Source organism: Thalassotalea sp. 1_MG-2023 (assembly GCF_030546745.1).
In the GTDB taxonomy this organism is placed as follows: domain Bacteria; phylum Pseudomonadota; class Gammaproteobacteria; order Enterobacterales; family Alteromonadaceae; genus Thalassotalea_C.
Genome location: NZ_JAUOPD010000012.1, coordinates 57672 through 115342, shown reverse-complemented (window position 1 = coordinate 115342; position 57671 = coordinate 57672). Strand labels below are relative to the sequence as shown.

46 protein-coding genes and 1 riboswitch (2 of these 47 cut by a window edge) are annotated in these 57671 nt (G+C 38.5%); of the genes, 19 read left to right on the top strand and 27 right to left on the bottom strand.

Annotated elements, in window-relative coordinates; translation table 11 throughout:
• The 5 genes from lolE to Q4489_RS11260 form a co-directional block, all read right to left on the bottom strand.
• Positions 1-405, bottom strand: the 5' portion of a protein-coding gene (lolE, locus tag Q4489_RS11280) for a lipoprotein-releasing ABC transporter permease subunit LolE (protein WP_303480352.1). It extends 852 nt beyond the left edge of the window; the window shows 405 of its 1257 coding nt (coding positions 1-405); its start codon is at positions 403-405; the stop codon falls past the left edge of the window.
• On the bottom strand, positions 398-1093 hold the full coding sequence (lolD, locus tag Q4489_RS11275) for a lipoprotein-releasing ABC transporter ATP-binding protein LolD (protein ID WP_303480351.1): 696 nt from the start codon (positions 1091-1093) through the stop codon (positions 398-400). Before lolD ends, lolE begins: the two co-directional genes overlap by 8 nt.
• Positions 1086-2312 carry a lipoprotein-releasing ABC transporter permease subunit gene (locus Q4489_RS11270; RefSeq protein ID WP_303480349.1) on the bottom strand — a complete coding sequence of 409 codons (1227 nt, stop codon included), beginning with the start codon at positions 2310-2312 and terminating at the stop codon, positions 1086-1088. The genes lolD and Q4489_RS11270 overlap by 8 nt, the downstream gene beginning before the upstream one ends.
• A gap of 74 nt (positions 2313-2386) precedes the next feature.
• Positions 2387-3133 (bottom strand): dienelactone hydrolase family protein, encoded by a 747-nt coding sequence (locus Q4489_RS11265; protein WP_303480345.1) that lies wholly within the window; start codon positions 3131-3133, stop codon positions 2387-2389.
• Between the two features lie 108 nt (positions 3134-3241).
• Positions 3242-3493 carry a hypothetical protein gene (locus Q4489_RS11260; RefSeq protein ID WP_303480343.1) on the bottom strand — a complete coding sequence of 84 codons (252 nt, stop codon included), beginning with the start codon at positions 3491-3493 and terminating at the stop codon, positions 3242-3244.
• Between the two features lie 175 nt (positions 3494-3668).
• Here Q4489_RS11260 and Q4489_RS11255 point away from each other — a divergent pair, with 175 nt between their 5' ends.
• From Q4489_RS11255 to Q4489_RS11235, 5 genes are all read left to right on the top strand, one after another.
• Positions 3669-5246 (top strand): methyl-accepting chemotaxis protein, encoded by a 1578-nt coding sequence (locus Q4489_RS11255; protein WP_303480338.1) that lies wholly within the window; start codon positions 3669-3671, stop codon positions 5244-5246.
• A gap of 24 nt (positions 5247-5270) precedes the next feature.
• Positions 5271-6410 (top strand): porin, encoded by a 1140-nt coding sequence (locus Q4489_RS11250; RefSeq protein ID WP_303480335.1) that lies wholly within the window; start codon positions 5271-5273, stop codon positions 6408-6410.
• Positions 6411-6420: 10 nt separating this feature from the next.
• Positions 6421-6831, top strand: coding sequence for a phosphate ABC transporter substrate-binding protein (locus Q4489_RS11245; RefSeq protein ID WP_303480333.1), 411 nt, complete (start codon positions 6421-6423; stop codon positions 6829-6831).
• Between the two features lie 528 nt (positions 6832-7359).
• Complete coding sequence (locus tag Q4489_RS11240) at positions 7360-10269, top strand: TonB-dependent receptor (RefSeq protein WP_303480367.1); 2910 nt, start codon at positions 7360-7362, stop codon at positions 10267-10269.
• Between the two features lie 103 nt (positions 10270-10372).
• On the top strand, positions 10373-11119 hold the full coding sequence (locus tag Q4489_RS11235; RefSeq protein ID WP_303480330.1) for an SDR family NAD(P)-dependent oxidoreductase: 747 nt from the start codon (positions 10373-10375) through the stop codon (positions 11117-11119).
• Between the two features lie 43 nt (positions 11120-11162).
• On the opposite strand, the gene Q4489_RS11230 is transcribed toward Q4489_RS11235, so the two are convergent.
• The 10 genes from Q4489_RS11230 to Q4489_RS11185 form a co-directional block, all read right to left on the bottom strand.
• Positions 11163-11993 carry a hypothetical protein gene (locus Q4489_RS11230; protein ID WP_303480327.1) on the bottom strand — a complete coding sequence of 277 codons (831 nt, stop codon included), beginning with the start codon at positions 11991-11993 and terminating at the stop codon, positions 11163-11165.
• 81 nt (positions 11994-12074) lie between these two features.
• Complete coding sequence (gene fbaA / locus Q4489_RS11225) at positions 12075-13145, bottom strand: class II fructose-bisphosphate aldolase (protein ID WP_303480325.1); 1071 nt, start codon at positions 13143-13145, stop codon at positions 12075-12077.
• A gap of 3 nt (positions 13146-13148) precedes the next feature.
• Positions 13149-13766 carry a bifunctional 4-hydroxy-2-oxoglutarate aldolase/2-dehydro-3-deoxy-phosphogluconate aldolase gene (gene eda / locus Q4489_RS11220; protein ID WP_303480323.1) on the bottom strand — a complete coding sequence of 206 codons (618 nt, stop codon included), beginning with the start codon at positions 13764-13766 and terminating at the stop codon, positions 13149-13151.
• A 19-nt stretch (positions 13767-13785) separates the two neighbouring features.
• On the bottom strand, positions 13786-14706 hold the full coding sequence (locus tag Q4489_RS11215; RefSeq protein ID WP_303480320.1) for a sugar kinase: 921 nt from the start codon (positions 14704-14706) through the stop codon (positions 13786-13788).
• Positions 14707-14709: 3 nt separating this feature from the next.
• Positions 14710-16017, bottom strand: coding sequence for an MFS transporter (locus Q4489_RS11210; RefSeq protein ID WP_303480318.1), 1308 nt, complete (start codon positions 16015-16017; stop codon positions 14710-14712).
• Positions 16017-16364: a cupin domain-containing protein gene (locus Q4489_RS11205; protein ID WP_139302523.1), complete on the bottom strand. Its 348-nt coding sequence runs from the start codon at positions 16362-16364 to the stop codon at positions 16017-16019. The genes Q4489_RS11210 and Q4489_RS11205 overlap by 1 nt, the downstream gene beginning before the upstream one ends.
• A 10-nt stretch (positions 16365-16374) precedes the next feature.
• Positions 16375-18576 (bottom strand): heparinase II/III family protein, encoded by a 2202-nt coding sequence (locus Q4489_RS11200; protein WP_303480316.1) that lies wholly within the window; start codon positions 18574-18576, stop codon positions 16375-16377.
• 10 nt (positions 18577-18586) lie between these two features.
• Positions 18587-20809, bottom strand: a complete 2223-nt coding sequence (locus tag Q4489_RS11195; RefSeq protein ID WP_303480313.1) for a polysaccharide lyase 6 family protein — start codon at positions 20807-20809, stop codon at positions 18587-18589.
• A gap of 160 nt (positions 20810-20969) precedes the next feature.
• Positions 20970-21848 (bottom strand): NAD(P)-dependent oxidoreductase, encoded by an 879-nt coding sequence (locus Q4489_RS11190; protein ID WP_303480311.1) that lies wholly within the window; start codon positions 21846-21848, stop codon positions 20970-20972.
• 187 nt (positions 21849-22035) lie between these two features.
• On the bottom strand, positions 22036-25134 hold the full coding sequence (locus Q4489_RS11185) for a TonB-dependent receptor (protein WP_303480308.1): 3099 nt from the start codon (positions 25132-25134) through the stop codon (positions 22036-22038).
• A gap of 451 nt (positions 25135-25585) precedes the next feature.
• Between Q4489_RS11185 and Q4489_RS11180 the strand changes: the two genes are divergently transcribed.
• The 7 genes from Q4489_RS11180 (at position 25586) to Q4489_RS11150 (ending at position 33933) form a co-directional block, all read left to right on the top strand.
• Entirely contained in the window at positions 25586-26980 is a 1395-nt protein-coding gene (locus Q4489_RS11180) for a polysaccharide lyase family 7 protein (RefSeq protein ID WP_303480305.1), read from the top strand.
• Between the two features lie 16 nt (positions 26981-26996).
• Positions 26997-27527, top strand: coding sequence for a hypothetical protein (locus Q4489_RS11175; RefSeq protein WP_303480303.1), 531 nt, complete (start codon positions 26997-26999; stop codon positions 27525-27527).
• Between the two features lie 203 nt (positions 27528-27730).
• A complete protein-coding gene (locus Q4489_RS11170; protein ID WP_303480301.1) occupies positions 27731-29980 on the top strand; it encodes a VCBS domain-containing protein in 2250 nt (749 codons plus the stop codon).
• Positions 29981-30191: 211 nt separating this feature from the next.
• Positions 30192-31235: a polysaccharide lyase family 7 protein gene (locus Q4489_RS11165; protein WP_303480298.1), complete on the top strand. Its 1044-nt coding sequence runs from the start codon at positions 30192-30194 to the stop codon at positions 31233-31235.
• A gap of 417 nt (positions 31236-31652) precedes the next feature.
• Entirely contained in the window at positions 31653-32381 is a 729-nt protein-coding gene (locus Q4489_RS11160; RefSeq protein ID WP_303480296.1) for a FadR/GntR family transcriptional regulator, read from the top strand.
• Between the two features lie 246 nt (positions 32382-32627).
• Positions 32628-33215: a TetR/AcrR family transcriptional regulator gene (locus tag Q4489_RS11155; protein WP_303480292.1), complete on the top strand. Its 588-nt coding sequence runs from the start codon at positions 32628-32630 to the stop codon at positions 33213-33215.
• A gap of 121 nt (positions 33216-33336) precedes the next feature.
• On the top strand, positions 33337-33933 hold the full coding sequence (locus Q4489_RS11150) for a phospholipid-binding protein MlaC (RefSeq protein ID WP_303480289.1): 597 nt from the start codon (positions 33337-33339) through the stop codon (positions 33931-33933).
• Between the two features lie 129 nt (positions 33934-34062).
• Here the strand turns inward: Q4489_RS11150 and Q4489_RS11145 are convergent, their stop codons facing one another.
• Together Q4489_RS11145 and Q4489_RS11140 are read right to left on the bottom strand one after the other, a co-directional pair.
• Entirely contained in the window at positions 34063-34626 is a 564-nt protein-coding gene (locus tag Q4489_RS11145; RefSeq protein ID WP_303480287.1) for a YSC84-related protein, read from the bottom strand.
• 92 nt (positions 34627-34718) lie between these two features.
• Positions 34719-35675 carry a LysR family transcriptional regulator gene (locus tag Q4489_RS11140; RefSeq protein ID WP_303480284.1) on the bottom strand — a complete coding sequence of 319 codons (957 nt, stop codon included), beginning with the start codon at positions 35673-35675 and terminating at the stop codon, positions 34719-34721.
• Positions 35676-35843: 168 nt separating this feature from the next.
• Here Q4489_RS11140 and Q4489_RS11135 point away from each other — a divergent pair, with 168 nt between their 5' ends.
• The 5 genes from Q4489_RS11135 (at position 35844) to bla (ending at position 43771) form a co-directional block, all read left to right on the top strand.
• Entirely contained in the window at positions 35844-37025 is a 1182-nt protein-coding gene (locus Q4489_RS11135) for an efflux RND transporter periplasmic adaptor subunit (RefSeq protein ID WP_303480282.1), read from the top strand.
• A gap of 9 nt (positions 37026-37034) precedes the next feature.
• Complete coding sequence (locus Q4489_RS11130; RefSeq protein WP_303480280.1) at positions 37035-40211, top strand: efflux RND transporter permease subunit; 3177 nt, start codon at positions 37035-37037, stop codon at positions 40209-40211.
• Positions 40204-41613, top strand: a complete 1410-nt coding sequence (locus Q4489_RS11125) for a TolC family protein (protein WP_303480278.1) — start codon at positions 40204-40206, stop codon at positions 41611-41613. The genes Q4489_RS11130 and Q4489_RS11125 overlap by 8 nt, the downstream gene beginning before the upstream one ends.
• Positions 41614-41627: 14 nt before the next feature.
• Positions 41628-42647, top strand: a complete 1020-nt coding sequence (locus Q4489_RS11120; protein ID WP_303480275.1) for a zinc-binding dehydrogenase — start codon at positions 41628-41630, stop codon at positions 42645-42647.
• A gap of 236 nt (positions 42648-42883) precedes the next feature.
• Positions 42884-43771: a class A beta-lactamase gene (gene bla / locus Q4489_RS11115; RefSeq protein ID WP_303480273.1), complete on the top strand. Its 888-nt coding sequence runs from the start codon at positions 42884-42886 to the stop codon at positions 43769-43771.
• Between the two features lie 33 nt (positions 43772-43804).
• Here the strand turns inward: bla and cobD are convergent, their stop codons facing one another.
• From cobD to Q4489_RS11090, 5 genes are read right to left on the bottom strand one after another with little or no spacing between them, the layout of a single operon-like run.
• Complete coding sequence (gene cobD, locus Q4489_RS11110; protein ID WP_303480270.1) at positions 43805-44836, bottom strand: threonine-phosphate decarboxylase CobD; 1032 nt, start codon at positions 44834-44836, stop codon at positions 43805-43807.
• A 24-nt stretch (positions 44837-44860) separates the two neighbouring features.
• A complete protein-coding gene (locus Q4489_RS11105) occupies positions 44861-45862 on the bottom strand; it encodes a CobD/CbiB family cobalamin biosynthesis protein (RefSeq protein ID WP_303480267.1) in 1002 nt (333 codons plus the stop codon).
• A 2-nt stretch (positions 45863-45864) separates the two neighbouring features.
• A complete protein-coding gene (locus tag Q4489_RS11100) occupies positions 45865-46452 on the bottom strand; it encodes a histidine phosphatase family protein (protein WP_303480264.1) in 588 nt (195 codons plus the stop codon).
• 43 nt (positions 46453-46495) lie between these two features.
• Positions 46496-47896, bottom strand: coding sequence for a cobyrinate a,c-diamide synthase (locus Q4489_RS11095; RefSeq protein WP_303480262.1), 1401 nt, complete (start codon positions 47894-47896; stop codon positions 46496-46498).
• A 5-nt stretch (positions 47897-47901) separates the two neighbouring features.
• Complete coding sequence (locus Q4489_RS11090) at positions 47902-48507, bottom strand: hypothetical protein (protein WP_303480258.1); 606 nt, start codon at positions 48505-48507, stop codon at positions 47902-47904.
• Between the two features lie 175 nt (positions 48508-48682).
• Positions 48683-48922, bottom strand: a riboswitch (cobalamin riboswitch).
• Positions 48923-49237: 315 nt separating this feature from the next.
• Here Q4489_RS11090 and Q4489_RS11085 point away from each other — a divergent pair.
• Together Q4489_RS11085 and Q4489_RS11080 are read left to right on the top strand one after the other, a co-directional pair.
• Complete coding sequence (locus tag Q4489_RS11085) at positions 49238-50776, top strand: PAS domain-containing methyl-accepting chemotaxis protein (RefSeq protein ID WP_303480256.1); 1539 nt, start codon at positions 49238-49240, stop codon at positions 50774-50776.
• Between the two features lie 565 nt (positions 50777-51341).
• Positions 51342-52772 carry a hypothetical protein gene (locus Q4489_RS11080; protein ID WP_303480254.1) on the top strand — a complete coding sequence of 477 codons (1431 nt, stop codon included), beginning with the start codon at positions 51342-51344 and terminating at the stop codon, positions 52770-52772.
• Between the two features lie 284 nt (positions 52773-53056).
• On the opposite strand, the gene Q4489_RS11075 is transcribed toward Q4489_RS11080, so the two are convergent.
• From Q4489_RS11075 to hscA, 5 genes are all read right to left on the bottom strand, one after another.
• Complete coding sequence (locus tag Q4489_RS11075; protein ID WP_303480251.1) at positions 53057-53563, bottom strand: hypothetical protein; 507 nt, start codon at positions 53561-53563, stop codon at positions 53057-53059.
• A 101-nt stretch (positions 53564-53664) separates the two neighbouring features.
• Entirely contained in the window at positions 53665-54702 is a 1038-nt protein-coding gene (locus Q4489_RS11070) for an SH3 domain-containing protein (protein ID WP_303480249.1), read from the bottom strand.
• Positions 54703-54771: 69 nt separating this feature from the next.
• Positions 54772-55353 (bottom strand): hypothetical protein, encoded by a 582-nt coding sequence (locus Q4489_RS11065; RefSeq protein ID WP_303480245.1) that lies wholly within the window; start codon positions 55351-55353, stop codon positions 54772-54774.
• A 438-nt stretch (positions 55354-55791) separates the two neighbouring features.
• Positions 55792-56130 (bottom strand): ISC system 2Fe-2S type ferredoxin, encoded by a 339-nt coding sequence (fdx, locus tag Q4489_RS11060; RefSeq protein WP_074499119.1) that lies wholly within the window; start codon positions 56128-56130, stop codon positions 55792-55794.
• A gap of 18 nt (positions 56131-56148) precedes the next feature.
• A protein-coding gene (gene hscA / locus Q4489_RS11055; RefSeq protein WP_303480241.1) for a Fe-S protein assembly chaperone HscA crosses the window boundary here: on the bottom strand, positions 56149-57671 show its 3' portion. The gene runs 340 nt beyond the window's last position; the window shows 1523 of its 1863 coding nt (coding positions 341-1863); its start codon lies off the right edge, out of view — the gene reads right to left on this strand; its stop codon occupies positions 56149-56151.

The following is a 57671-nucleotide window of genomic DNA, read 5'->3' as shown; positions in this document are numbered from 1 at the left end:
CGCGACCATGTAAGTTGAAATTGCCGAGACGTGTTGTTCCTGTTCAACATCAACCCCACTTAATTCTATGCCCTTTAACTTATCTTTATATTGCAACATTCCTTGAACTTTTATTAGCGGTGCAGCAGCAACAACATTGGGTTGTTGTTTGGCATTATTTACTTGTTGTTGCCAGTAGTTAATCGGTTCATTGACACTGACAAGTTCTGCGTGGGGAACCACAGATAATAAATGTTGCGCTAATGCTCTTTCAAACCCATTCATCGCACTTAACACCAAAATTAAAATGGCAACGCCAAGCGCAATTCCGATGGTTGATGACGCAGAAATAAAAGAGGCAAAACCGGTATTTTTTTTCTGGCTGATATAGCGTCTTGCTAAAAAATAACTGAGTGATTTAGCCATCGACTTGCTCTTCTACATTAACAAGCACACCGTGATCTAATTTAATTTGTCTATCCATTTTTGCTGCCAAGGTTAAATCATGCGTAACAATAATGAAGCTAGTATTTAAAGTGCGATTGAGCGTTTTCAACAGTTGATAAATTTGCTCAGCAGTATCAAAGTCTAAATTGCCCGTTGGCTCATCGGCTAACACTAATGCGGGTTTCGTCACTAATGCCCTAGCAATTGCCACTCGTTGCCTTTCTCCGCCCGACAATTCTGATGGACGATGTGTTAAACGATGAGACAATCCAACTTGTGCTAACATGTCAGAGGCTAACTTCTCGGCATCAATCGCCGGCAAGCCGCGGATCAACAATGGCATTGCAACATTTTCTAAGGCAGTAAACTCCATCATTAAGTGGTGAAACTGATAAATAAAACCAATATGTTGATTTCTAAACTTTGCTTTTTCTTTCTCGCTTAATGTATGAATGTCAGTACCATTGATAAACACATGTCCCGAGCTCGGGCTATCTAGCCCACCTGCCAAATGCAAAAGCGTACTCTTACCACTACCAGAGCTACCTACTATCGCTAATAACTCACCAGAAGCGACCGTTAAATCAACCCCTTGTAACACTGGGGTTTCCATCGTTCCTTGTTGATAAATTTTAGTGAGTTGTTGACAAATCAAACCATTACTCATTACGAAGTACCTCAGCAGGTTGGGTAAGTGATGCACGATAAGCGGGATATAGCGTTGCAATGAAGCTCATTACTAATGCCGTGGAAGAAATCATAAAAATATCACTCAATTGCATGTTAATAGGTAGAGACTGCGAGAAACCACTACCAAACATATTGATATTAAAATACGTGATCAGGTTATTTAAATTTAACGTTAATATTACCCCGCAAATGGTTCCCAACATAACGCCCCAAACACCATTAATAAGCCCTTGCGCCATAAAAATCTTGATAATACCGCTTCTATCCATACCAAACGTTTGTAAAATAGCAATTTCGCCTTGCTTATCAATTACAACCATAACTAACGCAGAAACAATATTAAAGGCAGCAACCGCTATAATTAGACTTAGCATTAGCCACATCATGTTTTTTTCCATACTCACAGCAGAAAATAACGTACCTTGCGTTGAACGCCATGTACTAAATTGGTATTGTGAAAAGTCGTTTTGGTTTGCTTCAACCAATGAATCAGCAGCAAAAGCATCATCTAAATATAAACGTAAATGGCTAATGGAATCTGCAGGATAACGCAGTAACTTACTGGCATCTCGACGATGAATATAGATGACCCAGTCATCTACTTGCGAGCGCATATTAAAAATACCACTAATGGTAAACGTACGTTGCACCGGAATACGTCCCATCGGGGTGAATAAGGTTTTTTCGGGTACCACAACACGTATGGTATCCCCCATTGAAACAGATAATTTCTGTGCTAATGACTGGCCAAGAATAACGGAATACTTTTGATTGGTTAGATATTCTAACTGCCCAGCAATCATATGATTAAATACAATATTGTTTGTTTCTTCGCTTGGCTCTATTCCTTGTAATAAAACACCACGTAACGTTTTATTCGAAAGTATTAATGCTTCCGTTTCAATAATAGGTGTGACATTAGTGACGTGCTCAAACGTAGAAAGGTTAGTCTGTAAATTGCGCCAATTCTTCATCGGTTGACTATTTTCACTGACTAATACGTGTGGCACTATACCTAAAATGCGTTTTTTTAATTCACCTTCGAAGCCATTCATCACAGACACCACAGTGATCAGCGCGCTTACGCCGAGTAAAATACCCACAATGGAGAAAAAAGTAATAAAGGAAACAAAGCCTGAGCGCTGTCGACTTCTGCTATAACGAAGTCCGATAAAGAAACTAACCGGCTGAAACATTATTTTTCTATGCTAAATTAAGCTACTTGAATCAGCCAAGCATAACATAACAAACGCTGAGTTAATAACGCCTATTATGCTGTTTTTGCTAGTGTTCGATGAAAAAACTCTACCGACATACCGTAAACACGCAATGCTAACGCAGGATCGTATCTGTCGCCTTCATCACGCATAAAAGCGTGTTGTGCATTAAATTCATGCCAGGTAAACGTATTCGCTGAATTAAGTAATTTTTTGTGTATCTTCATTCTACCTTCGTCAGGTACATGTGGGTCTTGTTTACCCCAAATCATCATTAACTCGCCTTTTATATCAGGCGTTCGGGTTAAAGAATCATTATGCTCTTCGCAGGGAAGCGTATTTGAATGAATATCGGTAGCATATAAACACACTGCAGAGAGTACATGACTATTTAACGCCGCACGGTAAGCTAAATGACCACCGATACAAACGCCCATCGCCCCTATTGTACCCGTACAATAAGTTTGTTGTTGTATAAACTCAACTAATGCTTTGGTATCTGAATCATGACTTTCTAATGGCTTAGCCCATTTATCATTATTTCCCTTATCCTTGCCTTCATCGTCATAACCGAGCACGGTTCCTAACGGGTTTAATTCGTGAAAGACTTCCGGTACTAAAACAACAAAACCATGACCCGCCATAATCGCTGCCGTTCTGGCTATCGGCGCTGTTTGTTGAAAAATTTCAGAATAAAAAATAACGCTGGGGTATTTTCCCTCTGCCTCTGGCCGATAGATATAGGTTCGCATTGGACCAGTTGCTGTATTGATATCAATAACATTTTTTTGAATGATCATCAGTTTGCGCTTTTAAGTGGTTAACGTTCATGACGTTAGTGTAGCGATATTCTCACATGATGGTAATCATTAAATAATTCATCAATCATTTCAATATACATATCATCACTATTTACAGCGAACCTTATTACCAATAATTTTTAGTGCAGGTACTCCTCGAATTATCGCTTCTCTTGCAAATGTTTGATGGCATTGAGGGCATTCACCTAACCTTTCTGTATGATCTTGCGCGATTCGTTCCATAAAGCACTTTATTAGCGCTCCTTTTCCGCCTTTTCTGTATTTAAACAATTTGCACTGACAAGCAGCACAAAAAATATCAACGGTTCTGCTTGGTCCTTTCGTATTAGGTTTTGCCATGCATTAAAGCTCTTCTAGTAAAAGTTATAATAAATGTATTAAAAAAAACACATCATTCGCATTTTTTAAAATGGCTACTACAATCAACTATATAAGGCGATATATTCGCTATTCACTATGGAAAATAAATTTAATGTTTGTACTTAATAAACTATCGATTCGATTCAAAATACTCATGATTCCAATTGTAGGCACTATAGGTTTTTTAATTTATTTAATCACCAGTATGACGGCGATGTCGCAAATTGTGAATCAACTTGAACGCGCTTATGCCATTGAATATAAATATTTAGAGTCTTCTAAGTTTGCTTTAAACCATTTAGATAAAATAAAAGAAACATTAGGTAATGCCGTTACCATGGGCGAGCAAGAAATGCTTGAAACCGCCAACGGTTATGCTGATGACTTTCGACAAAACGTTCAACAAACGACTAACCTTGATCCAGCTCATTCAACAACCATCAAACAACTGGTTAGCGATTTCGAAGATTATTACCAACAAGCATTTACCTTATCAAGTGAAATGGTTGATGGCAGTATGGATTTTGAAACATTAGGTTCACGTTCATCAGCAATGGCAGATAAGCTAAATACCTTACAAACTAAATTACAAGCATTCAAAAGCAGTAAAAACAAAGCATTTAACGAGGCATTTGAATCCGTCAATAGCAAGGTTTCTTCTACTGTCACTATCGGTATTACCATTGGAGTGATCACAATACTTGTATTGTTTAGCGTTGCAATTCCAATTACTTCCTCTATCAGTAACAGCTTGAAAAATGTGATCGCTTCACTAAAAAATATTGCCCAAGATAACGGTGATTTAACCGTTCGCTTAAAAACTAATAGCCAAGATGAAATTGGCGACTTGGTTTTTTGGTTTAATAATTTTATTGAAAAATTACAGGGAGTAATAAAACGCGTGGTAGACACTGCGGTACCACTTGCAAATACCGCGAATAACATTCAACGACTATCTAATGAAACCATTAATTCTTTTAATCGTCAAAACGACAGTATTTCTGCGTCGAAATCATCCGTAGAAGAAATGAGTGATAGTGTTAATACTATCACTTCAAATGCTGCTGATGCGGTAACATCTGCACAAAATGCCAACTCGGAAGCAGAAAATGGCAAAAATGTTGTCGATCAAACAGTGATAGAAATAAGACAATTGTCTGACGTAATAAAAGAATCCTCTGAAATTATTAATCAACTCAATGAAGATACTAATAAAGTCAATGTAGTGCTTGATGTGATTAAGGGCATCGCTGAACAAACCAATTTATTAGCACTAAACGCCGCTATTGAAGCAGCACGGGCAGGAGAACAAGGCAGAGGCTTTGCTGTTGTTGCAGACGAAGTAAGAGGGTTAGCGTCACGTACGCAAGAATCGACTGAACAAATTAACCAAATGATAGAACAATTGCAAAGCGCAGCACGTAATGCAGTGAACACCATGGAAACATCAATTACAGGTGTGGAGAGTAGCGTCACCAGTGCTAATCAAGCAGGTAATAGCCTATTAGAAATTACAGAAGCAATAAATATTATTTCACAAATGAATGATCAAATTGCCAACTCAACACAACAACAAACCTCTATTTCAACCATTATGGTTGAACACGTTGATGATATTCAGCAATGTGCGCAAGATGCTTCTAATGCAACCACTGAAATAGCTTCTGTCAGTGATGAGTTAACCAACCTTGCGTCAACACTTGAAGAAATAGCACTGCAATTTAAAGTGTAGTGCGCACTACCAAAGGAAATCATTATGAAAAAAACATTCATTTGTTTGGCTACGTTAAGTGCCTTAACTTCATCAGCAGCACATGCAGATATCACCTTTAATGGATTTGCTTCTGTTGTAGGCGGCATGACTACATCGAGTAAAGATCAACTGTATAACTTTGATGATAACCTTGATTTTAAACAAGGCTCATTATTTGCCTTACAAGCATCAAGTGATTTAGACAATGGCTTAGGTGTAACACTTCAATTAACAGCAAAAGGCGCTGATGACTGGGATCCCGAATTTAAATGGGCTTATGTGAGCTATGATGCCTCAGACGAATTTCGGATTCTAGCGGGTAGACAACGTGCGCCCTTTTACATGTATTCTGATTATTTAGATGTATCATATGCTTACCCGTGGATTTCTCCTCCGAAAGGTGTATACAATTTAATTTTTGATACTTTCGATGGGCTTGGTGGCATTTACACAACATCTTTTGGTAACGTAGACGCTACATTTCATGGTATTTATGGCAGAAATACCGATGACATTGAAGCATTTTCTCAGCAAGTTAAACCCGATATTACTGACCTTACAGGCTTGTCATCTACTTTCGTATACGACTGGTTAACGCTTAGAGCGAGTTACTTTGTTGCAGACGTATCTATACCATTAACAGACTTACAAACCTTGTCTGCCGGATGGCAACAAGCAGGGTTTAACGACATTGCTCAACAAACTAACATTGCAGAAGATGATGCTTCATTTCTTGAGTTCGGCTTTCAAATGCATTTTGATAACCTTCAAATTGTTGGTGAATATACCAACTTAGACATTGACAACTCACCACTTGTAGAAGAAGAGTCATATTATGTAATGGCGGGATACCAGTTTGACCGTATTTTATTACACTTAACCTATGGTAAAGATGACAACACGATCTCAAACTACACTTCAGGCGTACCTTATGGTATTGCCCCTACACTTGATTTTCTCAAAGGGACGACAGAAGAAATAATAACCAATCAAATATCAAAGGAAAATTATTTAACGTTTGGCGTACGTTATGACTTTCATGATTCTGCCGCGGTAAAATTTGAATATACAGATTTTGAAAATGAAACTGACAGTAGTTATGATGCAGGGCTATTTCGTATGGCCTTAGTAACGGTTTTTTAAGGAGCAAGCAATGAAATTATTAAAAACATGTATGGTTGTTTATTTATCAACCTTAAGTTTTACCTCCTTTGGCGATGTTGCTGTCATTGTAAATCCAAGTAACACTAGCGAGATCAGCGAGAACGATATCAGTCGAATATTTTTAGGGAAAAATAAATCCTATGCCAATGGTAACTCTGTTGAACCTGTTAACACCAAATATGGTAATGGTGTTCGTAAAGAGTTTGAAGATAAGCTTATTGGTAAAAACAAATCGCAAATGAAGGCCTATTGGTCGAAACTCATCTTTACAGGCAAAGGAAAACCGCCTAAGGAGTTATCATCAGATGATGAAATTATCGCCTTTGTAGCAACAAACCCTAATGCGATAGGTTATATCTCAAGCGAAAAAGTGAACGATTCGGTTAAAGTTATAAAATAAATACCTATCACGCACATTTCAACAAAATAAAACATCATGCCGTTCTCATTTGTGAACGGCATTTTATTATAGAAGTTTTCACTTTATCAGTATGATTAACAATAAAGCAACAGAATGGTAATGCCAAAAAATCATTATTAAACAATATGATTTCTAATCCTCCCTCCAAAATTGATAGACCAACATCAACTTTTTACTCTTTTTAATATGTGTTTCCCCGCTGACTATAATCAAAAGCTAATAACACATATAAATAAAAAAAATGATTTTAAGCTAAGACTTACCACCCATAATGTATAGCCACATTGTATTACCAATAAGCAAAACAACTAAAAAATACCCCTTGTTATTGGTTACTATTTAAACTATAAAATATAGCCAGAGGATTTAAAAACAAACACCTCTTTGGTAATACCAAAAATTATAAATATAAAGAATATGTGGGAGACAATGATGAAACTTAACGGTATAAGTGCGGTAATACGCCAGAAGCGCAACTTACCTCTTTATGGTGCAGCTTTAGCTGCAATGCTAACAGTACCAGTTCAAGCAGAAGAAAGTGAACAGCAATCTAAAGCTGATCAGGTCGAAGTAATTGAAGTAACAGGTATTAGAAGTTCGTTAGCAAGTGCATTAGCACAAAAACGTTCAGCTGACAGTTTAGTCGAAATAATTGAAGCCGAAGATATTGGTAAGTTACCTGATCAAAACTTAGCTGAAGTGCTAGAGAATGTTACAGGTATTCAAATTACGCGTTCAGCTGGTGTTGGTACGGGTGTACAGATACGTGGTACTAATGCAAACCGCACGGAAATTAATGGCGTTTCTACCGTTGGTTCTGGCGCAGGTCGAAGTGGTATTAATTTCGAAGATGTTTCTGCTTCAATTATTGCTGGTGTTGAGATTATTAAAGCGCCAGAAGCAAAAACTGTTGAAGGTTCAGTTGGTGGCACAATAAATTTAAGAACAATTCGACCACTTCAACTTGATGAAACATTAGCTGCATTTAGAATTCAAGGTGAAGAAAGCAGCCTTTCAACAGACGGCGTAAAACCAAGACTTTCTGGCACCTTTGGCGACAACTGGGATACTGACAACGGTAAAGTCGGACTCGTTATCAGTGCAAGCTATGCAGAGCAAGATGTATCCGCATTTCGCCCTCGTGCCGATCGTGACAATATTATCGCTGCTGACAGCGGAGCAGCTAGTGCGCAAGATTTTGATTTTTTACCCATTCAGTTTTTAAACCAAGATCAAGACAATTATGAATATGAAACACTCAACCTAGTTGGTACCTTAGAATGGGCACCAACTGCAAACACTCGATTTTGGTTTGATGCTGTTGTTAACGATCAAGACAGAAAAGAAGAAAGTACTAGAGTACAAGCTTCAGGTGTTAGTAGTCTAAATAACATCTCAATACCAAGCGATTTTGAGATGGTTAATTTTGGTACCCTTGATGGCGTCGATTTAGGCAGTATTCAAGCCGCAGTAAAAGGCGTCATACCTGTAGACTTAGCAGATGACGATGATGATCCAAATTTACGTTTTTCAGGTGATACGAATTCACGTGTGACCAAAAGTGAAATCTTCAGTATTGGTGGAGAATGGCAAGGTGAAAGTTTATTTGCGAAAGTTGAGCTTTCAACATCACGTTCTGACTCTACCAACCCACGAATCAATACGACATTAAACTTTATCAATCCAAATGCGCCATTAGACGCCGGCGGTTCAAATGATAACAGCGTTCCTTTTGCATATGATTTAACCGGTGGTTCATTGGCTTTCGGCATTGCTTACGGCGCTGATCATGCACCAACCGTTGCTGATATGCTCAATCCAGAAAATGTAGTGCTTCGAGATGTGCAAATTGCGAATGATCAAACTGAAAATACAGAAGATGCATTTCGTGCTGACTTTACTTATGACTTATATTGGAATGCTATCTCATCGGTAGATTTTGGTATTCGTTACAGCAAAGCAAGCAGTATGACAGATCAAGTTCGCTCAAATCTTGGCCTACGTTCAATGGATGACAGCCCTAGAGGGTCTCTATTTGCAGACATTTTAACAGCAGGACCAAGTAATTTTGGTGATGCTGATGGTCGTGAATTATTTGTTAAAGATTATTTGATTGTTGATCCTGAGTTAGTGGCTTCTGATCCTGATTATGTATTTGAAACATTAGCTTCAGCTATTCAAGCACATGGCGGTTCAAATCCGTTAAACGAACCAACCTCAGGTGTTAGTGCATTTTTTGATATTGAAGAAACCACTAGTGCACTATACGCTCAGTTAAATTTTGAAACTGACTACATCCGCGGTAACTTTGGTCTTCGTTATATTGAAACCGATATTGAATCTTTAGGTAATTCAATTACTGAAGATGCAAATGGCAATAGTGTTGTTACACAAGAAACCAAAAAAGGTAACTATGACTTCTTGCTGCCACGGGTTAACATAGTAGCAGATCTCACCGAAGATGTTATGATGCGCGCCTCATGGGGTAAAGACATTCGTCGTCCTAACTTTAATGACCTATCGACATCTGTAACCTATAGCACCAGTCCAAATCCAGCTGTTTCAGTCGGTAATCCAGGGCTAGAGCCAGAAGAAGTAACTTCTTTTGATATCTCAGCAGATTGGTATTTTGCTGAATCTAGCGTGGTAAGCATTGGTTATTTTCATAAAACTCGTAAAGATTTACACGTTGGTCAACAAGAAGACCCTTTTGAAGACCCAAATACCGGCTACCGCGACACAACAGGCCCAGATTGTGAACAAGGCGGCACTTGGAACCCAATTGCTGATGTGAATGTATTTGGCCCTAGTGGTGGTGTAGGTGTTTGTGTACCTTGGTCAACAACCATTAATGATACTGCTGAAACAACACAAGAAGGTATTGAAATGGCCATTCAATATGACCTTTCAAGCTTTGAAGAAGAACTTGGTTGGGCATCTGGTTTTGGCTTTCTTGCTAACTATACCATTCAAAAATTCTCTGGTGGTGAATCTGTAGATAGCGCTACAAGTAGAGCAAATGCAGTATTTGCAGCAACGACAGGTATCAGTGATATTGAAGTAACAGCAAAACAATCGCTAATCGATTTATCTGAAAACGCTTATAACTTCACCCTGTATTACGAAAAATATGACCTTTCTGCTAGAATGCGTTACACATGGCGTGAAGCATACCGTTCTACAGATTTCGGTAGTACAAGTAGCTTCCCATGGGGATTTCCTGTGGTACAAGAAGACAGAGGTCAACTTAATGCAAGCATAAACTACAATGTTAATGAGCAATTAAATATTGGCATTGAAGCTGTAAACCTTACTGAATCTGACATTAAACAGTCATGTGTCAGCGAAGGTGCGCTATTATGCTACCAAGGTTTGACAGACCGCCGTATTACCTTCGGTGCAAGTTATAAATTCTAAATAAAACGAATGTAAAGGCCTTCAACATGAAGGCCTTTTTTATAGCAATTTTAAAGTTAATAACCATCATTTATTTTTCACTTCACTATTTGAGGAAATATTTATGTCTGATGAACGTAAGGTAGTCGTTATTACTGGCGGCGGTAGAGATATTGGTAAAGCTTGTGCTATTGATTTTGCTAAACAAGGGGCAAAAATTCTATTCACCTATCATTCAAGTAAAGACAGTGCAATGCAAGTTGTTGATGAAATCACTCAGTTAGGTAGTGAAGCCATCGCGATAAAAGCGGATTTAACCCAACCTGAGGCAGTAAACCTCGTTGTTCAACAGGCCGTTGACACTTATGGCCGTATTGACACATTGGTGCACGTATCAGGCGGACTAATAGATCGCGTAAAACTCAGTGAAATGTCCCTTGAACACTGGAATAAAGTTATGTCAGTAAATTTGACCTCATTATTTATGATGGCAAAAGCATGTATCCCGCATATGCCTGCTGGCAGTTCTATTGTTACCTTTGCTTCTCAAGCTGGCCGTGACGGTGGTGGTCCGGGTGCTGTAGCCTATGCAACATCAAAAGGTGCTGTGATGTCATTTACCCGAGGTTTAGCGAAAGAATTAGGGCCAGATATTAGAGTTAATTGTGTCTGCCCTGGCATGATAAGTACTGGGTTTCATGATACGTTTACTAAAAACGAAGTACGTCAAAATGTCGCCAGTGCCACCGCTATTAAACGAGAAGGTCAAGCAGATGAAGTTGCTAAATTGGTAACGTTCCTTTCTAGCCAAAACGCTAGCTACATGACAGGAAACTGTGTTGATATTAATGGTGGAATTTTATTCTCTTAGCATTTGTTAAAACAGTAACAAATAAGCTAGTGTTTTTATCAACTTAACGCATATTGGTTGGGTTTGATAAATTAACACCTTTAATCATAAAGATATCATCGAATGCCAGCCCACCATTACCGTAAGGTTGCTTAAGTGGGCCAGTATTACAATTTGCCAAAAAGCTAATTAACGGCTGCTCTCGTTGCATACGAAAGTCAGCTTTTTCATACACCAAGGTTTGTTTTACAAACTCACCGCCTTGCACATAAACACGATATGTTTGTCCACCGTGTATTTTTAAAGCATTATTGACCACATACCAAATTTGATACCATTGCTTCGCCACTAATGGCTTAGCATCACGCTGTTGCGCGTAATGTTGAATATTATCATATTGACGGTATTTATCGTTACTGGATATCTTAACCATTAATGCGCCAGTATTTTTATGGCCATTAGATTCTGCTTTATCAGTAACTCTTAATGTTGGTTCAAAGGCATTATATCCGGCTTTTACAATTTCATCTGGCGTTAAATTACTTAACCCAAAAGCATGATTATTTGGAAAACGCTCAACCTGTATGCGAGTATAAAACGTAAAGGTTTCGCCCACATTAACAGGCACAGGTAGCGCTTTAAACGTTAACGCCTTTCGATTACCAATAACACCATCTTTTGCTGGTTTTTTAATCAAAAAATGATTGGTTTTTTCACGTCGAATTTCAGTGACTTGTGGGTTTTCTATAAACGGCTTTGTATTGTTTTGAGTATCAACTTTATGCCAATTAGTCAGACCTTGTTCAAAATCATCAACTAACAACCACGTACTGTGTTGCGACGTTGCACAGGCACTTAAAACACTAAAACAGCAAACAATTGCAGATTTTCTCATTGCAAGCACCTTAATCGATATTGAGTGCCGGTAAACTTCATGGTCATATACGGGCACTCATATTTAGCCGTCAATCACACCCTAGATATTTCTATTGATACAATTAAGATCAGAAAACGTTTGCTCTAGACGATCTACCATGCTTAATTCAGCTTTGCGTAACCAAACACGAGGGTCATAATACTTTTTATTGGGTTTGTCTTGCCCTTCGGGGTTCCCTATTTGAGCTGTTAAGTAATCACGATGCGTTGCATAGTAATTTTTTATCCCTGCCCAAGTCGCCCATTGCGTATCTGTATCAATATTCATTTTCACGACACCGTAGCTTATTGATTCACGAATATCTTTTAGATCTGAACCAGAACCACCATGAAAAACAAAGTCTAGCGGCTTAGTAGATAAATTAAATTTTTCAGCTACATACGCTTGTGAATTTTTCAAAATAACAGGCGTTAATTGCACGTTACCCGGTTTGTACACACCATGTACATTGCCAAATGAAGCTGCAATGGTAAATTGATCACTTACTTGGCTTAATTTATCAAAAGCATAGGCAACATCTTCTGGTTGGGTGTAAAGAGCAGAATTATCAAGGTGGCTATTATCTACACCATCTTCTTCACCACCTGTGCAGCCTAACTCGATTTCTAAGGTCATGCCTAACGCTTTCATACGCACCAAATACTCAGCACACACGGCAATATTATCTGCTATAGGTTCCGCAGATAAATCAATCATATGTGAGCTAAACAGCGGTTTTCCTGTTTGTGCATAGAACGACACAGAGGCGTCAAGTAACCCGTCTATCCAAGGTAATAAATTACGCGCTGCATGATCAGTATGTAGCATGACTGCTACGCCATAAAACTCGGCCATTTGATGAACATATTTAGCAGCAGCTATCGCACCTTGAATGGCAGCTTGATGCCCTTCTAATTTAATACCTTTACCGACAAAAAAGCCTGCACCACCATGAGATAATTGAATAATAAGCGGTGATTGAGCGTTGGCAGCAGCTTCTAAACACGCATTAATAGATGATGTACTTACCACATTTACTGCCGGTAAGGCATATTGTTCTGCTTTTGCCTGAGCAAATACTTGTTGAACTTGCGATCCGGTGATCACGCCAGGAGCAATTTTCATTGTCATGAGTTATTTATTTCCTTCACTACACGCATCTGTTATGGCTTGCCAATTTCCTTGTTCAACCCAGTCTTTCTTCGCAACCCAAGTACCACCAACAGCAAACACATTGTTAAGTGACAAGTAGTCAGGTTTATTGTCGATAGTTACGCCACCTGTTGGACAAAAACTAATATCAGGAAACACCGATGATATTGTCGACAAAAATTTAGCACCACCTGATAATTCAGCAGGAAAAAGCTTCATTTCGGTGTAGCCGAATTCACGTGCCATTAAAATTTCACCGGTATTTGACACGCCAGGTAAAACCGGTAAGTTACAATCAGCTAAATCATCTAATAATCGCTCTGAAATAGCTGGCGTGATAATAAAGTCTGAACCTGCCGCAACCGCTTTTTCTAAAATATCTTTATTCGTCACTGTGCCGGCACCAACAATCAACTCTGGTAATGCTAATTTAATGGCACTTAAGGCCGCTAAAGATGCTTCCGTTCTTAATACAACTTCTACCAATGTTAAGCCTGCTGCAGACATAGCTTTTGCAATACTTACGCCTTCTTCTGGAGTTGATGCTTGAATAATGGGTAATAATGTTTGAGTTCCCATCAAAGATGAAAAGGATGTCATGGTAATAAACCTATAAAAATTAATTAAAGCGTGATGAGAAAGCTGATGACTCAACAATCGCACCAGAGTGTTGAATGACAAAACCAGCCACTTGGTTCGCTAATTCAACAGATTTCGTAATAGAGTGGCCTGCCATACGAGCACCAAGGTAACCACCATTGAAAGAGTCGCCTGCTGATGTAGTATCAACCACTTGCTTGACCGGCGTAACATCTACAATATCTTGGCCTGCAGATGACAAACAATACACATTCTTTTCACCATTTTTGACCACTAACTCTTGATAATGATATTGATCAAAAAACCTGATCACAGCGTGAATATCGTTAATATCAAATATCGCAGCAAAGTCATCAACCCCAGGTAATAAAATATCAGAGGCTTCAAAAGCGAGTAAAAACTGGGCTTGTGCCTCTGCTTTCGTTGCCCATAACTTGGGACGATAATTTAAGTCAAAGGCAATTTTTACACCTGCCGCTTTAAGTTCAGTAATACATTGCCAAAACGCATCGCGATTTTCAGGACGAACGACACCTAATGAAATACCACTAAAAAAGAAGATATCCCCTTTGCTTAGTTGTTTCGTTATGTCTTCATTGATGAAATCCATCACGCTTCTAGCCGCCGAATTTTCTCGCCAATAGGTGAAGCTACGTTCACCAAATTGATCGAGTTGAATCGCGTATAAACCAGGAATTTTTGTTTCTGAGCGAAAGACATAATCAGTACCTAGGTGCTCATCTTGAAAGTACTTCACCATGTTTTCGCTAAAATGATCTTGGCCAACGGCAGTCACTAAGTTGACATTAGTGTTAGGAAACAATCTTTTTAAATACACTGCGGTATTAAAAACATCTCCGGCGAACGACTGCTTCATGGTCATTGATGAGGTATTCATCAACTCAATCATACATTCGCCGAATAAAAAAATGTTCTTCATTGGTTATGCCTTGGTTACTTTTTTCAATGGTTCGACTTTAGGGATCAGGATCCAAATGGCTGCCATAGCAATAACGGCTAACGAAGCTCCAATAACAAAGGCTGGTGTATAATTACCGTCTGCAGTTAAATAAGGAACAAGAGAGGTTAAACCAACAGCACCTAATTTAGCCGCCATTCCTGAAAAACCAGCTAAAGTCCCTACAGCTTTTTTCCCTAATAAATCACTCGGTAGTGTTTGTACATTACCAATAGCAGTTTGAAAGCCAAAGAGAATCACCGCCATTATAAGTACCGCAGTTACCGGCTCACCAGGATCCGCCATTGCTAATAATGAAGGCAACATAATTAAACAACCTAAAGTGATGGTTAATTTACGCGTTTTGTCTGTATTCCAACCCGCTTTTAATCTGTTTTGCGCTAATAGACCACCAAACCAAGCACCAAACATAGCGCCTACATAGGGCACCCAGCCATAAATACCAATCGATTTAACATCCATGGCATAAACTTCATTCAAGTAAATAGGGATCCAAAAAACGAATAACCACCAAATTGGATCAATCGCTGCAGACGCAATAATAACGCCCCAGCTTTGTTTTCTTGAAAGTAACTCACCTGTTGACGGGTTGTACTCTTCTTCCTCTTCGTTACCTTCACTTGTGGCGCTACGACGTTGACCAGTTAAAATATATTCTTTTTCTTCTTCCGAAATCCAAGGATGAGAACCCGGTGGCGATTTTACCAGTACTAACCAAGGTACTAACCATAACAGGCCTACGGCACCAACAATAACAAATACCATTTGCCAACTAAAATATACCGTTAAAAAGGCAATCAATGGAATTGCAACAATACCGCCAATAGCCGCACCAGAATTAAAGATGCCTTGCGCTAAAGCACGTTCTTTCGTTGGAAACCATTCGGCATTTCCCTTGGTAGCACCGGGCCAATTACCTGCCTCTGCCACACCTAAGATGGCTCTAAAAATACTAAAAGACAGCACACCTTGAGCAAATGCATGAGCAATTGTCGCTAATGACCAAACGCCTATCGACAACACAAAACCAATGCGCGTTCCGACCCAATCAAAGATTTTGCCGAATATTGCTTGACCAAAGGCATAAGCAAACACAAAAACAATAGAAATATTCGCGTATATTTGTTTGCGTTCTAACGATGATTTTTCTGGAAAAAGATCTTCCACAATGTCTGGCCATAAAACACTTAGTGCCTGGCGATCTATGTAATTAATGATAGTTGCAAGCGCGATTAACGCGATTACCCACCAGCGTAATCCTTTAATTTTCATTATAAGTCCTCCACAAAATCTTCACGCGCAGGGCTAAACGTGTCGATTAAAATACCACCAGTAGGACAGGTAGCGCCGTGATCAGCATGAGGAGGGATATAACAACTGTCGCCCGCCTTTAAAACTTTCGTTACACCCGCAATATTAAAATGAAATTCACCTTCTACAACATAGGTAACTTGAGAATGACGGTGAGCATGATTATAGCCAATCGCCCCTTTTTCAAACCAAATTTTAACAGCCATTAACTCGTGGTTATAGCCAAGCATTTGACGTTTTAATCCACCACCGATATCTTCAATTTCGGTTTCGTTGCCAAATGAAAAGTGGGCACTTTCGCTCATAATAATTCCTGCCTTACTGCTGCTTTGTAATGTTAAGTAGTGTAAATCGACCATCTAGTTGATAATCGTTATTGTTATATGTAAATTCTGTTTTATCTGTACCAACTTCATTCACCGCTAATAAATACTGACTTGCGTTAGCAAGTGTTATTTCTAGCAACGAGATATTATTTTCGTGTTTAAAATGAAGCGCGGTAACTTTCGACTGTGCTTCTAAAGTAAACTCTTTCGAAGGGTTATATTCGCCATGTGGTTCTAAGACGCTAACAAATGTATGTTGTTTGCTCGCCTTTTTACGATAAATAAACGCAGCTTCATTTCTTAGGTTAAACAGCGGGTCATTTGCGCCGATACGCGTAAATAATGTTTCAGTATCACCATCAACAATCGCTGATTGCGTATAAAATCGGCCGTTCTCATTAAGCCAAGTTACCTTTGAAATTCCTTCATTGGCAACTCCTGTTGCGGTTAACCACAAGTGCTGATAACCATGTGCATTACCTAAAGCTGATAATTGTTCAGTATAGGCATTACGCTCAAAATTCGTATCTATTAATTGTCCTTGGTAATGAACGGGTAAGTCGTATTGATGCGCTTTATCGCTAGCAACATGAAACACATCAACTGCTAATGAAATATCTGTTTTTGGTAAAGTAATTAATGCCATCATGCGAGTTAATTCAACGCCTGAATAGGCGGTGTTAATGTGCGCTTTACTCAGAGTGCCATGGGTATTGGTTGCATAATAATCTACTATAGGGTGATTGTTATTACCCACGCTAACATCGCCATCAAAGTGACTTTTCTCATCAACAACCAAGGTATTATGAGCAATGGTTTGTTTAGCGTAGCTGTCATTTTCTGGTAGGTACTGACCACCATATTTTGCTTCTACATTTAAAAAACGTGCAGCACCATAATCAGCAACAATTTCTTCGCCTTTGTCATAAAATAACCAAGCCAACTTATCAAAATGACCATGGCCTAAACCTTGTGCTGCTGGCTTAAATACCAACGCTTGATCACCTTGAGTGTGTTGACGCATCACAACTAATGCACCTTGTTTACCATCTGCGCCGTCACCAAACGCTTTAGAAGTAAACGCATAGGGAGTAGCTAAACCAGCATCTAAGGCTTTAGCAACCTGTAGACCATCACCCGTCAAAATGATTTGTTGTTGCTGGCTAGCTATATCAAGTAATCCACTATTTTTGGTAAGCCCGTACGCAATAGTTACCGCTTGAACAAGCTCTATAGTGTCAATTCCTTTACTTTTGATCGCATCATTTAAAGGAAAGAATAAGCCGTTATAGCTCAAATCTATCGTGGTATTTATTGCTTTCAGTAAAACGCCATCGCGATATTCGAATATTTTTCTTTCTGGTTCATTTGTTTCAATAGCTTTTGCAAATGTAACAAAAGGCATTAAGGCATAGCGCTGATAATATGGGCCTTCGTTGTAATACCCTTGAGGAGAGAAAAGCTCTTCCAATTGGCGCATAAAGCCGCCTTTTCCTGACTTATCTAAGCCATATAGCGCTTGTTCAACCCATTCTTGTTCACCGATAACATAACCAGTCATACCAACAGCAGCCGTTAACCATGTGCCGTGGTTATGAACTTTATTAAACGTAGCAGGTGAATCAACAGATAAGAACTTAACAATAGGCCTTAGAATTCCAGTTTCAATTCTTGTTTTATCATGCTCAGTTAAATGACTAATTATCATATCGTAAGCTTGTGAGGTGTACACCAACCAAACCGCTTCGTTCAAACTTTGCCAGAATAATTTACCTGGATTGTTTTTATCCTGACGGCGTGCAGGATGTAACGGTAAACTTGGGTACATATCAGCATAAGCAAACAACATGTCACGAACATATTCAGCATATTTTTTCTGTTGGGTTAACTGATATACAACCCCCGCGTTATACATTAATTGATAATTTTTCTTATGACGTTCATGCGTAAAGCCACCACCAGAATCTTTCGGAGCAGGAACATTAATCGCTTTGCTAATTTGTACATCTACTTTCGCTTTAGTTTTTGCGAATGTGTCTGAAAAACTGTTATCCCCTTTTAGTGCCATGCGCATCGCTTGCGTGTCTTGATATGACATCACTAAATTAGGATGTTTTTTTGCAAGTGCAGTAGCGGTGAATATTAAGATAAAAACCGCTAAAAGCGCTTTATTAAATGTTGAGGTAAAAAACATTTTTCTCTTCCTACTTAACGATTTTATTATTTTGAAGTTCAGCGGTATGTTCGCCTGCAACGCGTAATTCAACAATGCTCGGTTTTTCATTTAAGGTATTATTAAGCAAAATTGTTTTAGGTTCGCCAACGGTATGCTCTATGGTAATTGGCGCACTTTTTTGAAAAACATTTGTATCGATATTAGTTACCTGCACACCATGTAAAAACACGCTCGATGCTGTTTTATTACGTTTTCCTGCGCCTACTGAAGTCAACTCATTATTGGCTAAAGTAAAATGTGGGCCAAAGGTACTTTCATCTGTGCCACCTCGGTATAATTTCACCAACGCACCTTTCACATTGTTAAAGGTATTCTGCTTAATCGTGACATATTCAGCATTGTAGATGCCTAAGTCTTCATGCTCTTTGTCTAAACGTAAAACATCACCAGTTATATTAGTAAAGGTATTGTTTATTAATATAATTTCATCTGCAAAAGCACCTTTACCAGACTCAAACACATGAAATGAGTGGTTAATATCTAACTGCTCGATGATTGAATTTTCTATCACTAAACGATAATTTTTTGTCATGCCCCACTTTTTACTGCGGATCATTACATTACCTGAAGAGTCAGGACTATTTTTACCACTAATTTTCACACCGTTTAGCGCTAAACTACCACCATCTACAAGCTCAAATAATGTGCCACGCTCAAAGGTAATAATAGCTTCACCAGAAACTTTTGCTTTAATAGTCAGCGTTTTATCAATAGTTGCTATTTTACGCGCATCATAAATACCTTGACCTAAAAGCAGAATATCACCATCTTGAGCATTCTCTATCGCTTGAAATAGCGCGTCTTCGCCTGGTGATACGTTAATTTCTTTACCACTATTAAATGCGGTAATACCTTGCGTTTTCGGATACCAGCTTGGCCCAGTTTGAGACTTGCTGATTGGCGTTAATGATTTATCTACCCCGATTGCTAACCCTTGTGGATACAACAAACCATTTGCAGCACGTTCAAGGGTAATAGCTTGTTTTTCAATGCCGTAAGCGAGTGCTTCAACAGGCTTTTTATTGGCAATATTATTTGAAAATTTAATGCCAGTAACGTCATCAAATAAAGTAAAAGGCTGCTGCTTTTCATTATAAATAAGGTTATTGTCAACATGAGAATTAATAGGGACAGCAGAGCGCTCAGCATCACTGCCAGCGGCTAACTGGATATGCTCAACATTGATAAAGCTGTTATTACTGACCTTTGCATTTTCGACTTGGTGATAACGATTAATAGGAGAATTTGGTACGCCGTTCATAATGGTAAAGCCACTACCAAAACGATACCCTGTTAATCCTTCTAGATAATTATTACGGACAATTTGATCTTTGTTGATCACGCGTATGCCGCCAGTATGATCAACGCCATTGCCGAAAAACACATTATTTTCAATAACGTTACCATTACCGTGACGTAAGGTTAATGTTCCTCTAGATTCATAAAAAACATTACTTTTTAATTGGTTTTTACCTGATTTCACCGAGATAATTTCAACTTCGCCATTACACTGATCAAAGTAGTTATTTTCGACAAGGGTAAATGAATCTGCTAATGAATAATGACTCGTACCAATGCGTAATGTTTCACCACCATTTGAACCTAATATTTGACGAGGGCCAAAATAATTGTGATCAATTCTATGATGATTTTGTTGGCTATTTTCACTATTCAAACGAACGGCTAACGTCACGCCTTTATTGGTTTTTCCCGCTAGATAGTTATGATCAAAACGGTTGTGCTGACCATATAAACCTACCCAATAATCAGACTCTTGCTTGTCAGGATTGGAAAAATCTTCGATGACCGTTTCAGTAACACGTGAATGAAAGGCAAGGTTTTCTTTGTTTTGGCGAAATGCAATCACTTCACTGCTTGGCGTGTAGCCATTTTTAAACACTAAGCCAGAAACAACAAGATGCTTTCCAGCTAAACGTAAATTAGATTGACCCGATAAAATCACTTTGCCTTTGGTTTGAGCCATTAACGTGATTGGTTTATCTTTCGTGCCACTGCCGGTAAATAGAATTTCAAAGTCTTGCCAAGTACCGTTGGCTAGTTTGATCGTATCACCAGCAACAAGTTGTTTTACGGTTTTCTTAAATGCTTTAGGCGAATCAACTAAATATTCTTTGGCATTTACGCCCAAAGAGATCATAAAAGAGAGAAATGTAACTGTAAGTGTTTTCATTTGTATACCGTAACCCTTTGTTATTATTGCTGGCTAAAACTAAGGCTTTCACAACTCCTTGTAAGAGAAAGCCTTAAAAGAGAGCATCGTGTAAGGAAAGTCTCTAAAATCAATCATTTACTATTTTTGTCAATACTAACTATGTGTTAATACGACAAAATTATTTTTCAAGTTTAAGAAAGTAATCAAAGATTTCTGGCACATTGCCCTGCCCTAAACCGGCATCAAATGCAGCTTGTAAGTTCTGTGATGAACCTTGAGCAATTTTAGATTCAGTGCCTAAATCATCTACCATTTGTAAGAAGTAACCTAAGTCTTTATTAGCATTGGCGATTGAGAAGCCTAAATCACTAACACCGTCAACGGCATAGTTTTTACAAAATTGCATGAACGGAGAATTTGAAGGACCCGTTGACATAATATCAAACAATTGTTGACGGTCTACGCCAGCAAGATCGGCTACAGCAAAGGCTTGTGACATTGCACAAACGGTTGTCATCCCCATGAAATTATTGATTAGCTTTGTTGTGTGTCCTGCACCTAACGCACCTAAATGGAAAACATTTTCACCTTGCTCTTCTAATACTGGTTTAACCTTGTTAAAGGTATCAATATCACCAGCCGCCATGATATTTAGTAAACCGTCTTTAGCATGAGCAGGTGTACGACCAAGAGGTGCATCAACCATTCCTACACCTTTAGCGGCTAAATCAGCGCCAATTTTACGTGTTGATGCGGGGATAGAAGTACCAAAATCAACCAACACAGCACCTTCTTTAACACCAGCAAGAATACCGTCTTCTGCATAGATAACTTTTTCAACGATGGCCGATGTAGTTAAGCAAAGCATGATAATATCACTAGATTCTGCTAATTCTTTTGCAGATGATGCAGCATTAGCACCGCGAGCAACACACGCTGCAACCGCCTCTTTGTTAAGGTCCATTACGGTTAACTGGTATCCTCTTTTTTGCAAGTTTTCAACCATGTTTCCGCCCATAAGGCCAAGACCGATAAAACCAATTGTTGGTTTTGACATAATAAACTCCTAAATAGTTACGCTATTACTTTTCTGAGGTATAACGAGCTACCTCTTCATTGGGAACACAGCGATTTACTTCGATTAATAAACAGAGTCTCAGTTAGCATTCACTGCGTGAGACTCACAGCTTTTAGTTGTCAGTAGTTAGGCTACTGCTCAAATTTAGTACTTTAAGTAGAATTCTTTAAAACTTCGCTTTCACACCAAATTCCCACTTAGTGCCAGAGCGTGAGTAATCCGCAATGGTGGTATCATTACCTCGCGTCATTACTTGTGGTTCATTGGTTAAATTAAGTCCTTTTAAGAAAAGACTTACATTTGAATTGATTTTGTATTTTGCCGACATATTGAAATACAAAGCATCTTGCACATAACGGTGTGAGCGGTCTGGGAATGGTAGACTGTTCGGCTGCAGGTACTTAGAACGATATTTCCAAAGTAAACGTACTGTTGTGTCATCACCTTCCCAATAAACAGACGCCGATGCTACATTCTTAGAGAAACCAAATAAGTTCGCATCTGGAACAATACCCGCACTAGCTGGCTCTGCGGTAACAAAGTCAGACTCTGCATAGTTCCAAGCAAACTTTGCTCCTAAACCGTTGAAGGGTTCAGGTAATTCAACAAAATGTTTTTGACCGGTAAATTCAACACCCTTAATGACAGACTCGTCTTCAGATGTTTGTTTCACAAGATGTGCTACATCAGGATAAATTGTATCTACGCCGTCTAAATTTACCGTGATATCGCGATATTCAGTTTTAACGTCGTAGCCACCGGTGAATGATTTATAGTAAAAAGCAGCAGTAAAGGCTGCATCTTGCGATGGATAATATTCAAATGACACATCGTAATTCATTGCAGTGTAAGGGTCTAAGTGGTTACCACTGGCGTCACCACTACGGATAACTTGTGAGAAATCAGTGTTAGTAGCTGGATCACAGACTGTATCGTCTTCATCTTCACAGGTTTCATAACTCACACCGGCTGACATTGCATTCATTTGAAAACGTGACATTGAACGATACGCAGCAGTACGCACATAAAAGGCATCGTTAACCATAAAGGTTAAGTTTACGCTAGGTAATACCTCAGTATATTCCGAATCTAAGTTAACCACTTCTATTTCACCGGTTGGGTTAATCTCAGAATTCCAAGTGATATCACCCTCGTTACCTTCAGTCGACGTGATGTAAACTTTATCACCCCAGCCTTTTGAATGAGTTTCGGTTTTTACAACCCGAACGCCTACGTTCCCGTATACCGGAGTACCTGCTATTTCAGTATCAATATTCGCCATTACATAAGCAGCAGTAATGGTTTCAGTTACATCTCTATCGGCACCATCACGGCCATCTTCTCGTTCGCCTATGTCATAAAAATCAGTTCCTGATGCTCCTGGTAGTTGACCAAGAATTTGACCAATAAAACATTTATGATCATAAGTGGCATAACGCGTAGCATCGCCGCCCGCACCTTCTTCCTCAGTAAACTGAATATTATTTGAATGATCGTTTTGGCAATTATCGATAATGCCATTAATAAGCGCAGAGTTCGCTTCAGGGTTTAATTCATCCCAACTATTATCTTCGTTATCACTTGCACCATAATTTTGAGAGCCATCAGCGATAACAAGAGAAACATCATTTGTAACGTAATCAACTAAATGTTCTTCTGAGTAACGAATACCTGCTTTAATACTTGAAAAATATTGATTGTCTAATTGATATTGGCCATCAAGTTTAACGGCAAGAATGTCATCATTACGATGTTCATGAGCACGACGATACTCAACATACGCATGGTCGTCGTGAACAAAGTTCCCCATGTGACTTGCATCAAAGGCTTCCCAAGAAGCAAAACCGGCATCATCAGGGCCCAAGCGGTTACTATCTAACCAAGTAAGAGTTGGCACATTACGACCACGGAAGTCTAATGCATAATTATAGCGTTCAGTTGAGCGAAACTTTGTACGTTGGCGTAAACGATAACGATAAGACTCAGAATAAGAAACATCTAACGCAAGTGATAACTCATCTGTTGGGGTATATTCAACTTCGATACCGCCACCATGATATTCATCCACTTGATTACGATTTTCACCTTGTAACGTTGGACGTGCTTCACCTGTTGCGTAAAGTAGAGTGTGATCTTCTGAAACAATATGATCCGCAAGATCATCAAGACGACTGTCAAGGGCCAACTCCATACGTTTTTCCGTATATTCAAGATCTGAATATTCATAATCTACGTTAATATTCAGTTTATCGTTTGGCACCCATTGAAAGGTAAATACAGCCCCTGTTCTGATATCTTCGTCTTCACCCGTACGCCAGTAGGCATCATTCGGGACATAAAAAATACTGCTTTGATCAAAATCGGCTAAGTCAGTATCAATACCTAATTCAGGTTCGCGACCAACACGGCCAGAACTTACACCCTGTTGGCCTGTTGCACAATTACTACCGCCAATTAAACTAGAACCATCAGCTGCACGTAGAGCACAAACCCCCATCTGCGAGCTGCCACCATAATTTTCTTCTGGATTGGCGGAATTTGTATGATTAATCCCTAAGGTAAAACCCATATCACCTAGATTTTCAGTTTCCCATTGCTGTACAGTTGAAACAACCAGCTTACTTCCCCACGGAGAAACATCACCCTCTACATCTTGGTAATACGAATTATAAACGCCCGTTGCTTGAACAGTCGTTTGACTTTGACCATAATCAACTGCACGTAAAGAGTTAACATCAATCGTACCTGACGTACCCCCTTCAACTAAATCAGCTTGCTGTGATTTATAAATAACAACTTTATCAACGAGCTCAGATGGAAACTTTTTGAAATTTACTGCGCGACCTGGGCCTGCATTGGTAATTGTGCGACCATTAAATGTAGAATAACCCCAGTAAGATCCTAAACCTCGGATAGATATTTCGTTCTGGCTGCCTTTTAAGCGATGACCAGAGGCACCAGAAATATTTTCAATTACATCAGACAATGACAAACCAGGTAATTCCCCAAAGTCAGCTGCAGCAACAGCATCAACAATCGCGGTATTATTCTTTTTCTCATTTAATGAGCGTGTCATCGTACCTCGAAGTCCTTTAACTTCGATAACTTCAACTTCAGAGTCTACTTTTTTCTCAGTTTCTTCTTGAGCATTAACAGGAACAGTCACAAGTGAAAGTAAAGTTGATGCACACAGTAACTGTTTGCGATAGCTGCCCCAATTGCGTAATGCACAGCTGATTTTATTTAACTGATTTGTAGTTGCCATTGATATATCCGATTAATTATAGTTTTTTGAATTTTCAATATTGCATTATTCAAGCAACATAAAAAACAATTGTCAACCATTTTGGTAAAACAATTTAAAAATAAAAACTAACCAATTAACAAATTCCCAAATAACCCTTATACTAATTTAGCTTTACCAATAGAACGAAAAAGGTCTACACACGTTACCATAGGTTTGTCAGACTCTTTTTAGCAAAGGAATATAGTTGAGGAGCATTACAACATTAAGCAGAAAATCAATCTTTCAGACGCAATAACTGATGACCACGTTGATTTTTTTGGTTGACCATTTGGTATTAAATAATGTAATAATCAATCAGCATTAATCAATACACGCTCGATAAATTTACTGACAATGGCATATTCCAGTGCAGTACCTTTTAAAGATATCGCGGTGTAATAATGACAAAATGAGATAACTTGGAACCCCCATGAAAAAACAAAAAATATTGTTAACATTATTCACTTCAGCTTTTTTATTTAGCTGCGGAGGAAGTTCTACAGATAAAAATACCCAAGCAATACCAACGATACCTGAAGAAGACCAAACCACAACGCCAACGGTCATAGATGATATAACTTGTGATGTATCATACCCACTAGATATCGCTAATATCAGTTATGAAGGAGAAGTTCAAACCATTACTTCATTACACGATGGCTCTAAAAGAAGTGACTCAAGTTGGCAACCTAATGCATTAGATACCAACATATTAATAACCTTGGCAGAGCCTGCATTATTAAAGCAGTTAGTCATCACTTGGGCCAATACCGAATATGCGAATCTCTTTTCAATATCAAGCTCAAAAGATAATGAAAACTGGCAATTGTTAAACACCGTTACTGAAAGCAAAACACAAACAATTATTCCAGATGTTGTTGACTTAGCACAGAGCCCAAATGAACAGCAAACCGCACTTTACCTCAACTTAGCACTATCGGGTAATCAAGTATCACAAGCAAGTACAATCCTTGAAATTGAAGTTTATGGATGTCGAGAAACTACGGCGCATTCTATTGAATTAATTGATTGGTATTTGAGTGTTCCTACCGACGATGATAAAAATGGCAAATCTGACAGCATTAAAGAACGAGATTTAGCAGCAGGCTATAATGACCCAAGGTTTTTTACCTTAACACACGATAGTGGCTTACGATTTTCCACTTCCGTTTCAGGGTATAAAACGTCTAACAACACTAGCTATGTACGGGCAGAGTTGCGTGAAATGCTTCGTAGAGGCGATACGAGTATAAAAACCCAAGGCGTAAATAAAAACAACTGGGTATTTTCAACTGCCCCAGAATCAGACCTTATTAATGCTGCAGGTATCGATGGCACTTTGAACGCCCAACTGGCCGTTAATCATGTGACTACGACAGGCGAAAATTATCAAATAGGTCGGGTTATTATTGGTCAAATTCATGCCAATGATGATGAACCTGTCAGGTTGTACTATCGTAAATTACCAGAGAACCAATATGGCGCTATTTACCTTGCACATGAAAAGCTTGGTGGAGATGACAACTATTACGAATTAATAGGTGAAAGAGGAAATAACGCTAGTAACCCATCAAACGGTATAGCGCTACATGAGAAGTTTAGTTACACCATTGAAGTACAAGGCAATAACCTTAACGTAACAGTGATTAAATCTGATGGCACTGAATTTCACCAACACGTAGATATGTCACAAAGTGGCTACGATGTGGGTAACCAATATATGTATTTCAAAGCTGGCGTGTATAACCAAAATAATTCAGGTGATCCACACGACTACGTGCAAGCAACTTTTTATCAAATCGATAACCACCACAACACTTATTAAACCAGGAGTAAACAAAATGAAAAAATTTTACCCGTTGTTATTGTTACTCAGTTTTTATCTTCAAGCTGCAGAAACAAACACGCATAAATTCTTCGATGAAACATTATTAATTAAACTTTCAACAGAATTAAACGCAATGTCTGCAACGACGTTAGAGAAGCGTTATGGTAATCAAAAAACACCACCGAGCTATGCGTTTGATAACCAAAATCAAACAGTAAGCTTTACCTTTACTCAATACCCTACGCCTGCAAATAAGCAATCGATGAACAAGATCCATAAATATATTTCGAATATGTTACGTAAATCGAGCGAAGGCGCGAACTGGAAAAAAGACAAAGTATATACTCGATTAAACACTAAAATTGCTGTCTATGAATATGAAACTCAAGGGATTGGTAAGTATCAATACAATCTAACTTATGCTCTGCCTGTTAACGGCAAACTCACGTTTATTTCATTTATTACCACTGATAAAAAATATAAAAAGAAATGGTTGAACCTCGCAAGGGAAAGTTTGGACTCTTTACAGTTAAAGAAAACATAAACAATAACAACGTTGAGTAAGTTGATAAGTACGTTTAATCATGTGTAAACAGAGTACTTACCTAGCCAATACACATGACTAAAATGGTGATTTATTAAAATTGCTACCAGTTCATGGTTGACAAAATGGTTTTACAAATTAATATAAAAACAAACAAATCATCAACAAGATTGTTTTACCAAAAAAACAACAGGATCATAATAATGAAAAATTTAATAAACAAATCGATTGCGGTATCTGCGATTGCTTTGGCTGTTACGGGGTGTAATACAGATGAATTACCTAAAGAGACGGGTAATGCATTTGGTCAAATCTCATTGTCTGGTGCAGCAAAAGTAGGGGAAACATTAACAGTAGCGGTTACCGACGGTAATGGTGTAGACACATCAGCAATAACGTACAGTTGGTTAGCAAACGACGTTGAAATTTCGGGGGCTTCATCTAGCTCATTTACCGTAACGTCTGAGCAAGTTAACACACAAGTTTCAGTTATTGCATCATATACCGACAATGATAACTACCAAGAAAAGTTAAGATCTAGTGCAACAAACACTATCATCATGAATGCTGATGGTATGATTGAAGTGTCAGGTATTTTTGAATCAGGCAAACTTTTAACAGCAACTCTTACAGACGATAATGGCGTTGATGCACAAAACGTAACCTATACGTGGCTAGCAGACGATGTTGCGATTGAAGGTGCAACAGAATCTACTCTTGCCTTAACTGATGATGAAATTGGTAAAACCATTGTGGTCACTGCCACATACACTGATGATGATGATTACAGTGAAGAAGTCAGTTCTACAGCTTCTGAACCGGTAGCGCCCGCTTCAGGAAACACAGCAGCTACATTTGAAGGCCTAACAGCGGCCGTTACCAATGATGAAACAGATAGCATTACTGGTACTGTTGTTATAACTGACGCTGATGTTGGTGAAAGTTCAGCGCTTGCTCAAACAGATACAATGACTACGTTTGGTACTTTTTCTATTCAAACGGATGGTCAATGGACATATACGTTAGATACAACAAACCCAACAGTCACATCGTTACTTGATGAAAATGACACCATTACCGATACCATTTCAATTTCCTCAGCGGACGGTACGTTAGCAGAATTAAACATCACTATTTCGGGCGTAGCTTCATTTGCCCCAACTAAAGTGGCTAAAATTACTGATAACATGACTGATGATGCGGGTGAACTTAGATATAAACTTTCTTCAAGTGATATTATTTCAGCAGGTAAACTTACCGTTTCATTCCTTAAAGAAGATGGTATTGAAAAAGATGCATACATTGGTTTATACGGTTCATCAACCAGTACAAGCAATGCGTTAATTGATTTGCGTATTCAAAGTAGCGGTTATGTTATCCGCAATAATGAAGGTGTTGATATCACTATTCCTTTTTCAGCGAATAAGTGGACTGATGTTGAAATGACCTGGGATGCGAGCAATGCTTCAGATACCGTTGCACCACTATTAACGCTAACAATTAACGGCACAAGTGTAACCACCGAACCTTTTGCTTCTGTATCACAATCATTAAGTGATGTTGTGGCCGGCGTACAAACAATTATATTCAAGTTAGGTGACAACAGTTCAACAACAGGTGAAGCCGCTTACTACATTGATAACTTCAAATTGTACTCAGATCTTGCAGGCACGACCGTTCAATTTGAAGATGATTTTGAAAGCTATATGGAAGGTGATTCATTAGATGATGATAATTCGGCATCGCCATACAACTCTAGTACAGCTGAAACCGTTGTTGCACAAATTGGCTCCGAAGGTGGTGCAGAAAATCCAGATAACTTAACAGCAAAAATTACTGACAACATGACAGATGATGCTGGTGAATTACGTTATAAACTATCTTCAAGCGATATTATCCCTGCGGGTAAGTTAAGCGTAGCCTTTTTAAAAGAAGCTGGTATAGAAAAAGATGCCTACATTGGTTTGTATGGTTCATCAACGAGTACAAGTAACGCCATTATTGACTTACGGATCCAAAGTACAGGTTATGTAATTCGAAACAACGAAGGCGTTGACGTGACCATTCCGTTTACTGCAGATAAATGGACCAACGTTGATATCACATGGGATGCAAGTAATGCTTCTGATACCGTAGCCCCACTATTAACCTTAACGATAGATGGTACCAGCGTAACGACCGAACCCTTTGCATCAGTCTCTCAATCTTTAAGCGATGTTATTGCGGGTGTGCAAACGGTAATCTTTAAATTAGGCGATAATAGTTCAACATTAGGTGACGCAGCATACTTTATTGATGAAGTTAAACTCTACTCTGATCTTGAAGGCACAGTAATACAGTTCGAGGATGATTTTGAAAGTTATTCTGAAGGAAGTTCATTAGATGATGATAATTCCTCATCACCTTATAACTCTAGCTCTGCTGAAGTAGTAGTCGCTAAAAAAGCTAAATAAACCAATATTACCTCTCTGGCTTGAAATAGCGCTATTACATAGCGCTATTTTTTTATAACACTATACGGCAGGTTTTACTTCGTTTAGCATCGATAACAGATTTATAACGAGTACAAGGTCGTGTAAACAATATAAGTCGCTATTCGTAGTTGTGATGTCGCCATTAGCGATACTCAACCACAAACGCGCACGTTAAAATAGGAGTGCTTAAATGATTAAAGCAGTAACGAAAATTTCACTCATATTGTTATTAGCAGGATGTGCTAGCACATCAAATAATCCTGCCAATAAATTTGATTTATCGCATTGGAAAATTACCATTCCACTCGATCAAGATAACGATGGTAAAGCGGATACCATTGACACGAAGGCGCTACAACACTATCAACACACAGATTTTTTCTATTTGGATCAATTTGGCCATTTAGTGTTTACCTCGCCGAATAAAGCAGTGACCACTCAAACTTCATCTAATACTCGCAGTGAGTTAAGGCAAATGATCAGAGGGTTTGATACCTCGATAGATACTAAATCATATGGCAATAATTTCGCCTTATCTGCACACCCTGATGCAAAATACTTTGACCAACTCGGCGGTAAATTATCAGCGAGTTTAAAAGTAAACCATGTTGCTAAAAATGCTAAGCACCCTAAAAAACCAGCATACTCAGTTGTTGTTGGTCAAATTCATGCTGGTAAAGATAAAGCGCTAATCGCCGAAGGCAATGGCTTTGGTTGGGGAAATGAACCAATCAAAATATATTATAAAAAGTGGCCAAATCATCAATCTGGATCAGTATTTTGGACCTATGAGAGAAATTTAGCCAAAGACAACCCCGACAGAACCGATATCGCCTACCCTGTATGGGGAAATACTTGGGAAAATACCGAAGATCCAAAATCTGAAGGTATTAAGTTAAATGAAGAGTTTAGTTACGAAATTAATGTGTTTAATAGTGTAATGCATTTAACGTTTACCCAGAAAAACCAAAAAACGGTGACTTATCAAATAGACCTTTCCAATAACATTGATGCCTATGGCAACATTGATAACAAAGACAACCCTAATGGCTATACAGGTGATTGGCACTACTTTAAAGCTGGTGCTTATAATCAATGTTCAACAAAAGATGCCGATGGTATTTGGTATGCTGGCTGCTCTGGCACCGGAGATTGGAAAACAGATAAAGCAAACGGTGATTATACTCGCGTTACTTTTACTAACTTAACATTAAGCCAAGCTACTCAACCTTAAACTTTACAAACAGGGTATATAAGCAATACCCTGTTTTTTACTTGCTTTCGGCGTTGTCAGCGATAAACATCATAAATTTAGTGAAACAGCCTATCAATTAAAAACAGTTCAAAGCAAAAAATTTGGTATTACCAAAACAAAGCATAAAACTGTCCAGCCTAATTAATAAAACTACAAAGACAAAAAGCACATAAAACAAACCCTTCAATGACTCTAGCTTTATAGCTCAATTACTCTACTTTATTATCTAACCTAAAGGTTATTACCAATAAAAGCGAATTTATCGTGATATTGGTATGATAATCACTTGAATAATAAGATCTGTTATGTAATGATTTAACTTATGTCACTGATTTTGATATAAAGTACAGATCAGTTTAGTAATTATCGTTTAACGCTTTTCGGGGTAAAGTAACTATGGCGGCAAAAAGATTATTTTGGAGCATTGTCGAATTAATTGAAGCTTCCATTAATTCTGGAAATTTTCCAGTCGGCAGCCGATTACCACCAGAAAGAGAATTAGCCCAACGATTCAATGTAAGTCGTCCAACTATTCGTGAAGCGATCATTGCCCTTGAAGTTAGAGGACGAGTTGAAGTTAAAACTAGCTCCGGTGTTTATGTACTCGCCTCTCAACAATCAGCAAATTTACTAAAAAATATCAATGCTTTTGAAGTAACACAAGCAAGAGCACTTGTTGAAGGCGAAGTAGCTGCGCTCGCAGCAGCGTCAATAAACGAGCAAGAACTTGAAGACTTAAATCAAACGCTTATCGACATGGAAAAAGGTAAAGACATGGAAGCCGCAGACAGAGCTTTCCATAAAATTATCGCTAACGCTACTCGTAATGAGGCAATGAAAAGCCTAGTAGAAAGCCTATGGAACTTAAGAGCTTCTTCCAAAGAAATCATCGAAGATTATGACAGTGTATGTAGCAAAGACAGCGCAAAAACAATCGCTGAGCACAGAGCTATCTATAATGCCTTAAAATCAGCAGATGCCGATAAATCTCGTACAGCTATGCATGAACACTTTCATCGTTTAATCAACACCTTATTTGATGCTGAAGAAACTAGAGCCTTAGAAAAGATTAAAAGAGAAAGTAGTGAAAAACGAGACATGTACTCGATAAAGCGTCAAGCTTAGCATCTACTTAAACTTCAACATGATAAAACCCTAAGCAAATAGATATATTCTTATTTGAAATCACTTATTTTGTCAGCCCTATTGTATATAACAATAAAGCAGTGGTTGTCTGCTCAATTTCAGAACTTGTGTGACACATACAGGCTATTTTCTCCTTTAAAAACCAATGAAAAGTAAACAAAATAAACATTGTGAACAAACCGATGAGTCGGTTACAATAATTTTGTACAACATTGAGGTTATTGTATGAGAGATGCAGAACAAACTCGGCAAAAAATTTTAGAAATTACCGCAGATGAGATTCATCAACATGGTTTTCAGGCCACAAGCTTGTCAACAATATTATCCCGTTGTGAAATTTCAAAAGGCGCGTTATACCACCATTTCGATAATAAACTCGTATTAGGCTATGCTGTTTTTGAAGAAATTTTCACGCCAATGTTTTTAGCCACTTGGCAGCCTGCCGTTGAAGCAATAGATCCCATTGATGGTTTATGTCATTTTTTTAAAGAAATTTCTCAAGACATGAGTTGCGAAGATATAATTTGTGGTTGTCCTATTAATAATCTTTGTCAAGAGATGTCTGCGGTAGATGAAGGTTTTCGTTTACGCATACTGAACATGCAGCAACAATTAAACCATTTAATCGCCCTTAATTTACAACGGTTTTCAAGCAAACTACGCAAAAATCTCGACTTTACTCAAATCGCTTATTTTATTGTTTCAAGCTTTCATGGTGCCTACAGTTTAAGTAAAAGCGCTAAGAACAAAGAACTATTTGACAAAGTGGTTGACGAGTTATGTATTTACCTCAATAACTTACGAAACACTTAACCTGTATTAGTTAAAATAAACATAAGTTAAAACAAAATTTTTACAAAAAAACATTTACAGACCGAATGGTCGGTATGTAGAATACATACTCATATTCAGCAATTCTTAATAAGGACATCTAATGAGATCAGCACTTATCCTGCTTTTATCTGTATTTTCTCTTTCCCTTGCCGCTCAACCTACACTATCGCCAAAGGAAGTCATCAGTCAAACAGGCGATAAATTATTTTCTCGAATTGCTGCTAGCCAAACGGAATTACAGAAGTTCCCAGAGTTAATGCGTAACATAGTGGAAGAAGAGTTAATGCCTTCGGTTAATTATCGCTACGCTGCTTTTAAAATTCTTGGTAAACATGTCAGAAAAGCATCTAAAGAACAAAGAGAAAAATTTGTCAGCTCGATGAAACACTACTTAGTTAGAACTTACGCCACAGCATTAAACCAATATAAAGATCAAAAGGTTAGCTACGGTCAATCTAAGCTTTCTAACAGCGGTAAACTAGCATCAGTAGACGCATTGATTTCTGAAACTGGCAAACCTGATATCCATCTGACCTTTCAAATGCGACAAGATCGTGAAACGGGCCAATGGAAAGCTTACGATATGATCGTTGAAGGTATTTCTCTGCTAAGCAGTAAACAAAGTGAATTCAATACGCGTATTAATAAATACGGTCTTGATCAAGTCACCATTGAGCTTGCGGCACTGAACAAATAATCGTGTGTAAAAAATTACTTATCTCCCACTCATGGAGCTTAGCCAGTCACTGACTGGCTTTTTTTTATCTAAATTAAGACGGGTATAGTTTTACTGACGGCTCACAGAGTAAGGTAATTTCAACAGCCCTTAGTTTAGCTCTTTATCTACCCAAAATTTAGTGCCTTTAATAACGGCTTGTAGCGCTAGTCCTGCCTCTGTCAATGTGTATACCGTCACATCGCCATAATAAGCTTCACCTTCTACCGAACCACCTTTATCACCTGCTTTAGCAGCTGCATCAGCATTACCGCCAAATGTCCAACCGTTAGTAATAAAGCTATTCATTGCATCTGTGGTATGAAACACCATGACTATGCGATAATCTTTCACGCCTAAACCAAGGCCTACACCACCTTCAGCCATGTTCATATAAGTATGGGTATTGGCATTCATGTTCTTAACCACACCATAGCCAGTACCGGCGGCCATAAAAATTAAATTGATGTTTGCATTAGAAAATACGGCATAACCGGGTGCGGCATTTAACTGTTTACGCGTATCTGGTTTTTGTTCAAACAATTTGGTTAATACATCATCCTTCATTGTTAAAATTGCACGTTGCTTTTCAACCTTGCTTCCGTCTCCCATTGAGGCACAGGCAGATAACAACACTACAATCATGAAACTAAAAAGCTTTTTATATACACTCATATCATTTTCCTTTTCTCAATAAGATAGCTAAAGCCTAACGCATTTTATCGAAATCATCGAATTGTTCATTAAAGATCAGCAAACAGTTTCATTTACCCCCTATGCTCCCCCTGATATAAACGGTCAAAATGGGGAATATTTTTCTCCCAGATAGGAGTAACTTTACCAATATAATCTCTGACAGCATCATAAAATAACCGAGTTCTAACCGGTAAATCTCTATGGGGGTAAATAACGTACATGTCGCGGTAATCAAGTAATTTAACATCGGTTAAAATCGGAATAAGCTGACCATTTATTATTTCATCACCCAAAATAAACGCAGGCACTACAACAAATGCACTACCAGATAACGCTTTTAGTAATAAAATTTCGGCATCATTTGCACGAAAAACGCTATTAATTTCTTGCTCAGCATGCTCGCCAAGTGCATTTTCATATTCAATACTTGTCACACGTATTGTTTTACTGAAATAACTCGCAGCCGGGAGTGATTTAAGATCTGACATTTTATTCGGCATCCCATAGGTTTTTATGAACTCTGGTGAGGCCAAAATAACTAAACGGTTCCGCGCAAGTTTTCTCGCAATCAGCGTCGAATCTTTCAACTCCCCGACTCTAAAAGCGAGATCTATTCCTTCAGAGACAATGTCCATCACCTTATCATCCAAAATTAATTCAATTTCAACTTCAGGAAAGCGTTTTTGAAAATCATTAATTACCGGTTGTAGATAACGCTTTGCAATAATCGTAGACGACGTCATTTTTATCGTACCACGAGGCTCTAAATGATAATTCTCTGCCATTCGAACCGTTTCATTAAGTAACTCTCGAAGCTCCGAAGCTTTCTTAACCATTTCTGCGCCAGCTGCTGTTAAAGAAATAGATCGTGTTGTTCGGTTTAGCAACCTTACGGCAAGTTCTTCTTCTAGTTTGCTGATTTGTTTAGATATAACTGATCTGTCGATATTCCTGCCTTCCGCGGCACTTGCAAATGATCCACGCTCTACAACATCTAACAACATCAATAAACGGCTAGTAGTATCCATAACGAATCCTTTATCACTATTGATGCCATTTTGGCACTAATGTAATTAAAAAACCACTATATTTACTCATCAATTTCGAGCGTATCATAATTGTATTATTTTCAAATAACACAGTTGACCTATGACTAACTCAACGCTTTATAGTTCTCAAAAACATGGAGTTAAACGATGAAAAAAACATTATTACTTGCTACTTTAACCAGCATAAGCATTGCAATTAGTGGTTGTGCAGAACCTTCTGCAAAACAAAATTCACAACAATTTTTACAACCTATAGACGTGGCAAAAGTGTTAATCAAGCCAGTACAACATTGGCACACTTTTACCACACGGTTAGAAGCCCCAGAAGAAGTATCGTTACGTCCACGTGTATCAGGCGTAATTAAAGAAATTGCGTTTAATGAAGGTGATAAGGTAAAGAAAGGTGATTTACTGGTTCAACTAGATGCTCGTCCTTTTGCCGCAGTAGTCGCAAAGCTAAAGGCACAAATACTCTCTGCAGAAGCAGCTCTACAGCAAGCTAAAAATGAAGCTAAACGCGCTCAAAGGTTAACCGAGCGTAAAGCAATTTCTATTGAGCAAGCAGAATCGCGCGCATCAATATTACGACAACGAGAAGCCCAATTAGCAGCACTACAAGCACAGTTAGAAGCTGCGAACCTAGACCTAGCCTTTACAGCCATTAAATCACCAATAAATGGTATTATTTCACGCGCTAATATTACCCGAGGAAATACTGTACAAGCGGGAACAAGCGTACTCACCTCTATTGTATCTAATGACAAGATGTATGCTTATTTTGATATTGACGAACGCACGTGGAATAACGCCTTTTCACATGTAACTGCTGCGAGTAAACAACAAGTTCTGATGCAAAAAGTAGGTGAAAAAGTATTTGAACATACTGGCTATATTAACTTTATCGACAATCAAATTAATGATGCTACAGGCACATTGCAAGTTCGCGCAGTTTTCGAACAGGCAACAACAAACCCGGCTTCCCCGTTACGTGCTGGTTCATTTGCTCGTGTCAAGCTGGCAGCAAGTGACGTAAATGAACAAATTATTGTTCCAGAAAAAGCAATAGGAACAGATCTAAAAAACCGCTTTGTTCTGACCCTTGATAAAAACAATGTCTTGCAATACAAACTTGTTGAAGTTGGCGAGCGCTATGGCATGTTGCGCGCAATCACCACTGGATTAACCGCTAATGACATTATAGCCGTAAATGGCCCTGCGCGAGTCGGTCCTGGCATGCCTGTTCAACCTAATGTAATTACGATAGAAACAACCAACACAGCCTTTACCATGACGCCAATCAAGCAAACTGATTTAGTTGCTAAGTACTAGGGAATTACAATGAATTTTTCACATTTTTTCATTCAACGGCCAATTTTTGCATCCGTTTTATCATTAGTCATATTAATTGGTGGCGCCATATCACTTTTCAAGTTACCCATTAGTGAATACCCAGAAGTAGTTCCACCAACAGTTGTAGTAACTGCAAACTATCCTGGTGCTAACCCAACCGTAATTGCACAAACGGTTGCCACGCCATTAGAGCAAGAAATTAACGGCACAGAAAACATGCTTTATATGTTTTCTCAAGCAACGAGTGATGGTCGCATGACGTTAACCGTTACTTTTGCGCTAGGCACAGACCTCGATCGTGCCCAAGTACAAGTGCAAAATAGGGTTAACAGTGCACTGTCTAGGTTACCTCAAGAAGTACAACGTTTAGGAGTAGTCGCTGAAAAATCTTCACCTGACTTAACCATGGTTGTACACCTATATTCGCCAGAAAAAACCCATGATACAGCTTATTTATCAAATTACGCTGATATCTATATTAAAGATCAAATTGCACGTTTATCCGGTGTAGGTGATGTACAGTTATTTGGTGGTGGGCAATACTCTATGCGGGTTTGGTTAAACCCTGATGCATTAGCAGCAAGACAATTAACGGCTTCAGATGTAGTAAATGCATTGCGCGCACAAAATCAACAAGTTGCCGCAGGAAGCTTAGGCGCGCAACCAGCAGCAAATGAAAGCCAGTTTCAAATTTTATTAAATGTTAAAGGCAGGTTAGCCAGTGTTGAAGAGTTTGAACAAGTTATTCTAAAAGTGGGTGATCAAAAGCAAGTTATTCGTTTAAAAGATGTAGCCACTGTAGAATTAGGTCAGAATAGTTACGCACTTCGTGCTCTTTTAGACGGACAACCTGCGCTAGCTATGCCTATTTTCCAACGTCCTGGTTCAAACGCAATTGAGTTATCAGACCAAGTACGAACAACCATGGCGCAACTTTCACAGGCTTTTCCTGACGGCGTTGAATACGATATTGTCTACGACCCAACTATTTTTGTACGCGACTCAATTGATGCCGTTATTACCACTTTATTAGAGGCCATCGCTTTAGTTGTCATCGTTGTTGTCGTTTTTTTACAAACTTGGCGCGCTTCTATCATTCCATTAATTGCGGTTCCTGTTTCACTTATTGGCACCTTTGCCGTGATGCAATGGCTTGGTGTTTCAATCAATAGCTTGTCATTATTCGGTTTAGTGCTCGCGATCGGGATTGTTGTTGATGATGCGATTGTTGTGGTTGAAAACGTTGAACGAAACATAGAAAAAGGTTTGTCACCTGTAGAAGCCACTCGTGTTGCAATGACAGAAGTAACAGGACCAATAATCGCCATTGCTTTAGTTTTACTAGCCGTATTCATACCTACTGCCTTTATTTCAGGACTATCTGGACAATTCTATAAACAATTTGCCCTGACTATTACTATTTCAACGGTGATCTCTGCGTTTAACTCTCTAACCCTTTCGCCAGCGTTATCAGCACTATTACTAAAATCTCATGACGCCAAGCCTGACGCATTAACGCGATTACTGAATAAAATCTTTGGCCGTTGGTTATTTACACCTTTTAATAAACTGTTTGAACGTGGCGCTCAAGGCTATCAACGTTTAGTTAAAAAATTAATTCGCATGAGTGTCATAATGGTTGCTGCTTATGTATTGTTACTTGGTGGAACATTTACTCTCTTTAATACCATTCCTGGCGGCTTTATTCCTTCGCAAGATAAACAATACCTAGTTGCAATTGCGCAACTTCCAGATGCCGCTAGTTTAGATCGTACTCAAGATGTCATGGTCGAAATGGAAAGCATTGCCCTAAACGTACCCGGCGTTCTACACACAGTGACATTTCCAGGCTTATCCGTAAATGGTTTTACTAACAGCCCAAACAGCGGCATTGTTTTTGTTGCATTAGATGCTTTTGAAAATCGTAAAGATCCACAACTGTCTGCTGGCGCAATCGCAATGCAATTGAACCAACAGTTTGTTTCGATTGATGAAGCCTTTGTCGCGGTATTTCCGCCTCCCCCTATTCAAGGGTTAGGCACAACAGGAGGCTTTAAGCTACAAATAGAAGATCGTGACAACAAAGGCTTCGAAGCATTGTTTAATAGTTTACAAACCGTGATAGCAAAAGCACAACAAGATCCCGCGTTAACAGGGTTATATTCTAGTTTTCGAATTCAAGTACCACAAATGGACATTGATATTGATAGAGAACAAGCCCTGATCCAAGGGATCCCTCTGGAAGAAGTCTTTGATGCTTTACAAATTTATTTAGGCTCTTTATATGTTAACGACTTCAACGCTTTTGGCAGAACGTATCAAGTGAATGCTCAAGCAGACGCTGAATTTCGAAAAGACCCCGCACAAATTTTACATTTAAAAGTGCGTAATAAGTTGGGTGATATGGTGCCACTTGGTTCAATTTTAACGGTTACTCCTACCACAGGACCTGATCGGGTTATGCATTATAATGGTTATCCAAGTGCTGAACTTAATGGTAGCCCTGCGCTAGGTTATAGTTCAGACCAAGCACAACAAGCTATCGAATTAATTCTAGCCGAGCACTTACCTACGGGTATTGATTATGAGTGGACAGATGTTACCTATCAACAAATCATCGCTGGCAATACCATGGTTTACGTTTTCCCTTTAGTTGTATTACTGGTATTTTTAGTCCTTGCCGCACAATATGAAAGTTTACGTTTACCATTAGCGATTATTTTAATTGTACCAATGACAATATTCTCCGCTTTATTAGGTGTGTGGTTTGTTGGCTCCGACAACAATATTTTCACCCAAATTGCACTAATTGTATTAGTTGCTTTAGCTTCAAAGAATGCCATTTTAATGGTCGAATTTGCCAAAGATCAGCATCAAAGTGGCATGACTCACTTAGATGCCATTATCGCCGCTTGTCGATTACGACTAAGACCAATTTTGATGACTTCAATCGCGTTCACAGCGGGTGTAATTCCCTTGGTGTTAGCATCGGGCGCAGGCGCAGAAATGCGACATGCGATGGGCAATGCCGTTTTTTCTGGCATGATTGGTGTCACCATTTTTGGTCTACTGTTTACGCCTATTTTTTATATGTTAGTGACCAAAAAAGAATCAACCTCCGACACGATTAAAAGCAACACACTGGAGCATAAACAACATGATTAATTCATTATTACCGTCTAATAGCCGATTGGCCTTAACATTGCTTTTAACTAATGTAATAGCTGGTTGCGCAACATCAAATAAAGTAGATGTTCATCTAGAAAATCAGCAACAACTTCAGCACTTTGTTGCTGAAGTTGAGATTGCATCAGAACTCGCTGGTGCGAGTGAGTTAAATTGGTGGCAGCAATTTAATTCTCCTCAATTGAATCTGCTGATCCAAGAGGCACTGACAAATAACTATGATCTATCCATCAGCCATTTAAGGCTAAAAAGTGCCTTAGCGCGCCTTGGCGCAGAACAAGCAATGCTTTTACCACAAGGTGGATTAACCATTAGTAGTGAACGTTCAAGTATCGATGAGGCCATTACACCTTACTCAACGGCCAGTTTAGGTTTAAATTGGCATTTAGATTTATTCGGTCGTGTCACAGCATTGGTCAATGCAGCTAATGCGTCTGCACTGAGTCAAGCTGAACAGCTGCGGTTATTACAAATAGAGGTGGTTTCATCTGTTGTTTCTGGCTATATCAGTTATCAAGGTAATCTGCAAAAACACCATATAATCTCACAACAAATTGATGCGTTACAACAAAGCATAGAGGTGCTGCAAGCCAGTGTCGATGAAGGTGTTACTAGTGAATTAGATTTAAACCGAACTAAAGCACAGTTAAACCAACAACAAGCATTGCTACCTGAAATCGAGTTTTTATTACACCGCGATAATTCTGCACTCGCTTACATTACAGGTAAAACATTAAGTGATCTCACATTGATGGAGCAACGAGAACTGATTAACTTTGACTTGCAAGTACACTTAACGAAACCAAGTGAAGCAATCGCCTTACGTCCTGATATTAGTAAGGCGCTCTACCAATTTAGCCAAGCCACTGCTTTAAGCACTGCAGCAAGTAAAGCCCTATTACCAGATATTAGTTTACGTGCCTTTGCTGGAATACTGAGTTCCACTAGTACTACCCTGTCTAATACAAAACAACAATGGCAGGTATCCCCACAAATAGAATGGTCACTATTAAGTTACCCTGCATTATTGGCGCAGCGAGATGCTCAGCAATATTTAAGTGAAGCAGCATATAACGAGTATCAAAAAACGGTATTAAATGCCATAAATGAAAGCGAGCTTTCTTTACATAAACTCGTTAAAGAAAGCAATAAACAGCAATTTGCAAACAATCGCTATCACTATGCAAACAAAGCCTATTTGCAAGCACAGGCTATGTTTCAAGAAGGTCAAATACCTTATTTATCGTTACTTGACGCAAGACAAGATTTACTTGCAGCAGAAGAAAATGCAGTTGATTCAGCAATTTCAACTTTACTCACGAAAGTAAATGCTTATCATACCTTTAATGGTCGCTGGAGTTACGCACTATCCAGTATTTAATACTTGAGTAAATTATGTCTAATGTAACCACTTTACAAACTAATATTCCTGACACGATGAAAGCCATTGTCTTAGAAACACCTAATGAACAACTATCATTAGCTGAAGTTCAATGGAAAACTCCAACACGTACCGGAAATGAATTATTAGTAAAAGTGGAATACGTAGGTCTTAATCCATTAGATGGGCAGTATGCCAAAACAGGCTTTTGTCAATGGCAGTATCCGCATATTTTAGGCTTAGATGCTGTGGGTACTGTAGTTGATGCTCCAAAAGGAGTCTTTCCCACTGTTGGTGACAGAGTAATGTGGCACGCTAGCTTAGCTGATCAAGGAGTGCTAAGTGAGTACACCACAGTACCAAATTATGCGGTATCTGTAGTGCCAGACGATGTTGAACCATGCCAAGCAGCCACCTTACCCTGTGCAGGTATGACGGCATTAATTGCTTTAGAGAAGTTACAAATTATCGAGGGTGATACGCTGCTAATTGAAGCAGGAGCTGGAGCAGTTGGCCATTTTGCAATTCAATTTGCTAAACAGCGCGGAGCAGATGTTTTTACCACAGCGGCAAAACATAATCATAAGCGCTTAAAACGTTTAGGCGCTGACGCTGTATTTGATTACCGCGAGGAAAAGCTGTGTCATAAAATTTGCCATGAACTTGGTCCACAAGGTTTTGATGCTATATTAGATTCCATTGGTGGCGATGCAACAATTCGAAATTTAGAATTAATGGGGTTTTGTGGCAGAATCGCTTGTTTACAAGCACTACCTGAAATACCTCAAGCATTATTATTTAAAAAAGCACCGAACATTTGTATTGTTTCTTTAGGTGGGGCATGGCTGGAAAATAGCCTTTGTGCCCAGCAACACATGAGTTTTATGAGTAATTTGCTACTAAATGGCGTAGCTGATGGTTCGATAATACTACCAGAAATCCATCTCGTAGATTTTAAGGCGGACGCTATTTCTATTGCGTTAAAAACTCAATTAGCAGGTGGGTTTACGGGTAAGCAAATTGTTAGCTTTTAGCGCAAAAGTTCCAATTCCGCTAAGTTATTCCTCGTACTAATTAGATATTATTACTTACTGCCTCGGTGCTCCCTTAAGTGCTAATGTTTATCTACATACTCTTGTTGAGGAGCAAAACATATTAAATGGTTTTTCAATTGAATTGACACATTTGATCATTTTTCATCATCAGTTGAACATAACATTTCTCAAACATAGCGATATACTAGCAATACCTGCATTAAAGAGAATGAATCATGAAACTTTCTATCCTAACTAATGGCCGTATCTGTACCGCTTTATTATTGCTTAGCTTTACTACTTCCGCGATGACTTCAGCTCAAAATACGATAGTTAATCAGATAGAAAAACAAAAACGTGTAATGAACGCAGAGATTGGCGTTGCCATCTTTGATGTGGACAAACAAAAGTTATGGCACTATAACGGCAACTCCCGCTTCCCATTAATGAGCACATTTAAGGTGCTCGCATGTGCAAAATTACTCGCTGACGTAGAAAAAAATAGGCAAACTTTTGACACTTCCATGCTGATCACTAAAAGCGATTTAATCTATTGGTCACCAATCACAAAGCACATGGTTGGTAAAAAAATGTCACTTAAACAGGCTTGTTCTGCAACAATGACAATGAGTGATAATACCGCCGCCAATATAGTGCTTACAGGCATACAAGGCCCTAAGGCGTTAACACAATTTATGCGAGAGATTGGCGATGATACCACTAGACTTGATCGCATTGAACCCCAGTTAAACCAAGCTCTTAAAGGTGATAAAAGGGATACTACCTCCCCTATTGCCATGGTTAACTCTTTGCATTCATTATTGTATGGCAATGTGTTAAATCAGCAATCAAAAGCACAGCTAACACAATGGATGATGGATAATAAAATAACGGGAAGCCTATTACGTTCAGTACTCCCTGAACAATGGTCAATTGCAGATCGTTCAGGCGCTGGAGGCTATGGTTCTAGAGCTATAACCGCAGTTGTTTGGTCAGAAGATCAAACGCCACTTATCATCGCAATTTACTTGACCCAAACCGAAGCAACGATGAAAGAGCGAAATAAAGCAATTGCGGCTATTGGCGAAAGCATTTTTAACTTTTATCAGAAAAATATTAACTAACAAGTATTCATTGCGCATTCTAGTGGCAAGAACTCAGCATAATTTTGATATAGATAACATTACGTTGCCAAGTGACTGCGATAAACGCTCAACATCTTCTGGTTTAGGTATTCCAAAACGCAGTGATTGTTGATCGTCAGTCAACCGCACATATACGCCTTGTTTACATAAACCATCATAAATGGTCACCGCTTTATGGGGGGTTGCTAAGTTCACAGTTAAAAATAAATCAGTCCCTTCAACACCCTCATTAAAATATCTGTTTAATAGCATGGTTAATACTTGCCGTTGGCGCGATAACTTTTCTCGTTGTTGTTCTTGCCACAAGGTATTTTGTAGCGCTTGCTCGGCAATAAATTGTGCAGGCCCATTTGCTTGCCATGGTCCTAAGTGTTCAGCAATAGAAGTTAACCACTGCTGATGTGCAATGGTAAAACCGATTCGCATTCCTGCTAAACCAAAAAATTTTCCAAATGACTTAAGCACCACGGTATTACGACCGAGGGTATATTCAGCCATTGATTGACTTGGCGTGATCACATCCATAAATGCTTCATCAATGACCAGTAACCCTTGACGGTTTTCGATAAACTCTTGATATCTTTCTAACGTTTCACGGCTAAATAATTTACCGGTTGGGTTATTTGGGTTAATTACCACTAATACACAATGCTGCGGCAATTGTTCCAATGCGGGTAACTCATCACCATACCATTGAAGATTAAAGCCCATATTTTTCCACGCTTGAGCATGTTCTTTATAACCTTTAATGGGTAAAAAAACGCATTTTGAAGACGAATTCTCTTTGAGCCACAACATGGGTAATAAACTAATAATAGTCTGACTACCACTACTAACAGATATATTGCGGCATTGATAATAACGTTGTGCTGCACTAATTAATGCGGATGATGGCTGAGGAAGTTGTTGCCAAACAATGTCTGGTATTTCAGGGATAGGATAACTAAAAGGCGCAATTCCTGTTGATAAATCTAACCAGTCTCGCATCGGTATTTGGTACTCATTGGCTACCTGCGTAAGTTGCCCGCCATGCGTTAATGCCATAAAAGTGCCCTTGTAAACATTTAGTTAAATAAAATTCGCGACTAGCTGATAAACCAAAACAACGAGAAAAAAACACATACTCGCCCGCTTAACAATAATGATACTACTTGGAATATCATCAACATTCACAGGCTTCCCCGCACCCATCGCAGGCGAAAAAGCACTATGACCATGATAACGTGCCGTCCCCCCTAGTGTTCGATTGAGTACCGTAGCGCCTGCTGACATCACCCAGCCACCATTATGACTTTTATATAGGTTGCCTTGTTGGTAGGCATTTTTGAGCGCTAAGCATGGTTGCCCCTGTACTGCATACAAAACGGTGCAAACTTTGCCAGAAATAAACCCTAAAACATCATCTAATCGAGCGCTAGCGTAACCAAAAGAGAAATATCTAGCGGTTTTATAGCCCCACATAGCGTCTAACGTATTGGCTAAACGATGTATTATCACTAATGGGATACCGCCAATGATATAATAAGTTAATGACGCTATTACACTATCGTGCCCATTTTCTAATACTGACTCAACGGTGGCTCTAGACATTTCATGTGCCGAAAGTGTTGCGGTTTCTCTGCTAACCAAGTAACCCGTGAATTTGCGCGCATTTTGCAAATCTCCCTTAATTAACGGTCGATACACTTGTATTGCATGCTCTTTCAAACTTCGACCGCCAATGGCCAAATAAAGGATAAAAGCATCAACTCCAATGTGTAGATACCAAACAACATCATTAAGCCAGAAAAAATAGATAATGGGTAAAGGGAGCACTAAAATAAGCCAAGCAATAATACCCAAACAAACCGCATAGCCACCTCGGTTTAAACCTTGCTCAATGTTATCTTTCGCAGCATAGTGCGGGTTTAATCTTGCTTCTACTGCTTGGCTTATATAACCAAAACCAACCAAATAATGAAAGCGTTTAGCTTCGCCAAATAGAGTATCTAACAGTAATGCCAATAATAACGTTAGCGAGACACTAAACGGATGAAGTAGCGTTTCAACAGTCGTTAAACCTTCAGACATCGTTATTCACTTTCTAAATGAAAATATGGAAGTTCAGAGTGATAAGTAAGCTTAATAATACAACCGTTTTGATATTGTTCATAAGCATTGCGCTTTGTCACTTTACCTAACCCCGCTAAAAAGCATCTAAGAGCTTCGCCATGAAAAATCACTAATATTTTGCCACCGTTATAGTGTTTAGCAATTTGATGAAATGCCCGCTGAATTCTTTGATGACAAGCAACAGCGCTTTCGCCATGGTGAGAAGAAAGCTCGCTATACTGCTGCAATATTTCACAATAATCAGGTAATAACGCCACCTCTTCAACACGCTGCCCTTGCCACACGCCTAAATGTCGTTCAATCAGTTCAGGTTCAACCTGATAAGGTCTATCTAGCGCCTTTTGGCAAATTTTTGCAGTTGATTGCGCGCGTCCTAGCGGTGACGAAATAATTGCATCGATACCTTTCGCTTGAAGTTGGTTTGCAATTTGTTGTGATTGCTTCACTCCTAATGAGGTTAATTTACTATCTAAGTGGCCTTGAAAACGCATCTCTTTATTCCAAATCGTTTCACCATGCCGCGCTAAAAAAAAGAGCGTTTTGTTCATTACAACGTTATTACCCGTAAATTGTTCAAAGGTTTCACTCGCGTTAGCTCACCTTTTTAAATAGTTGTAAGGTTAATTTCGGGTTGCTTGGAAAATACCAGTGCATATATGTTGCAAGAATATTGTTATAACGATAGACATATTCCCCTGCTCTTTCACTGGGGTGATGAACACTTTGACACCATGGTTCAAGGTTTATTTCTGCACAAGAATAATGAAAGCTATGACCACGCATTACATTGTCTTGTTCTTGGTTATTGAGTGATAAAGGTAAATCAACCCATTGTGAGCCAATGGCGGCGAGTTTATCTTGCATCTTCGCCTTACCCGGCATTACACCCGCCATTGTGTAAGTTTTACCTTCGAGATCTGTCAGTTGTTCTAGAAGATACAGCATACCGCCACATTCAGCGATGATTGGCTTACCACTTTCACTGAAGGCAGCCACATCACGTAAAAAGCTTACATTGTTCATCAATTTCTCAGCATATAGTTCAGGATAGCCACCAGGAACATATAAGATATCGCCACTTGGTAAGCGCTTATCTTCAAGCGCTGAGCAAAATACAATTTCAGCACCCGCTTGCTGTAAAAAGGCTATATTAGCAGCATATATAAAACTGAATGCTTGGTCTTTTACAATAATTACTGTGGTACCAACCAATGCACCTTTAATAAGATCATATTGGCTATTGCTTTCTACGTCGTAAAACTCAACCTTCGCAGGTAAATCTGTAAGTGCTGTATTAGCGATAAAGCTAGCAGCTTTATCTAATTGCTGATCAATATCACTTAACTCTTGGGCTTGCACCAAACCTAAATGACGTTCAGGAAGAGTGATCAACTTATCAGCCGGCAAACGTCCATAAAAGCGATATTTTTCTGGCAGATTTTCTGCTAACAACTCTTCATGCCGTTCACTATTTACACGGTTAGCTAGCACGCCTGAAAAAGGAAGTTCAGCACGGTAACTCGCTAAACCATGGGTAACTGCTGCAAACGTTTGTGCCATCGCTTTCGCATCAATTACCCCAAGTACAGGAATATCAAAATAGCTTGCTAAGTCTGCACTGCTTGGTGTGCCGTCAAATAACCCCATCACACCTTCAATTAAAATTAAATCAGATTGTAGAGCTGCTCGGTAAAGCAATTCTTGACAGCCCTGTTCACCCACGAGCCATAAATCTAATTGATAAACAAGTTCACCGCTGGCCTGTCGTAAAATCATCGGGTCTATAAAATCTGGCCCCACTTTAAACACTGTAACCTTACGCCCTTGATTACGGTGATAACGTGCTAACGCCGCAGTAACAGTAGTTTTACCACTGCCGGAATGAGGAGCAGCAATAATTAATGCTGAGCAACTGATCTTGGCACCACGATTATCACTAGATTTTGTATTGAAAAGCGTTGTTTGATTATTGGGCTTTGCTTTTATCGTCATTATGACTATGCCCTTTTATTATCTATTACGGCAACACTGTTATCCGTAAAATAACGACGAATAATAGTGTCAATGACAAAAGCACATATTACGTAAACAACAGGGTTAGAAATAGAACGAAAATAGTATTTATCAACACGGGTTGCGTATTCCGCCCATGATAAATCAGTAAATTTCCCTGACAGCGTATAGTAACTTCCGTTTGAGATAAAAAAGGCAATTGAACTCGCAATAAATAACCCTAGCGCAACTTTAAGTGCGTTATTGATTAAAGAGCTGTTCTGCCAATTGGGCTTGGTATAATACCCTGCCATAAACATGACACCGTAACTTAAGACGAGTGCAGGATATGACGTTGTAATGCAATCACCAAATTGTCCACGAAAATAAGAAGATCCAAGATCTATTCCCACAGTCAATACATAGAAAAACCAAAAAGTACTTACCTTACGCAGATACATACCTGCTAAGAAAAAAATAGCAATAGAAGCACTTGGCAGGTGATTTAAACTAGAAAAATGATGCGTGCGGGTAGCAAGCATCAGTAAAAGTAAGGTAACAAATACCCCAATGAATAAGCTCTTTGAATAATGAGTATTGACTGACTTCATAACATTCCCGTTATTGAAAATTAATTTTCACGGTGTTTGAAATCAAAGTTGAGAATGGTTGAAGCAGTTTAACGTTGGGGATGATGAACATCTACGCTAAAGACAGTGTTACGTAAAATGCATTTTTTATTACGTATTGCCACACCATTTACAGCCCTGAATACCGCCCACCGCAGTTGTCGAGTATTATTTAGGCCGGTCTCCGGACTCCTGTTCATCGCTTATACAACACCTTCCCATATTCACGAACCTAACTTAGCGACTCGTTGTTATATACAGTGGTTTTGTTGCTGCTCACAGTTACCGTTGCGGGGGCAGTACTGGGTTCTCACCAGTTTCACGTTTCACCTTCAATGAGCAATATTCATTCACTATGACATTACACGTTGAAGACACCTAAATCAGCGCAGATATTACGTGATAGCGTGGCTTTGTTCAATAGTAAAAGAACGAAAAACAAAGTGTGCTTTTGTGCCACTTTCAGCATAAAACACCATTAATATTTGAAGAAAAATTGATTAAACACATTTACTAAATGGGTTTTAAAATGGTGTAAAAAGCATATAAGCGACTTAAATCTCAGGATCTACCCTCCAACAAATACAATGAAACATTAATAAAAACATATTCATAGTTAAAATAATTTTTGACAAGAACCTTTACTAAACCAAAAAACAAGACTAAACATAAATATAGGCTCAGGAAAGATTAAACTAAACAGGGATCCGTTATGGCACACACCTCCAACAATGAGGTTCATTTTGCAAATAATGAACAGTTAGTTTCTATCACCGACCTGCAAGGTGATATTATTTATGCAAACGAAGAGTTCTGCCGAGTAGCGGGTTATACGTTAGACGAGTTAACTGGACAGCATCACAATATCGTAAGACACCCAAGTATGCCCCAAGCAGCATTCGCTGATCTATGGAAAAAACTTAAAAATGGTGAACCTTGGCGAGGTATTATTAAAAATCGTTGTAAAAATGGCGATTTTTATTGGGTTGACGCATATGTTACGCCATTAATTCAGAATGGAAAAATAACTGGTTACCAATCGGTGAGAGTAAAACCGACCCCAGAACAAGTTCAACGTGCTCAACATGTATACGCTCAATTAAATGATCAAAAGAGTGTTATCGATTTTCATTCAAATACGAAGTTAAAACGAGGACTAGCACTGCTTGTTTTACTAACGTCTCTACTCTTTTCTTGGTTCGTTATTGGATCAATTCTCGTCATGTCGACCGTTGTTATTAGTTTCGCCTTAATAGCATTAATCTTTTCAGAGGAGTTATTTACCTTTCCTAATTACGTTGAAAACATTAAGTCGCGATCAGATAGCCCTTCCCGGTTAATTTTTACAGGAAAAGGGTTAACAAACCTGATGCAGTATCAAACAGAGCTATTACAAGCAAGAATTCGCACTGTACTTGGTCGAAGCTTTGATTCAGGAAAAGTCTTATTAAATCAAGCAGAAGAGTTAAAACTGGCATCAAATGAAATGCTTGGTGGAGCCTCAAACATAAATCATCAATTAGGACAGTTTTCTACCGCTATTACGGAGATGAGTAGCACTATCAATGACGTCAGTCACAACACCGTTACCACGCATGATAAAGTGACACAAGTTCAACAAGAATGTAACGATACGACAAACCTAATTAATGCCAACCAAGAAAAAACGAATGCCTTAGCACTAGACGTAGAATCAGCGGCTAATAGCGCTGAAAACCTAGTAAATGACGTTGAAAAAATATCAGGAATTATGACTGAAATTCAAGGTATTGCCGATCAAACCAATTTGTTGGCGTTAAATGCTGCGATTGAAGCCGCCCGAGCAGGAGAACAAGGTAGAGGCTTTGCTGTTGTTGCTGATGAAGTAAGAACCTTAGCTAGTAGAACTCAAGACGCTACTGTAGATATACAACGCTCAGTATCAGAATTACAAAATACCTTGCAACAATGGAGCAAAGTAATGTTAACAAGCAAAGACAACGCAGATGAGTGCTCTACTAACACCTTAACCATCAAGCAAGCTATCGATAATATAATGAATAGCATCAGTGACGTTAGCGATATGACATCTCAAATTGCAACTGCAACCGAAGAACAAAGCGTTGTAGCCGAGCAAATGAATAAACAAATCATTGGTATAGATGATGTGTCTAAAGAAAATGAAGCACTATGTAATAAAGTAAGTTTAAGCGGAGAAAGTGTCAATAAAAGTGCAAAAGATATTGAAACCCTGAGCACTACGTTTGGTTGATTAATTAATAAACAATGATGAACGATTTAATAACCGCGATACATGACAATAATTTATCAGGTAATAAATTTTTAACTTCTAACCTAATAATTCGCAATTAAAAAAAGGTAATAACATCACTGTTATTACCTTTTTTAGATTTCGAAACCAAACACTAAAATATCTTAGTGGTTTTCAGAAACCATATTGATGGTATATTCACTTTAGGACAAAAATATTTTTAAATTCAGCGAACTCCTCTATTAATTTAGACATATCACAATTTCATATGTGTTTATGCTATTGATTTTTTGACAAAGAGCTTTATTATTACTTTGTTGGTTCAGCAAAGGACTGAATTGCATACTGATGATCATGGCTTAAGTGTATTACATCTATGAGGTCGTAGGTTCGACTCCTACCACTTCCACCATCTATGGAAGTGTAGCTCAGAAGGTAGAGCGCATAGTTTACATGCAGCCTTATCTACGCTCATTGGCTTGAAAGCTGACGGGAGCGTTGATGTACTTTCAGAGCTTCCCCCTTTCCGCTTTATCAGAAAGGGGGTCTATTTAAAGGATTGAAAATGCTGATAACTGTTCAATTTCCTATTTGCGACATTCGTCGATTTTCTGAAGAAGATAAGAGTAAATTACCCTACCCTGTTTGGCCTATGGCTGAATTTGGCACTTATATAAGAAGTACCGGAAAAATAATAGCAAGGCCTTTAGGCGGGCTTAAAAGCTGGGTGGGAGAAAATAAGGTTTGCGATGCCAAGAATGCACTTAAATTTCCTTCAGGATTCACAGGATATAAATCCCTTCCTCAATACAAAGTAAAACCAATTTTTAGACGATTCTATTTTGATGGGAAAATATCAGGTAAGTATGAAATAGGGTTTGAAATAAAGGCAGCGAGTGGAAAATTGAATATTTCAGGGCATGAATTAAGCTCCTTAATACTCGAAGTTTTACAAACTAAAATCAAATTACCTTTTTCTAGCCAAACTGATAAGCCACGAGCAATAAATGAACTACCAGCTTCATTGAGAAAATTTTATACCTTTTCAACCTCATATTATTCACCTATAGCGTCTCCCAAAAATAAATTAATTAAAGCAAGCCCTCCTTTGATTTTTATAGAGACATCAAGTAATGAAACTGTTCGCAGCAATTTTAATGTTAGGAACTTCACAGAGTTTAATAACCTCGGAGTTAACTTAAACCATAGCTACTTAAAGCATAGTAATTCGATTTATCGAATTTGGCACCTTCATACCCAAACAGGTAGTTATAAAATAGCAAGAGAATTGAGACTTACTTTGTTACGACTCAATGCATTTCGAGAAGGGTTACTATTTTTAGTAAACTCAATACTTACTAAAGCGATAAACCCTGCGCCTTTTTCTGACTTTTCAAGTGAATTGCAGCTGTACTTTAACAAAGTTGCCCCTCTTTGCTTCAAATTACCTAAAAATTTTGAAAATTCTGATTTGTTAGATGTTATTTATCAAACAGAAAACCAAGTCATGAGTTCTGAAATTCAAGAATTGAAAGAAATTATGAAAGACGTAATCCAGTTCAGACAGCAAATATTAAGCAAAACTGAAAAACTTTTAGATATGCTTAAAGACAAACAAGGAGACATTGTTATGGGTGATAAAATCAAAACAGATATAAGTGGAAGTAATCATAATGTTGTTGGTGTAGGAAAAGATGTTGTAGTTGAAAACGTAAATATTTCCCAAGCTTGGAATGATAATAAAGACAAAATAGACTTAGACAAGTTATCCCAAGAACTTGAACTTTTAGTAAAAAAACTAAAAGAAGAAGGTTCAGAGCCTGAGCAATTTCAAGAGCTTTCACAAGTAGCTACTGCCCATAAAGAATCAATAGATAATAATGGTGAAGGAGTATTCAGTGCCTTGTCAAAAACCGGAGAATGGTCTTTAGGAATTGCAAAGCAAATCGGTTTAGGCCTAGTAACTTCGGCTATTTCGGCCTCACTTAGCACCTAGGTCAACTATTGTATTACCGAGTTTTATGACAATCATTCTCGGCAATACAAAAAGCCAACTATTTGATATTATTAGAGTTTTACTAAAACATCTAAAACTAACTCTCGCTCAACTTAATTTTTAAATTAACCTTAAATTTGGATTAGTATTCGCCCTTTAAAGCAACTATCTTAGGAAAATCAACGAAACTTAGCTTGGGCGTCTACATACCTAAACCAACTATGGTAGGAAAGTTAACGAAAGCTATTTTTAGCAAGCGTTCAATCAGACACAATGCCCTATTACTAAGGTTTTTCATATTCTTCCAGCTCCCAAGCTGCCAACGACTTATCACCCGATAGTTCTTTCAACTGATTAATCAGTTCCTCATAAGTCTCTATATTGGTTATTTTCGTCCAACTCTTACGATGCTTAAAGGCAAGTTTATCGATTATCACTTTGTCTAAAGGACAATGTGGCGGTTCAGGTATTTCGTTAAGACACCACATTAGCTTTAAATACAAGTTTAGTGCCTTTTGGATAACACCAATCGAAATTGCTCTATTGCTTAAAGCAAATGACCACTCTGTATTAATGTTTTTGGCTATTAAAGATATATTGGAAAAATGTGCAGCCTCTGAGACAGGGCTACTATAATTTATGATTATTTTAGCTACCTCATTTTTCAATGATTGCTTTAAGGCTTTTTTATCCTCATCCGTTGCACTATCAGAGTATATTTTGGCTCTCTGAAAGGCTGCATAAATAGTCACTTGCCATAAAGAGTTTTTGATCATTTCATCTTTAGTCATTTTTCAATACACTCCTAACCCCCGAGAGATCAAACTTACAAGCACGATTCAAGCTAACGGCATATAATCTGTTGGTCACAATGTCCACACGTCACAATTACTCAAAATCGTATTCTGTTGGTATAGCTATTCATGAGCCAACCAATTTGAACCGTATCTGTTTCAATATCTTTAACCTGTACCTTCAACCAGCTTTTACCTTCTTTATCCAGCACATAAAGCAATGTTCCCTTTTCTGGCTCAAATAATACTTCAGATTTTCGATTGGGATCAGAGTATAACTTTGCATTATTTCTATTAATACTTCGGCAGCGGTTTAAACATTCGACAGGAAATATTGACTGCATTTGTGATATTTTAGGTTTTGATGAATTTTTGTACTGCTTCCAACTATCTATTACTAAAATACCGACAACTGTATTGGCCGTGGCATAAAATATAAAGAGCAATACCTTATATAAAATCACTTTGATTTGAGGTGATAACTCTGAAAAATCATCGTTATTCTGAACTGAAGTTATTGCTTGGTTGACTAACTGCTCTGACTCTTCTTCGTCTAAGTTTTCTAGCTCGTCATCAAATTCACCATAACCTTCATAGTCACTCTCAGTAATTGAGAAACTAGAAATTAAGTTTTGTAAAGAACCTAACTGCATCGATGAGATTTCTTTCATCAGTGATTCGACAGGACTTCTAGGTAAAGAGAATTGTTTGAACAAATCATATTCATTTAGATACCCAGATAAAGATAAGTTACGCTGGATATCTAGCGCTTGTTGGACTGTAGTAGATGCTGGCTGGTAGGTTTTTAAATAGGTATCTAAACTATTAATTTGTAATAACTCAAGGCCAGTACGCCCCACAACACTAGTAAGTTTGTCTTCAATTGTCGGAAATTCAGGTATAAGTAGGTTATTCAGTGAGCCTTGTAGCTGTTTAATTTGGTGATTGATCCCAAATTGCCTTTCCCACACACCAAGTGACCCCATCAGATCACCATATGGTGAACCAATGCCTCGTATGACATCATCATATGGATTTTGATGAACGCCTATCTGGCGAAGAGTATCATTCATTTGTCTTAGATGTTTAGGGTACATCTTATCCATGATATTAAATATACTCGACAACTTATCCATATTAATTCCTACTTTCAATTAAACATTCACGGCCAAAACTCTCATTAATTTTTTGATTTATTCATTTATTCATTTATTCATTATTGAGTTTATTTCCTGCTTATACCTATCCATTCGCTTCTCATCATCAGATGTCGAATAATACGGATATCCTGATAAAGAAAACAAACAACTCACCTGTGATTCTACATCTTCTGGAAATCGTTCAGCTTCACCTTCTGACCAAATAGTAAAGGTTTTACTAATAAGGCTATTTTCATGTAAAGGAACTAACAAAGTAGATATGATCTCATCTGCGCGAATGTCTTTGTATGCGCACCAATGAGGCCTTAAGTTCAATATACCGTTTTCTAAATATAATGAACATTCGAGAGTAGCCTTAACGGAATCATTTATGTCAGTTCTAGCACCAATTTCAACCATCCCTATTTCACTCGAATGAGTTTTGTTTAATAACTTATAAAGTGACGGCATAGAACTACCGTGATCTACGATAAGGTTACCATCAACACTAGTTAAGAGGCGATTGAGTTGTTTAGTGAAGTAATCTGCATCAACCTTTTCAGCCACATCAGTTAATTGATGAAGTTCAATACTATAGATGTTCTTGATTCGCTCTTTGTTAATATTTCCGAAGAAGAAGTCTTTCATTTTTGTCCCTAAAATTAGTAAATTAACAATCACCACACAACTTACTGAATAGTAGACTTTACTTCAACGAATAACATTCGAAATAATCACTTTCCTTGAACTGGAATAATATTCAACCGGTCACAATGTCCGTTCGATAAACCTCTCATTCAATCAGGGACTTCCGCATCATCAAAAACACAATGGATTGAAATATAAGAACATTTCAAAAACTCAAACGGCGGTTCTAATTATGTTGTTAAAGTTGAGGTTTTGCTATTTACATAGAGACTTTTGTGTTAACAATACCTTAGCTCATAAGCAATCAAAATTATTTGAGGTCAAAAATGAGTAGCCTATTCAATAATCAACCAACCGAAAAATCTTACTTCGCCAAAACTAAAAAAGGGTAATAACATCTCTGCTATTACCCTTATAATTTTCTTTTAAGCAAATCAACTAGTGATTTTCAGACACCATATTCACAGTATACTTTGGTATTTCAACCACTAAATCTTCATCGGCGACAATGGCTTGGCAGCCAAGTCGTGACTCAGGCTCTAAGCCCCATGCTTTATCTAGCATGTCGTCTTCTAGTTCATCACTCTCATCTAAAGAATCAAAACCTTCACGAATAATCACATGACAAGTTGTACAAGCACATACTTTTTCACAGGCATGTTCAATATCAATGTCATTCTTTAACGCAACATTTAATACGCTTTCACCTGCTTCTGCTTCTAATACAGCGCCATCAGGGCATAAATCTTCATTTGGTAATACGATAATTTTTGGCATGATTGTCTCTTTACTCTTCTATAAGTCGTCAACCGTGTGGCCTGACAAGGCTTTATTAATCGAAGCGTCCATTCTGCGTTCTGCAAAGGCCGCTGTTTTCACGTTTACTTTTTCTATCACTGCTTCAACCGCATCAGCACTTTGCTCTTGACTAACTTTCGCTAATTCAGCCAGTACTTTTTCAATGTCGGCTACTTCATCGGTTGATAATAAATGACTATCAGCTGACAAGGCAGCACTAACGGATTCAATCACCCGTGCGGCTTCAACTTGTTGTTCTTTAAGCATACGCGCTTGCATATCTTCTTGGGCATTAGCAACTGAAGCTTGTAACATTTCCGTGATTTCGTTATCTGCTAATCCAAAAGAAGGTTTAACTTCTATACTTGCTTCAACACCAGTCGATTTTTCCATGGCTGTCACAGCCAGTAAACCATCCGCATCAACCTTAAACGTCACACGAATATGTGCAGCACCTGCAGCCATAGGTGGAATATCATGTAACTCAAAACGTGCTAGTGAGCGGCAGTCATCAACAAGTTCACGCTCACCTTGCAACACATGTATCGCCATCGCTGTTTGACCATCTTTAAAGGTGGTAAATTCTTGTGCTTTTGCAACAGGTATCGTGGTGTTACGAGCAATGACTTTTTCTACTAAGCCGCCCATGGTTTCTAAACCGAGCGATAATGGTATTACATCAAGTAAAAGCACATCACTGTCTGGCTTGTTACCGGCTAATATATCCGCTTGAATAGCTGCACCAATAGCGACAACTTTATCAGGATCAATTGAGGTGAGAGGTGTTTGTTTGAAAAAGCTTTCTGCTTCAGTTCTCACTAATGGTACACGTGTAGAACCGCCTACCATTACTACTTCTTTCACATCAGCGGCGCTAACCTCTGCATCTTTTAGTGCTCTACGACAAGCCCTCATGGTTTTACTCACCAAAGGCTGTATCAGCTGTTCAAATTCTGCTTTGCTAATCTCACCTTGCCATTCATCGCCATTGGCAAGAGGCACTGTTATTTTATGTATTTCACTTGATGATAACGCTTCTTTGGTTTGTGTTGCTTGTTCTAATAATTGACGTTCCACAGAAGTAGAAAGCGGGCGTGATAGCCCTGCACGTTCAATAATAAAGTCAACCAAAACTTGATCAAAGTCATCACCACCGAGCGCTGAATCACCACCAGTTGCAAGCACTTCAAATACACCTTTATTAAGACGTAAAATGGAGATATCAAAGGTACCACCACCTAGATCATAAACAGCAATAATTCCTTCCTGTTTACTATCTAAACCATAAGCTACCGCAGCAGCTGTCGGTTCGTTTAATAACCTTAGAACATTTAAACCTGCTAGCTTTGCCGCATCTTTAGTGCTTTGGCGTTGAGCATCATCGAAATATGCGGGCACTGTAATTACAGCGCCAGTTAACTCGCCGCCAAGGGCTTGTTCTGCCCGTTGGCCTAAGTGTTGTAATAATTGTGCAGATACTTGTACAGGGTTTATCGTACCACTTCGGGTTTGAATGCTCG

Bases quoted from the DNA above. Each gene is read 5' to 3' on its own strand.
- Q4489_RS11235 (WP_303480330.1), top strand. From the start codon at position 10,373: ATGTCTGATGAACGTAAGGTAGTCGTTATTACTGGCGGCGGTAGAGAT.
- lolD (WP_303480351.1), bottom strand. From the start codon at position 1,093: ATGAGTAATGGTTTGATTTGTCAACAACTCACTAAAATTTATCAACAA.
- Q4489_RS11195 (WP_303480313.1), bottom strand. From the start codon at position 20,809: ATGAAAACACTTACAGTTACATTTCTCTCTTTTATGATCTCTTTGGGC.
- Q4489_RS11175 (WP_303480303.1), top strand. From the start codon at position 26,997: ATGAAAAAATTTTACCCGTTGTTATTGTTACTCAGTTTTTATCTTCAA.
- Q4489_RS11105 (WP_303480267.1), bottom strand. From the start codon at position 45,862: ATGTCTGAAGGTTTAACGACTGTTGAAACGCTACTTCATCCGTTTAGT.
- Q4489_RS11095 (WP_303480262.1), bottom strand. From the start codon at position 47,896: ATGACGATAAAAGCAAAGCCCAATAATCAAACAACGCTTTTCAATACA.
- Q4489_RS11265 (WP_303480345.1), bottom strand. From the start codon at position 3,133: ATGATCATTCAAAAAAATGTTATTGATATCAATACAGCAACTGGTCCA.
- Q4489_RS11240 (WP_303480367.1), top strand. From the start codon at position 7,360: ATGCTAACAGTACCAGTTCAAGCAGAAGAAAGTGAACAGCAATCTAAA.
- Q4489_RS11080 (WP_303480254.1), top strand. From the start codon at position 51,342: ATGCTGATAACTGTTCAATTTCCTATTTGCGACATTCGTCGATTTTCT.
- Q4489_RS11125 (WP_303480278.1), top strand. From the start codon at position 40,204: ATGATTAATTCATTATTACCGTCTAATAGCCGATTGGCCTTAACATTG.
- Q4489_RS11185 (WP_303480308.1), bottom strand. From the start codon at position 25,134: ATGGCAACTACAAATCAGTTAAATAAAATCAGCTGTGCATTACGCAAT.
- fdx (WP_074499119.1), bottom strand. From the start codon at position 56,130: ATGCCAAAAATTATCGTATTACCAAATGAAGATTTATGCCCTGATGGC.
- Q4489_RS11120 (WP_303480275.1), top strand. From the start codon at position 41,628: ATGTCTAATGTAACCACTTTACAAACTAATATTCCTGACACGATGAAA.
- Q4489_RS11100 (WP_303480264.1), bottom strand. From the start codon at position 46,452: ATGAACAAAACGCTCTTTTTTTTAGCGCGGCATGGTGAAACGATTTGG.
- Q4489_RS11270 (WP_303480349.1), bottom strand. From the start codon at position 2,312: ATGTTTCAGCCGGTTAGTTTCTTTATCGGACTTCGTTATAGCAGAAGT.
- Q4489_RS11130 (WP_303480280.1), top strand. From the start codon at position 37,035: ATGAATTTTTCACATTTTTTCATTCAACGGCCAATTTTTGCATCCGTT.
- Q4489_RS11070 (WP_303480249.1), bottom strand. From the start codon at position 54,702: ATGGATAAGTTGTCGAGTATATTTAATATCATGGATAAGATGTACCCT.
- Q4489_RS11200 (WP_303480316.1), bottom strand. From the start codon at position 18,576: ATGTTTTTTACCTCAACATTTAATAAAGCGCTTTTAGCGGTTTTTATC.
- Q4489_RS11215 (WP_303480320.1), bottom strand. From the start codon at position 14,706: ATGAAGAACATTTTTTTATTCGGCGAATGTATGATTGAGTTGATGAAT.
- Q4489_RS11245 (WP_303480333.1), top strand. From the start codon at position 6,421: ATGAAATTATTAAAAACATGTATGGTTGTTTATTTATCAACCTTAAGT.
- Q4489_RS11210 (WP_303480318.1), bottom strand. From the start codon at position 16,017: ATGAAAATTAAAGGATTACGCTGGTGGGTAATCGCGTTAATCGCGCTT.
- Q4489_RS11160 (WP_303480296.1), top strand. From the start codon at position 31,653: ATGGCGGCAAAAAGATTATTTTGGAGCATTGTCGAATTAATTGAAGCT.
- Q4489_RS11180 (WP_303480305.1), top strand. From the start codon at position 25,586: ATGAAAAAACAAAAAATATTGTTAACATTATTCACTTCAGCTTTTTTA.
- Q4489_RS11145 (WP_303480287.1), bottom strand. From the start codon at position 34,626: ATGAGTGTATATAAAAAGCTTTTTAGTTTCATGATTGTAGTGTTGTTA.
- eda (WP_303480323.1), bottom strand. From the start codon at position 13,766: ATGACATCCTTTTCATCTTTGATGGGAACTCAAACATTATTACCCATT.
- Q4489_RS11135 (WP_303480282.1), top strand. From the start codon at position 35,844: ATGAAAAAAACATTATTACTTGCTACTTTAACCAGCATAAGCATTGCA.
- Q4489_RS11090 (WP_303480258.1), bottom strand. From the start codon at position 48,507: ATGAAGTCAGTCAATACTCATTATTCAAAGAGCTTATTCATTGGGGTA.
- Q4489_RS11140 (WP_303480284.1), bottom strand. From the start codon at position 35,675: ATGGATACTACTAGCCGTTTATTGATGTTGTTAGATGTTGTAGAGCGT.
- Q4489_RS11230 (WP_303480327.1), bottom strand. From the start codon at position 11,993: ATGAGAAAATCTGCAATTGTTTGCTGTTTTAGTGTTTTAAGTGCCTGT.
- Q4489_RS11190 (WP_303480311.1), bottom strand. From the start codon at position 21,848: ATGTCAAAACCAACAATTGGTTTTATCGGTCTTGGCCTTATGGGCGGA.
- cobD (WP_303480270.1), bottom strand. From the start codon at position 44,836: ATGGCATTAACGCATGGCGGGCAACTTACGCAGGTAGCCAATGAGTAC.
- Q4489_RS11085 (WP_303480256.1), top strand. From the start codon at position 49,238: ATGGCACACACCTCCAACAATGAGGTTCATTTTGCAAATAATGAACAG.
- Q4489_RS11155 (WP_303480292.1), top strand. From the start codon at position 32,628: ATGAGAGATGCAGAACAAACTCGGCAAAAAATTTTAGAAATTACCGCA.
- Q4489_RS11170 (WP_303480301.1), top strand. From the start codon at position 27,731: ATGAAAAATTTAATAAACAAATCGATTGCGGTATCTGCGATTGCTTTG.
- bla (WP_303480273.1), top strand. From the start codon at position 42,884: ATGAAACTTTCTATCCTAACTAATGGCCGTATCTGTACCGCTTTATTA.
- Q4489_RS11165 (WP_303480298.1), top strand. From the start codon at position 30,192: ATGATTAAAGCAGTAACGAAAATTTCACTCATATTGTTATTAGCAGGA.
- Q4489_RS11255 (WP_303480338.1), top strand. From the start codon at position 3,669: ATGATTCCAATTGTAGGCACTATAGGTTTTTTAATTTATTTAATCACC.
- Q4489_RS11260 (WP_303480343.1), bottom strand. From the start codon at position 3,493: ATGGCAAAACCTAATACGAAAGGACCAAGCAGAACCGTTGATATTTTT.
- Q4489_RS11150 (WP_303480289.1), top strand. From the start codon at position 33,337: ATGAGATCAGCACTTATCCTGCTTTTATCTGTATTTTCTCTTTCCCTT.
- Q4489_RS11065 (WP_303480245.1), bottom strand. From the start codon at position 55,353: ATGAAAGACTTCTTCTTCGGAAATATTAACAAAGAGCGAATCAAGAAC.
- Q4489_RS11250 (WP_303480335.1), top strand. From the start codon at position 5,271: ATGAAAAAAACATTCATTTGTTTGGCTACGTTAAGTGCCTTAACTTCA.
- Q4489_RS11075 (WP_303480251.1), bottom strand. From the start codon at position 53,563: ATGACTAAAGATGAAATGATCAAAAACTCTTTATGGCAAGTGACTATT.
- fbaA (WP_303480325.1), bottom strand. From the start codon at position 13,145: ATGACAATGAAAATTGCTCCTGGCGTGATCACCGGATCGCAAGTTCAA.